Genomic DNA, 57671 nt, shown 5'->3' on the forward strand with positions numbered 1-57671 from the left:
GGGGCTGGCCGTGGCCGGCCGCCATGTGCCGCGCGACTTCTCCGTCACCGGAGTCGTGGCCGGCCGTTGGGCGGAGACGGTGACCCCGCAGCTCACCGCGGCGGACGTACCGGCGGAACAGATGGGCCAACTTGCCGTCGACCTGCTCATCGAGCGGCTCGACCACCCCGACGCCGCCCCTAGACACCACCTGCTCGCGCCACCGATCTCGCTGCGGTCCAGCACCGGTCCCGCCGGCACGAACCTCTAGCCACCCTCACCCAGACCCCTCACCCAGACCCCCTCACCCAAGCCCCCTCAACACCCTCCAGCAGCACCAGCCGCCCCTGATCGCCACTCCCACGGCACCCCCTTGCCCAAAACGCAGAGGAACGCGCAATGAACAGATCCACCAGACGGCGCCTCACCGCCGCAGCCATGACCGTCGTCGCCGTCGCCACCGGCACCACCGCATGCTCTTCCGGCTCGGGCAGCACGTCCGCGAAGGCGGACGGCGGCGCGTACACCATCTGGGACCCGTACCCGCAGTTCGACAAGAGCTCGGACTGGGCGAAGCTGCTGGACGACTGCGGCACCAAGGCCGGAGTGAAGATCAAGCGGACGGCCTTCGACACCAGTGATCTGTCGAACAAGGCGCTGCTGGCGGCGCAGCAGGACAACTCCGCGGACGTCCTCATCGTCGACAACCCGGTGGTGTCGACCCTGGCCGAGGCGGGCGTCCTCACCACGACCGACGACAACAAGCTCGACACCTCGAAGGTGGACCCCAACCTGCTCGCGGCCGGCCAGTCCGGCGGCAAGACGTACGGCACCCCGGTCGGCGCCAACACCCTCGCCCTCTACTACAACAAGGAGGTGCTGAAGGAAGCCGGAGTGGACATCGGCTCCGTCAAGGACTGGAAGTCGCTGACGGCGGCGCTGGCGAAGGTCGAGAAGGCCGGCAAGAAGGGCATCACCTTCTCCGCGATCGGTACCGAGGAGGGCAGCTTCCAGTTCCTGCCCTGGTTCTGGGGCTCGGGCGCACAGCTGACCGACCTCGACTCCGCCGAAGCCGTGTCCGCGCTGTCGCTGTGGAAGGGCTGGCTGGACAAGGGCTACGCCCCCAACTCGGTGCTCAACAACACCCAGACCACCAGCTGGCAGGAGTTCGCCAGCGGCGACTACGCGTTCGCCGAGAACGGCACCTGGCAGCTCGCAGGCGCCAAGAAGGCCGGCTTCGACTACGGAGTCGTCCCCGTCCCGAACGCCACCGGCGGCAACGCGGCGGCCCCGACGGGCGGCGAGTTCGTCACCATCCCGGTGCAGGGCGACACCGGCCGCTACGCCACCTCGCAGAAGCTCGTGTCCTGTCTGACCAGCAGCGAGAACCTCCTCGTCACCGACACCACGCTCTCCTATGTCGCACCCACCAGCGAGGTCCAGGACAAACAGGTCGCGGCCAACGCCGAGTTGAAGCCGTGGGTCGATGCGGTCAAGGCGGCCAAGGGACGTACGAGTGACGATCTGGGCACCAAGTACCCGAAGATCTCCGAGCAGTTGTGGAAGGCGGTCCAGTCCGCCCTCAGCGGGTCCAAGTCACCCGAGGACGCGCTCGCCACGGCACAGTCCGCCGCCAAGTAGCCAGCGCCAGAGGCCGGTTGATGAATCACACGACACAGGTGCCGGACCGGCTGCCGGTGCGCGAAGAGACCGGGGCGGCCACCGCCGCCCCGTCTCCGCCCCGCGCCAGGGCACCGAGGCGTCCTACCTCCCAGCAGTGGGCCGCCTGGGCGTTCCTCGCCCCGGTGACCCTCTACCTCGCCCTCTTCTACGCCTATCCCCTCTACCGCAACCTCGACCTGAGCCTGCGCAACTACACCGTCCGCTCCTTCGTCCAGGGCGACGCACCCTTCACCGGTCTCGCCAACTACCGGACCGTCTTCGATGACCCGACCTTCGCCCCCGCGCTCCTGCACACCGCGGTGTTCACCGCCGTATGCCTGGTCTTCCAGTACGCCATCGGCCTGGCCCTCGCGGTCTTCTTCAACCAGCACTTCCGGCTCTCCGCCACGCTGCGCGCCCTGTTCCTGGTGCCCTGGCTGCTGCCGCTGATCGTGTCGGCCTCCACCTGGTCGTGGATGCTCAACAGCGACTCCGGCATCGTCAACGCGGCCCTGCACGCCGTCGGCGTCGACCCGGTGAACTGGCTGACCTCACCGTCCTGGTCGCTGACCTCGGTGATCATCGCGAACATCTGGATCGGTGTGCCGTTCAACCTCGTCGTGCTCTACAGCGGCCTGCAGTCCATCCCCGGTGCGCTGTACGAGGCCGCCGCCCTCGACGGGGCGGGTGCCTGGCGGCGGTTCTGGAGCATCACCTTCCCGCTGCTGCGCCCGGTGTCCGCGATCACCCTGCTGCTGGGCCTGGTCTACACGCTCAAGGTCTTCGACATCATCTGGATCATGACCAAGGGCGGCCCGGCGGACTCGTCCACCACCTTCGCCACCTGGTCCTACCAACTCGGCTTCGGCAACCTCCTGCCCGCCTTCGGCCCGGGCGCGGCCGTCGGCAACCTGCTCGTCGTCGCCGCCCTGGTCTTCGGCCTGGTGTATCTCAGGGTCCAGCGAAAGCAGTACGAGTCATGACAACCATCGCGACCGCACACCGTCCGCGCCGGGCCCGCCGCACCACCTGGTGGAAGACGGCCACGGGCCTCGTCCTCACCGCGCTCATGCTGTTCCCGGTCTACTGGATGCTCAACGTGTCCTTCACCCGCGACCAGGACATGCGCAAGAGCCCGCCCGGCCTGTTCCCCGTGCACGGCACCCTGGCCGGTTACCGGGCCGTCCTGGACGAGCAGTTGCCCTACCTCGCCACCAGCCTCGTCATCGGCCTGGGCACCGTCGTCCTGACCGTCGCCCTCGCCGCACCCGCCGGCTACGCGCTGGCCAAACTCCGCCCGCGCGGCGGCGGCGTGCTCGGCTTCCTCTTCCTGGTCGCCCAGATGATCCCCGGCATCATCATGGCGATGGGCTTCTACGCCATCTACCTGCAGCTCGGCCTGCTCCAGTCCGTCCCCGGCCTGATCGTCGCCGACTCCACCCTGGCCGTCCCCTTCGCCGTCCTCATCTTCACCGCGTTCATGTCCGGCATCCCCGGCGAACTGCTCCAGGCGGCGACGATGGACGGCGCCGGGCCCCTGACGACCTTCCGGTCGATCGTCCTGCCGATGAGCCGCAACGCCGTCGTCACGGTGTCCCTGTTCGCCTTCCTGTGGTCCTGGTCCGACTTCGTCTTCGCCAGCACCCTCGCAGGCGGCGGCGCCCACGAACCGATCACCCTCGGCATCTACCACTACATCGGCAACAACAACCAGGAGTGGAACGCCATCATGGCCACCGCCGTCGTGGCCTCACTGCCCGCCACGGTGATCCTCGTCCTGGCCCAGCGCTACGTCGCCGCCGGCGTGACCGCCGGAGCGGTCAAGGACTGAGCCCGCGGCGCGGACCGGGACCAGGTCCTGCCACACCACCACCACTACTACTACGCCCGACCTGACCGAGCCCCCGGTCGGCCGTTGCCCCCTGCTCGAGAAACGAGTCACCCGTCATGACCGCCGCACCGTCCGGCCCGGCCTTCTCCGTCCACGACATACCCTTCAGCACACACGGATCCTGGTTCGGTATCTCTCCCGTACTCGCGGAGAAGACGCGTGCTGAAGACCTCCACCTCGTCTCGCACCAGAACGGCATGCACGCCGTCCTGCGCCTGGTCCCGCTCGAAGTGGCGACGGGCGGCCGGGCCGAGACGCGCGTCGAAGCGACACCGAGCCTGCTCCGCTGGATCCACGAGGCTGGACACATCGAACTCGCCTACGAGTCCCCGGACACGGTACGCGTATGCGGCGAGGGTCTGGGCCTGCGCGTCAGCGCGGCGGCGCAGACCCTGACTCCCTTCAACGGCACCTACTTCTACCGGGAGCCGGTCGCCGACGCGTATGTGTTCACCTCGTACGAGACCGGACGCCGATACCGGGTCACCGTACTGTCCGGCTCGGTGACCGACATGTCCGGCTCCGAAGCCCTGGGCAGCGCGGAGCGCGGTGTCACCATCGCAGCGGACTCCGGCGGAGGCTGGGAGATCGCGGTGGAGGAATTCGACGCGGCGCGAGCGCCCTACGCCTCGTCGGCGGCGTTCGGCAAAGTCGCGGAGGCTGCCCGGAACTCCTTCGCGGAGTTCGTCGACGCGGTGGCCCCCTGGCGCTCGTCCGCCACCCCGGCCGCCGAACTCGCAGCCTACGTCCTGTGGTCCGCGACCGTACGCCCGGCAGGGCTGGTCGGCCGTCCCGCCGTACTGATGTCCAAGCACTGGATGGACAAGGTCTGGAGCTGGGACCACTGTTTCAACGCCCTCGCCCTGGCGCCCGGTTGCCCCGAGCTGGCGCGAGACCAGTTCGCGCTGCCCTTCGACCACCAGGACGAGAGCGGGGCCCTGCCCGACTCGGTCACCCACTCGGAGGTGCTGTACAACTTCGTCAAACCGCCCATCCACGGCTGGGCCTTCGGCAGGCTGCGCAGACGGCTGCCCAGGCCGCTCGACCAGGCGGAGCTGGCCGAAACGTACGGCATGCTGGAGCGCTGGACGGACTTCTGGCTCACCGCGCGGCGCGCACCCGGCGCCGCGCTGCCCCACTACCAGCACGGCAACGACAGCGGCTGGGACAACGCCACCACCTTCGACCCCGCACGTGTGGTCGTCACCGCCGACCTGGCCGCCTTCCTCATCCTCCAACTGCACGAACTCGCGTTTCTCGCCACCGAGTTGGGGCGCCCGGAAGACGCCCGCAAGTGGACGCGCACGGCCGAGGAGACCCAGGCCGCCCTGTTCGACGAGCTCTGGAACGGCGACCGGTTCATCGCCCGTTCCGCTCACGGCGAGGACACCTGGAGCAGCTCCAGCCTGCTCGACCTGATGCCCGTCGTGCTCGGCGAGCACCTGCCGGACGATGTCAGCGCCGTACTGGCAGAACGCATCGAGGACCACCTGACACCGCACGGCCTCGCCACCGAACTTCCCGACTCACCGCACTACCTCGCCGACGGCTACTGGCGCGGCCCGATCTGGGCCCCGGCCACCGTCCTCATCGAGGACGGCCTGCGCCGCGCCGGCCACCACCGCCTCGCAAACGAGATCAGCGCCCGCTTCCGCGCCCTGTGCGAAACGTACGGCTTCGCCGAGAACTTCGACGCCCTCACCGGCACGGGCCTGCGCGACCGCGCCTACACCTGGACCGCCGGCAGCTACCTCCTCCTCGCCGAAGCCCATGAACTCCGGCACGCCGCACCCGCACCCGCCGCGCACACCGGCGGCTGAGCCCCCCCGGCGCCCCGCCCAGGCAGCACCCACCCTTTCGGGAGAACGAAATGCGCATGTCCCGCTTCCTTCCACCGTCCGGACGCACCACGGAGCCCGGCTCCGCAGGAGGCCGCCGTCCGCGTAGGACCACCGCGCTCGCGGCGCTGTTCGCGTCGGTCGCGGCCGTCGCCCTTCCCGGCACGACTGCCCAGGCCGCCGACACCACCGTCACCGTCGACTTCTCCGCCGCCGGGGGCGCCCCCACCTACCGTGCCTCGGGCACCATCTACGGGATGACCGAGAACGGCTCGCTGCCCCAGGAGCACTTCTACAAGGACATCAAGTGGAAGTTCATGCGGGCCGGCGGCGCCCAGCTCGACAACCCCGGCGGCTGGGTCGCCGGCAAATACGACCGCCGCTGGAACTCCACCCTCGCCCAGTACAAGCGCACGAAGGCGCTCGGCGGCACCTTCGTCATCCTGCCGCACGACCTGTGGGGCGCCGACGGGACCACCGAACCCACGTTCCCCGGTGACAACGGCGACTGGACCCGCTTCGACGCCTTCTACGACCGCCTCCTCGCCGACGCGAAGGCGGCCGGCATGACCGACATCCAGTGGGACATCTGGAACGAGCCCGACTGGCATCCCTTCTGGGACCGGCCACAGGCCCAGTACCTGGAGATGTGGAAGCGTGCCTACCAGAGGATCCGCGCGGTCTTCCCGAATGCGGTGATCGTCGGCGCCAGCACCGCCGGCAATCCCGCGTCGGGCGGCTCGTCCTGGTGGAACACGTACCTGGACTACGTCAAGGCCAACAACGTCGAGCCGGACGTCTACAGCTGGCACGACCTGCCCGGCGACCCCGTCGAGGACTCGAGCGCTGTCAGGTCGAAGCTGGCGGCCCGGTCGATGACCACAAGTCGGCCGTTCCAGGTCAACGAGTACGCCAGCCCGACCGAGCAGACCCCGGGACGTGGCGGCTGGTACATCTCCCGTCTGGAGCGGGCCGGGGCCGACGGCCTGCGCGCCAACTGGGCGTCTGCGAACAACCTGCACGACTTCCAGGCGAACCTGCTCACCAAGAGCAGCTCCGGCCAGTACCTGCCGCTGGGCGAGTGGTTCCTCTACCGGTACTACGGCTCCCAGACCGGGAACATCGTGAAGGTCACGCCCGGTACGAACACCGACGGGCTGGCGACGAAGGACAACACGGCTCGCAACGCGAAGATCCTGCTGGGCAGCAACGGCAACACCGGCAACGTCACCGTCAGCCTCAACCGCCTCGACACCACGTCGGTGGTGGAGAACGGCCGGGTGCGCGCGATAGTCCAGCGCATACCGAACAACGGCGGCGGCGCGGTGACGGGTCCGGTGACGGTCTCGGACCAGACCCTGACCGTGAGCGGCAACTCGGCCTCGGCGAGCGTGCCGTGGACGAATGCCGCCGACGGCTACACGGTCACCCTGCTGCCGCCGTCGAACACCACCATCTCCACGGTCGCGGTGGCCCAGCACAGCGGGCAGTGCCTGGACGACACCAACCTCAGCACGGCCAACGGCACGCAGTACCAGCAGTACCACTGCGAGGGCGGCTACCAGCAGATGTTCGACTTCAAGCCGGTCGCCGGCCGGGCGAACACCTACACGGTGGTCAACCAGCACAGCGGCAAGTGCCTGGACGTCTCGGGACGCTCCACGGCCGACGGTGCCGCCGTCATCCAGTACACCTGCAACGGCGCCACCAACCAGATGTTCACCCTCAACCCCGTCACCGCGCTCGGCAACAGCAAGGACTACCAGCTGGTCGCCGTCCACAGCGGCAAGTGCGTCGACGTCAGCGAGATCTCGACGGCCCCCGGCGCGAAGATCCACCAGTGGACCTGCGACCCGGCGAGCGCGCTGAACAACAAGAAGAACCAGATCTGGCGCCTCCAGGGCAAGGGCTGACCTGCGTGAACAGCGGTCGGGGGCGGGCACCCTCTTTTCGGGTGCTCGCCCCCTCCGTCGTTCCCGGGACGCCGGGCCTCACCGGATGTGCTTCGCCGGCTTGGTGGCGGCGTTGAGCAGATACTCCAGGGGTCCGCGGCGGAAGAAGCGGGACCAGATCCCGGCGAACACGATCGCCCCGAGGACGAACATGATCAGCGTCACCCAGGACTTCTCGTCGGAGGTCGCGCCGAGCCCGGGCAGCCAGCCCTGTACGACGAAGTGGCCGACGTAGGCGGTCAGGGACATGGTGCCCACGGCGACGACCGGTTGGGCCAGGCGGCGCAGTCGCGGCAGGCGGTCCATCGCCACCGTCGCGCCCACGATCATGAGGATCGCGACTCCCACGCTGCCGATGATGTCGAACGTGGTGCCGCTGTGCGGCCCGGCCGTGAAGAGCGACGAGACCGGAAAATCGGTCTCGAGCGACCCGCTGTCGAGGGGCATCGACCCGGAGCCGCCGGACGACGGCCCGTCTTCCGCCGTGCTCCGCAACGCGTCCTTGCCGGCCAGCAGCAAGGACATGCTGTACGCGGCCACGGTGAGGGCGGCGCCGAGCGCGGCCAGGCGCCACTGGACGGCGGTCGCGGACAGGTCGAAGCGGGCCAGCGCCATACCGGCGATCACGAACGGAATCCACGTGATCGTCGGGTAGAAGCCGGTGAACAGCAGATCGAGCACTCCCACGTCACTGAGCCGGTGGAGCGGGTCGTAGGCGTTGATGCTCTTCGTGACCGACTCGGTCAGCAGCGCGTTCAGGGCGAAGGACAGCTGCGGTGTGACGAGCGCGAGAACGAAGGCGATGATCGCGAGCGTCCTGGCCCGCAGTCGCACCAAGGGCAGGGCCAGCAGGAAGTACACCCCGTAAAAGGCGAGGATGACCACTTCCCCGTATTCCGTCGCCATCACGGTGCCCAGCGCCAGCAGGACCACGGCGCGGATCGCGATCCTGGCCTTCGCCTGCCGGCCGGCCAGGCCGGTCTTCGGCTCCCGGCGCCCGGCGAGCAGCATCAGCGAGAACCCGGCGAGGACGGCGAACAGGACCGACGAATGACCGTCCGCCAGGTAACGGACCCAGCTGTCGACGCCGTCCGTGGCGGACAACGCGGGGCCGATGTGCACGACGTACATGCCGAACACGGCCAGCGCGCGGGCCAGGTCCACCCCGACGAGGCGCCCCATCGAAGGACCGGGCGAGGCCGGAACGACGGACTCGGGCGGGGTTCGGGGCTGCGGAGGCGAGTTCTCCTGCGGAGCTGACGTCTCCTGCAGCGGCTGCGACTTTGTCATACGGGGAATCTCGCGTTGCCGCCGGGCGGCGGACCATCCGGCAGTCTTCGGTAACGGCCCCGCCGATCGGCGGGTACCACCCTGCCGACCGGCGGAGTCTCCTACCGACCGGTCCGGCGCGACTGGACGGCGGCCTTGGTCCAGCCACTCGGCGGGGGTGGACCCGACAGTTGCCGGATGGGCGCGGGGCGGCCGTGCCTCCAGGCTGGAGGCATGACACACCGTGCGCGACACAAGCCGGATCGCTGATGCGGTGCCCGGCAGACTGCAGAAGAAAGGAATTCCGTGAACACCGCATCCGCCCCGACGACGGATGAAACGTCCCTGTCCGCCCGAGAGACGGTCAAGGCACTGTACGCATATGTCCGCCCGCACCGGGGGGCCGTCGCCCTCGGCCTGCTGTGCGCCCTGGTCGGGGCCGCCGGGGGACTGCTGCAGCCGCTGGCCACGAAGACACTGGTGGACCGGCTGGCGACGGGTGAGACCATCGCCGGGGTCCTGCTGGCGCTCACCGCGCTGGTGCTGCTGGGCACGGCGGTCGAGGCGTTCGGCGCGTATGTGCTGGAGCGCACGGCGGAGTCGGTGGTCCTGGCCGCGCGGCGCACCCTTGTGGGGCGGTTGCTGCGGCTGCGGATCTCGGAGTGGGAGCGGATCCCACCGGGTGATCTGATGTCCCGGGTCACCTCGGACACCACGCTGCTGCGGGCGGTCAGCACCCAGGCGGTCGTCTCCGCGGCCACCGGCGCGGTGGCCTTCGTGGCGGCGATCGTGATGATGGCGTTCCTGGACGTCGTGCTGCTGGGTGTGACGCTCGGCGTGGTCGTGCTGGTCGGCGGGGCCTCCGCGCTGGTGATGCCGAGAATCGCCCGCGCCACCGAACGCTCGCAGGAGGCGGTCGGGGAGATCTCCGTCGCGCTGGAGCGGGTCTTCGGGGCCTTCCGCACGGTGAAGGCGTCCGGTGCCGAGGAGCGGGAGACCGCCCGCGTGGAGGCGGCGGCACGGAGGGCGTGGCGGCACGGCGTGAAGGGCGCGAAGTGGGAGTCCGTGGCAGGCTCGGCGGACGAACTCGCCGTACAGCTGGCCTTCCTCGCGGTGCTCGCGGTCGGCGGGGCGCGGGTGGCGTCCGGGGAGATCCCCGTATCCACCCTCATCGCCTTCCTGCTGTACCTCTTCTACCTGATCGAACCGGTGTCCAAGCTGGTCGACGCCGTGACCCACTATCAGGAGGGGGCGGCCGCGATCTCCAGGATCGCGCACGTGGAACGCCTGTCGACGGAGCCGCCCGCCCGGCAGACGGGCCCCGTGCCCAGGCAGCGGGCAGCGGTGTCGCCTCCGGCGTCGGTCCGCTTCGAGGACGTGTCCTTCCGCTACCGTCCGGGCCTGCCGTACATCCACCAGCAGGTGAGTTTCCAGGTGCCGGGCACCGGGATGACGGCCTTCGTGGGCCCCTCCGGTGCGGGCAAGTCGACGGTCTTCGCGCTCATCGAGCGGTTCTACGAGGCCACCGGTGGCCGGGTCCTGGTCGACGGCAAGGACGTACAGGACTGGTCCCTGTCCGAGCTACGGTCCGCCATCGGGTACGTGGAGCAGGACGCCCCGGTGCTGGCTGGCACGCTGCGGGAGAACCTGGTCTTCGCTGCGCCCGGCGCAACGGACGACGACATCCGCGACGTCCTGGCCCGGACGAAGCTCGACACCGTCGTCGACCGCCTGCCTCACGGCCTGGACACCCCGGTCGGGCACCGCGGCTCGCAGCTGTCGGGCGGCGAGCGGCAGCGCATCGCCATCGCCCGCACCCTGTTGCGGCGGCCCCGGCTGCTGCTGTTGGACGAGGCGACCTCGCAGCTCGACGCCGTCAACGAGCTGGCGCTGCGGGACGTCATCGCGGAGGTGGCCCGCGAGACCACCGTCCTGGTGGTGGCCCACCGCCTGTCGACGGTGACAGGCGCCGACCGGATCGTCGTCATGGACGCCGGCCGGGTCCGGGCCGTGGGCACCCACGCAGAACTGGCGGCCCAGGACCAGCTGTACGCGCAGCTGGCGGCCACCCAGCTCCTGACCTCCGCGCGATGACCCACCACACGCACCGACACCCACGGATACCAAGACCGCGAAAGGCCCTGTATGAGCACCGAGTTCGCCATCCGTCACAGACATGCGGTGTGGAACTGGCTGGCCCGGCCCACCGCGCTGTTCTGGCCCATGGCTATGCCCACCAGATTGCCCACCGCGATGCCCAGGGCCATCCCGGCGTACGGGGTGTGGTGCGCGCCGTGCTCGCCGAATGGACGCTGGTGCCGGCGGCACTGCCCACCACACTGCTGCTGTGGGGTGCGGGCCTCGGCTGGTGGCGTTCCGAGGGCATTGAGTACGTCGCCTTCGGAGCCAACACCGTCCTGCTGCTCTGCTGGGGCCTGCTCGCATGCAGGGCCGCAGGCCACACATGGGGACGAGCCGTCAGGATCGGCTGTACCGACGCGCTCCTGGGAGTGGCCGTCGCCTTGGCCAGCACCCTGTTGAAGTGACGCCGGGTGCCTGGATCTCCGGACGGCTGCGCCCCCCGTCGCCTCGGGATGGATCTCCATGGAGACGGCAGGCGCCAGCCCTCATCGCATCTCCGCGGCTGTGGCGGCGCCCCCGCTCGCGCAGCACAGAATCCCCTGAACAACTCCGTGTGATGGCGGCGCTTCCCGCAAGACGCCTTCGATAATACGGTCGCGCGAGTCACCTGCGGCCGTCGGAGGATTCCGCATGTCCGCACGCTATTTCGAGGACTTCGCACCCGGCCACGGCAGGGCCGCGCCGCGCGCGGCCCTGGACTCCGACACTCCCAGAATCGACCTCAACGGGGACTGGGCGTTCCGGTTCTCGCCTGCCCTGCGCCCGGAACCGGACGGATTCGAAGCCCCGGACTTCCACGACGGCTCCTGGGACACTCTTCGCGTCCCCTCGCACTGGCAGCTGCACGGCTACGGTCGGCCCATCTACGTCAACATCGCCTACCCGATACCGGTCGACCCGCCCTTCGTCCCGGACGAGAACGAGACCGGGGACTACCGCCGGATCTTCGACCTGCCCGCCACCTGGGCGAGCACGCCGGCCGTGCTGCGCTTCGAGGGCGTGGACTCCTGCGCCCGGGTCTGGCTCAACGGCCGCGAGCTGGGCGTCACCTACGGCAGCCGCCTGTCGACCGAGTTCGACGTGACCGAGCTGCTGCGGCCCGGCCGGAACGTACTGGCGGTCCGGGTGCACCAGTTCTCCGCGGGCACCTACCTCGAGGACCAGGACACCTGGCGCCTGTCGGGCATCTTTCGCGATGTGTCCCTGCTGGCCCGACCTGCGGGCGGCATCCGGGACGTCTTCGTGCACGCCGACTACGACGCGGACACCGGCGCGGGCCGGCTCCGGGTGGAGGCCGACGCTGACGCGCCGGTGCGGATCGACATCCCGGCTCTCGGGATCCACGACCAGCCGGCCGGGGCCGAGTTCGCCTTCGCGGCGGTACGGCCCTGGAGCGCGGAGGATCCGCAGCTCTACGAGGCGTACCTGGCCACCGACAGCGAGCGGGTCCGGGTCCGGGTCGGGTTCCGTAGCGTGGCCGTCGACGAGGCCGGAGTGCTCCGGGTCAACGGTCGCCGGGTGGTGCTGCGCGGCGTGAACCGGCACGAGTTCGACCCCGATCACGGCCGTACGCTCTCGCTCGAAACCATGTGCCGCGACGTGGAGTTGATGAAGCAGCACAACATCAACGCAGTGCGCACCGCGCACTACCCGCCGCACCCCGCGTTTCTCGACCTGTGCGACGAGCTCGGCCTGTGGGTCATGGCCGAATGCGACCTCGAGACCCACGGCTTCGAGCACGCCGACCCGGAGCGCTGGCAGCGCAACCCCTCCGACGATCCTCGCTGGCACGACGCCTGCCTGGACCGCATCGAGCGGACCGTGGAACGGGACAAGAACCACCCGAGCGTCATCCTGTGGTCGCTCGGCAACGAGGCCGGGGACGGCCGCAACCTTCGGGCCATGTCCGAGTGGGTCCGGCGGCGCGACCCGTCCCGCCCGATCCACTACGAGGGCGACCGGCTCGGCGAGTACACCGACGTCCACGCCGAGATGTACCGGCCGCCCGCCGCCGTCGCCCGGATCGGCCGGGGACAGCTGCTGCCGGGCGAGGTCTCCTACCCGCCGCGCGCCGGCTCCGGCGACCCGGCGGACGACCCGCGCAACCGCAAGCCCTTCCTGCTCACCGAGTTCGCCCACGCCACGGGAAACGGGCCCGGCGGGCTCGCGGAATACCTGCAGCTGTGCGACGAATACCCGCGGGTCCAGGGTGGCTACGTCTGGGAGTGGATGGACCAGGGACTGCGCACCCGCGACGCCCAGGGGCGCGAGTTCTTCGGCTACGGCGGCGACTTCGGCGAGGACCTGCACGACGGCAACTTCATCTGCGACGGCCTGGTCTTCCCCGACCGCACCCTTTCCCCCGGTCTCCTGGAGTACGCGAAGGTGATCGCCCCCGTCCGCATCGGCCCCGGCCCGGAGGCGGACGCCCTCGCGGTGGAGAACCGCTACGAGGTGCTGGATCTGTCCCATCTGCGGTTCACCTGGTCGCTGGCCCGCGAAGGGGTCGAGGTGGACCGCGGCGTGCTGCCCACACCGGAGCTCGCGGCCGGGGAACACGGCCGGCTGCCGCTGCCCCGGCTGGACCCGCGGGGCGGGGAGGACGGCGCAGGCGAACTCTGGCTCACCGTCCAGGCGGAGCTGGCCAAGCCCGCCGACTGGGCCCCCGAAGGTCACGTGGTCGCCTGGGGACAGCTCCAGCTCTCCGAGACGGGCCGCCGCCGACCGATCGGCCTGCCGGGCCCTGCCCGCAGCGAGGGCGAGCACATTCTGCTCGGCCCCGGCCGCTTCGACCGGACCACCGGAGCTCTGCTCTCCCTCGGCGAACTCCCCCTCCGCGGACCACGGCTGAACCTGTGGCGCGCCCCCACCGACAACGACCGCGGCTGGCACCAGCGCGACGCCGCCTACTGGAAGGACCGCGGGCTGGACCGACTGCGGTACCGCACCGTCTCCGTCACCCCTGACGCACACGGCATGACCGTCGTCGTCCGCAGCGCCGCCGCCGCGGGCAGCTCCGGCTACCTCACCACCTACCGCTGGGACAGCGACGGTGACAGCCTGCGCCTGCGGGTGCATGCCGAACCCGTCGGCCACTGGCCGGAGCGGGGCGACGACTTCCCCGGCTCCATGGTGGACCCGGCCCTCCCGCCGGAGGAGTACCAGGAGCTGGTCCGCAGGAACGGGTCCCGCTCACTGGCCCGCATCGGACTCGACTGGGAGATTCCCGCCGACCGGTCCCAGGTGGAGTGGTTCGGCACGGGCCCGGGCGAGGCCTACCCCGACTCGCGCCAGGCGGTTCGCGTCGGACGTTTCCGCGCGACCGTGGACGAGCTGCAGACGCCTTACGTACGCCCCCAGGAGAACGGCAACCGTGCGGACATCCGCTGGGCCACCTTCACCGACGGAGCCGGGAACGGACTGCGGGTCGTGGGCGAAGAGCCGTTCCATCTCGCCGCGCGCCGCTGGACCGACCAACACCTCGACGCCGCCCGGCACCACACCGATCTCGTCCCGGGCCCGCTGATCCACCTCCACACCGACCATGCCGTCCAGGGCCTCGGCACCGCCGCTGTGGGACCCGGCGTCCTGCCTCAGCACCGGCTCGAACTCGCGCCCGCGGACTTCGCGTTCATCCTGACTCCCTTGCAGCAGAAGTCGTCGAGGATGGTGAAGGCCGGCTCAGGCGGTCCCCGGCGAGCGCGGCCGCTTCCCGGCGCAGGGCATGACGGCAATGGATCCGGCCACGGAGCCTCCGCAAAAAGCCGTTGGCGGACCACCGCGACCACTGCTACTTTTCCCGCGGCCGTGCGAAAGAACGAGGAGGTGGTACCCGTGAACGCAGTATCGACATGGGTGCTCCCCTCCGGGGTCACGGTCGGGCGATAGGTCGTCCGGGAGCGCCGTTCAAGCGCACTCCCGAAAGGCACGACCATGCAATTCACTTCCGAACAGCGCCTCGACGACGGCGTCTTCGAACGCGAATTCACCCTCGGCGAGATCCCCGGCACCCTGTGGACCCCTGAATCCGCCGCACCGGCCCCGCTGATCCTCATGGCCCACAACAACGGCCTGCCCAAGGCGCAACCCCGGCTGGTGGCCCGGGCCCGGTACACCGCGGCGCGCGGCTACGCGGTGGCCACCATCGACGCCGCCGGGTGCGGTGACCGTCCCCGTTCCGCCGCCGACGAGCAGGCCCGCGCCGACCTCCGCCGGGCGATGCAGGCCGGCGAGCCGGTCGATGAGATCTTCGAGTCCTTCGTCGGCCCGCTGGTCGAAAAGGCGGTCCCGGAATGGCGGACCACCCTGGACGCCCTCCTTACGCTGCCCGAGATCGGCGACCCCGTCGGGTACTCGGGATGGACCGCCCTCGGCATCCGCCTTGCGGCGGTCGAGCCGCGCATCGCGGCCGCAGGCTTCTTCGCCGGGGGTTACGTGCCCCGCGCCCAGCGTGAGGAGGCCCGGCAGATCACCATTCCGCTGCTGCTCCTGCTGCAGTGGGACGACGAAGGCAACCCCCGGCAACGGGCCCTTGACCTGTTCGACGCCTTCGGCAGCAAGGAGAAGACGCTGCACGCCAATCTGGGAGGGCACACCGGCACCCCCTGGTTCGAGCTGGAGGACGGATGCCGGCTCTTCGGCCGACACCTGAAGTGAGGCCGGGCCGTCAGGCCGACAGCGGACGCTAAGGGGGCGTCGGCCTCGAGGCACCGCGGCCAGGGGCGGTGCCGACTCGCGTTTCGCGGAGGGAATCAGTCCACGTTCACCGCCTGCCAGAGCTGGCTGTCGGCGTTCGTGTCCGTCGTCTGGACGAGCTGAGCGCCTGCTGTCGTCGACGAGCCGGACACCGCGAGCAGCTTGCCGCTGTTCTTGTTGAGGACCTTGTAGAACGCGTTCTTGGCGGGGAAGGCTTTCGAACAGCGGCACCTGCTTCGTCACCGTCGAGGCATAGGCGTCGATGCCTCAAGCAGACCGCGCTGGAGCCCTACGACCTCATCGTTGGCCACGTCCTAGAACAGATTGCCGTCGACGGCTCCATCACCAAAGCCCCCAGCGGCGATGCCGCCGGGCGTTCACCGGTCGATCACGGCAAGCAGGGCCTGAACGCCCGGGTATGAAGCCGAGGCCGAAGACCGGTCCGTCCGCCCCGGGCAGCGGCATGTGAGGCGGCGTGCTCATGACACAAGAGTAGGTAAGATCTCTGGTCAGAAGGCCTGGACGCCACGGGGGGGGTGTTCGGCCGTTCAGATCAAGGGGCGGGGAGTATGTCCGGTGCGGGGTCGGACGGCTACAGGATCCACGCGAGCGGCATGGACAGTGAGGCCGGAAAACTCGACCGGGCAGGCGACGACGTCGGCGCCATACGCAACGCCGTGGGAGACCACATGTGCTGCGCACCGGACGCTCTCGGCGGCTCCGACTCCGGCCCCGCGTACGACAACTTCGCCGCCGCCTGGCAGGCCGAGGCGAAGACGCTGGAAGCCTCGCTGCACGAACTCGCGGGCAAGGTCGGCATCTCCCAGCGGAACTACGAGAGCGCCGACCACGACACCATCGTCGCTCTGCACTCCGCGGGCGTGGACGACGGCCTGACGACCATGCCCGTACCCGCCGCTGCCCACCCGGGGACGACCACGGGCCTTACCCCGGGCGCGCCCCGCCGCCCTCGGTGGGCCGCTTGGTACCTGACCTCGCCGGAGCCCGACCCCGACGTCGTCCGGAACACGGACAAGCGGGAGGAGATCGAGGCCGACGACGACGCCGTCGGCAGCGGGAGCGGAACGGACTTCTTCGACTTCAAGGCCGTCGGTCCGGGCACGACGAAGATCCGGCTCATCCAGTGTCCGCATGGTGCCTGCGACGACGGCGGCGATGCCGACGGTCCCGTCACTCCGTCCCCCGTCCCCAGCGGCAGTCCCACCCCCCCCCAGAAGAAGTACCGAGCCACCATCCACACCGTCACCGTCACCGTCACCGTCACTGTGAGGAAGGCATGACCTCCGCGCCGCAGACCTCGCCCCCCGGCCGGACCGACGACGAGCTGGCGCAGTCGGACATCCCGGCGATGCTGCGCTACGGCTGAGCGGTTCGCCCGGGGCGAGCCGAGCTCGGTGATCGCGAAGGAGTTACGGGTCAGTGTGCGGTCTGCGGTCTGTGCAGCGCTGGCGGCGGGCGTGGTCCATGGTGTGGGGGCCGTTGCCGGTGAGGAGGCGGGGCCTTGTCGTCCCGGACGACCTTGACGGTGCCGGAGTTGGCGGTGGTCTGCACGTCGTAGCCGGCGCCCTTGAAGGCGTGGTTGGGGTTGGTGGCGACCGTGCCGTCCTGGCGTACCCGGTACCTGGCTGAGGCCACGGCGATGAGGGCGCTTTCGTGGAGGGTGTTGCGGAGTTCGCCGAGCCGGTCGGCCTCCGAGCCGAGCCCGCGCGGCCGCACTCCGGTCACTGCCAAGCAGCCGCCGGGCATTCGCCTGAGCACAGCGCCGGGGAACGGGGAGGTGGAGGGCGCGACGGGAAGTGGAGCGGAGGTAAATGGATGGAGTGGTGGTCTATATCAACAACTCCTGTCCCGGTACCCTCACCTGTGGCCAGTAGCGCACCATCCCCCCACCCCCCAGGTTGCGTGCCGGCGTGGATGACACCCACCTAACTCTGCCCCTAGCAGCCGGGTGCCCACCCGTTCGCCGCCTCTAGGAGGATCACGGTGAAAGTTCGCACCAGAAGCTCGGCGATCATCGGCACCCTCTGCCTCGTCGCTTCCCTCGCCTTGACCACGGCATCTGCCGACGAGCCCGCCGCCCCACGTCAGGCAGCGAAGGTCGTGCTCAAGAAAGTGGCCACGGCCCAGAATCCAACCGCCGGCGCCGCCGGTCCCGGTGGCACGGTCTGGATAGCCGAACGCGCAGGCAAGGTAAGGGTCTTGGACGATGAGGGGCTCGGCGAGCCCGTCATCGACATATCCAGCGAGACCACCACCAACGGCGAACGCGGCCTGCTGGGCGTCGCGTTCGACAAGGAGTTCGCGCACTTCTACATCTCGTTCACGAACCTCGAAGGCACCAGCACCGTGGACGAGTTCGCCGTGCGGGACGGGAAGATCCAGCCGGACACCCGGCGCACCGTCCTCACCCAGACCCAGCCCTACGCGAACCACAACGGCGGCGACATCACGTTCGGCCCCGACGGCTACCTCTACATCGCGCTCGGCGACGGCGGCTCGGGCGGCGACCCGCACGGCAACGGGCAGAACCTCGACACGCTGCTGGGCAAGCTACTGCGGATCGACCCGAGCGGCGGCAAGCCGTACGCGATCCCGCCGGACAACCCGTTCGTGGACGACCCGAACGCGAAGGACGAGATCTGGGCGTACGGGCTGCGCAACCCGTGGCGGTTCTCCTTCGACGCGGGCACGGGCGACCTGCTGATCGGTGACGTCGGCCAGAACGCCTGGGAGGAGATCGACTGGGCCCCGGCAAACAGCAAGGGCGGCGAGAACTACGGCTGGTCCCAGATGGAGGGCAACCATCCCTTCCGGGGCGGCACGGAGCCCGCGAACCACGTACCGCCGATCCACGAGTACGACCGCAACGGGCTGGGCTGCTCGGTGACCGGCGGATACGTCTATCGAGGTGAGGCGATCCCGGACCTCAAGGGGCAGTACGTGTTCAGCGACTACTGCGACGGCACCGTCCGCACTCTGCAGATGGAGAACGGCAAGGTGACCGGCGTGAGCAACCTCGGAGTCGACGGCGGCCAGGTCGTCTCGTTCGCGCAGGGAGGCAATGGCGAGCTGTACGTGCTCGACCTGGGTGGCAGCGTCTCCCGCATCGACCCGGCGTAACGGCTACTGGATGATGAGGCTGCCGAGCAGCGAGCATCACCCAGGCTGGCTGGATCACCTCGGGGATCTCCGGCTCGCTTGAGGCACACCCGCCGCCCCGGCCCGAGAACCTTGACGTCCTTCGGGTGCAGGACCTGCAGTTCGGCCACCTTTGCTGGACGACGCTGAGTCAGTGTCGTGCCTTCGGGGCCATGTTCGGGTCGGGGCTCACCGGTCGGTCTCGTGCCCGGCCGACCGAGCACAGCGAACCTTGCCCTATCAGTGTTCGGCTGCCAGCCGGACGCCCAGACCGATGAACAGGCTCCCGGTCGCGGCGTCGACCCGGCGCCGCACAGCCTGCCGTCCGCGCAGCCAGCCGCCGATTCGTCCAGCCAGGACGCCGACCGTCCCGTCGGCGAGGAACTCCAGGACGATCAGGACGGCGCCGAGGACGGCGAACTGCGCCCACACCGGACCCGCCTCCGGGGCGATGAACTGGGGCAGGAATGCGACCATGAACGTGAACGTCTGCGGGTTGGCCGCGGAGGACACCACGCCGTTGAGGAACGCGCGCCTTCCCGACATCGCGCCGGCGGCCGCTACGTCGACGTGGCCATTCTTGCGCCGGCGAATCATCTGGACACCGAGGTAGACCAGATACGCGGCCCCGGCGAACCTCAGCACCGTGAACACGACCGGGAACGTGGTCAGCAGGACGGCGAGCCCGGCGGCGGCCGCGACCACGTACAGCGCGTCCCCCGTGATCACCCCGAGGGTTGCCAGCAGCCCGGCGCGGGCCCCGCCCCGCATGCCGCATCCGAGTACGAACAGCATGTCCGGCCCTGGCGTGACCAGGGCGACGATGGTGGTCACCGTGAAGACGGTGAGCAGGTGAGGATCAACGGGCATTCGGTGATCCTCGCGCCTGACGCCCGGCCGGGCAATCGATTGCCCGGCTAAATTGAGGGTGGGGCGGCTTGGTTGAGGCGCCGGACGCGGATCAGGGCGGACATTGCGGTGCCGGAGCCAGACCCGCGAAGACCGCCGCGAGCCCGTCCGGACTGGTGAAGCCTGGCAGGTCATGGCCAACTGCGGCGAGGGAGCTCTACTGCTGCGACTGGCCGGGCCTGGCAGGGAAGTCGCCTGTTTCACCGGCCGTGCCGGTTGCGCGGGGGCCGAGGTACCGGAGCCGCGCCAGCGGTGCTGTCGCCCCTTCCGTTTGCAGCCCCAGCTGCTGAGCCGTCGGCACCTCCAACTGCCCAGTGAGCACGCCGAGGACGAGGGGGGGGCGGCACCTGCGAGGATGAGGTCGGGGGATCGTGGAGCGGTCAACGTCGTTCGTATCTCGCCAACCAGTGGCTGCGAAACTCCTCGTCCTCGGAGACGTCGGCCATGTACCTCGCGCCGAACCGTCCGAGTGCCCGGATGATCGCCTCTAGCTCTCTGCCGGCGTCGGTCAAGTGCTTGTTCGGGCTCCAGGAGCGGCTTGTGCGCAGCAGCTCCGTCCCACAGGCCACGCAGAATGCCCGACGGGCACGGGCCGATCGCGGCGAGCATGTCGTTGAGAGTGAGGCCGGCAGCCTCCGGGAGCGCCCTGGAGTGCATACCGGGCTGCTACCAGTTCAGGTGCCTCAGCAAGCCGATCAGGGGCGGGGCGTGGACGGCTCCACCTTCTCGCGAGGGTGTCTGACCTGTTCCAGTACGTCCTGCTGCGCGAGGCCGAGCCGTTGCTTGACTTCCGTGAGTGCACCTTCTGCGTCGGTGAACTCACGCACCGACAGCTCTGCCTGGGCCAGGATGTCGTGCGGGCTTCCCTCACTCATGCCGGTGATTATGCAGCGGATCGGCGGACGCAGGTCCTGAAGCCGGTCAGGGCGCCGAGCCCCCCAGAACATCGACATCTGCGCAGGGTCGGGGCTCATCGGCTGCGCCCGGCGGGGAGGGCGGTCGGCGGCGAGCATGCGTGGGCAACTGCAGCGCCCAGTTTGGCTGGTGGGCGGCGTGGCCGCCCCAGAAGGTCCACGCGGGAATCTGATGTAGCGGCCGTCGATCGTGTGCTTCCAGTCTGCGTCGGTGATGTAGGTTCCGCGATTCCGTGAGCAATTCCAGGGGATCACGAGCACCGGATGAGCATTTCCGGGTGATCACGAGCACTTGTCACGGTCGGTAGTTGCTAGGAGAGGGTGTCCGACGGCTCTTCCCCCGCGCTGTCCCGCCGGGTTGCGATCAGGGCCAGCACCCCAAGCACGATCAGTCCGGGCGCGCCGGATACGGGATAGAGGATCTGGAGCGGCACACCGATGGCGAGCAGATACCAGCCCAGCTGTGCCGGGAGCCTGCCGGTGTCACGGACGATACGCCCACTCAGGGTGCCCAGGGCGAGGAGGCCGAACCCAGCGAGGAAGAACCACATCTCGTACTCACGCTGCGGTTCTCCGGGGACAGCGTTCCAGAATCCGTCGCGGGCCATGTCGTCGAAGGTGCTGGAGGCGATCAGGGCGACCGCGAAGTGCACTGCTGTCAGTCCCATTACCAGTCGGGGAATCAATCGGGTCATTGTCAACTTCCTCGATTCTTGCGGTCCTTGAGTCTCCGGATGGCGGGGCGCCGGTCTTGGCGGCGAGGGGCGCGGGTGGAGACGGCGAGGTATGCCGTCAGCCCCCCGAGCGTCAGACACAGCGGGGAGTACAGCGCCAGGTCCCAGCGGGTGAAATCGGTCGGCCGACGGGTCAGGCTGGAGGAGACCAGACCTGCCGTACCTCGCAGCAGCAGCACGCCGGCGACGCCCCATACGCCCTGGCGTACCAAACGATGTGGCCCCACCTGCGGAACCAACTCGGCCTGAGCCGCGGTCGCATAGGCTGCCGCCCCGAGCGCAGCCGTGGCCAGTGGCTAGGGAGAGAAGGTCCAGATCCCGTGCAGCGCCCCGGCCGCGCCGAGACCAATCGCGGCCGTCCCACCAGCGAGTTTCGTCAGCGGCACGCTGCCCCCCCATTCCGCCCGTACACCCCTGTATGGAATGACCATACAGTACTGTACGGGCATGGCGAGAAGGCACCTCACACCCCAGGACTGGTCGACCGCGGCGCTGCGTGCGATGGCACACGGCGGAGTCGCCGCAGTGTCGGTCAACGCACTCGCGGGCGAGCTGGGGACAACCCGGGGCAGCTTTTACTGGCACTTCAAGGATCGCGATGCACTGTTGACGGCCGCGCTGGAAGTGTGGGAGGAGGACAACACCACTGCCCTGATCTCAGAGTTGGGCGACATCACCGACCCCCGGCAGCGACTGACGGCCCTATTCACCACCGCGCTGGGGCAGCACGACATCAACGGCCTGGAGCCCGCGATCGTCGCCCACGCCGATCACCCCGCCGTCGCCCCGATCCTGCGCCGGGTCACCGACCGGCGGATCGCCTACCTCACCGACCTCTACACCAACCTGGGCCTGGCCCCCGCCCCAGCCCGGCGTCAGGCGGTCGCAGCGTACGCCGCCTACCTCGGATGGCTCGAACTGCGCCGTTCTGCCAGCGACATCGTGCCCGAAGTCGCCATCACCGGCACCACCGCCACCGCCGCGCTGGAGCACCTGATCACCGAGCTGGCCCGATCCGGCGAGCACCAGGCGAAGCCGGAGTAAAGGGCACCACCGTATGCGGGAACCGGCGTGGTGGCCGACCGAGCTCGAAAATTTGCGTCGACGAGTACCGCCTTCACCGACCGTGACCACCGACGATGCCGCGATGGCAGACGCTGTTCATGATCAGCCAACGTCACCTGTGCGCGTTGAGCGCGGATTTCGGTGTCTCCGCAGCAAGCAGTGCTCACGGATTCGCGGACCCGACAGGTGAGTGGCTGGGTCGCCTGGGCCATGGTGGAGTCCGTACTGGTGCATGGACCGCGGCCCCACGCGTTCTCGGTGGCCAGGGAGTCCAGCAGGGCACACACGATCGCGGTCGGAGCGGAGGCCGTGGCCGTGGCCGTGCCGTGCCACAGGAGGTCGCTGACCGGCGTTTCGTAGGCCGCGAAGGTCCACTTGATGTCGTGGCCTTCGGCGTCGTGGTCGTAGAGCGCTCGCAGGGTGAGTGATTCGTGATTGGCGATGGTCGTGTTGACATCCCAGGTGCGTTCCCCGTCAAGTCCTGCGTGTTGAGGCCAGGGAGTGTTTCGAAGTGCAGTGAGGACCGTGCAGCCGCAAGATCGGTATCGGTGTCACGGGCAGCGCGTCGACCGGGTTCAAGTCCCGAGGTGGTGGCTGAGATCATGCTCGCGAACCGCACTGTGGACTGGAGGTGTTGGCGTCGGCTTTGTTCGGTGGATTATGTTGTGGGGATGACTACCGGGACGGCATTGCGCCACACACGGATTGGTGACCCGGTGCTCTTCTGAGCGCCGTACGGGCCAGTGCGGGCCCGCTGTTCGGTCAAAGATCTTGCGCTGCTGCGCGGGCTCCGCCTCCGTCGTATTGATCACAGGCTCGACACATCAAACACGACAGGAGAATTCATGCCCACCAAGACGCTGCAGATTCCCACCGCGGACGGCCAAGCCGACGCCTTCGCCGCCCTCCCCGACCACGGCGAGCGGCACCCAGGCGTGCTGATGTACGCCGACGGCTTCGGCATCCGGCCCGTGCTGCGGGAGATGGCCCGCGAACTGGCCGGGCAGGGGTACTACGTTCTCGTCCCCAACCTCTTCTACCGGCACGGCCCGGCACCGGTGATCGAACTTCCCGAGTACATCGGAGAAGAGGTACGGCCCGCGGTCTTCGCCCAGCTGATGCCCTTGATCGAGGCGCACACCACCGAACGTGTCCTGCGCGACGCCGACGCCTACCTCAGGTTCCTCACTGCCCAGCCCGAGGTCAGCGCCGGACCGGTCGCGGTGACCGGCTACTGCATAGGCGGCCTCCTGGCGATGCGCACCGCCGCGGCCCACCCCGGCCAGGTGGCTGCCGTCGCCGGATTCCACGGCCCCGTGGGCGGGGACGGGCCCGACGCCCTCGCCAAGATCACCGCCCAGGTCCACTTCGGCCACGCCGAAAGCGACCTGACGCCCAAGGCCCTCGGCGAGCTCAACCAGGCCCTGGACGCCGCGGGTGTCGACTACACCTCCGAGATCTACCCCGGCACCGTCCACGGCTTCACCATGTCCGACACCGACGCCTTCAACCCCACCGCACTGCGGCTTCACTGGGACCGCTTGCTCTCCCTCCTCGGCCGCACCCTGGTCAAGGGTTGAGGTTCCGGCCCGGAAACCAAAATGGGTGGTGTAGCTCGCTCTTCTCCAGGGAATTGCTGATCTGGCACAACGCTGATGGAAAGGTGGGCTGTCCCGACGTCGGGACAGCGCCGGTGCAGAGGGCTGCCGACGCGGGCCAGGACAGTCGGTCAGACGACGCGCAGTGCCAGGAGGTGGTCGACGGTTGCGGCGACGACCACACCATCCTCGGCGATCGCAAGGCTGCGGATGGGAGAGTGGAGGTCGAGTCGTCCCGCCGGTTCGTCATCTTCCTGCCAACAGTGCAGAACGCCGTCGCCGCCGCCTGCGGCGATGAGCCTACCGTCTGCGGAAGCCGCCATGGCTGAGATCGTCGAGGATGCGCCGGTCAGCGTACGGCTGACGCGATTGAAGCTCAGATTCGGGTCGAAGTCACCTGCGTTCAGCTTGAGTTCGTGGATTTCGAGGGCCTTGAAGCTAGGAGCCACAAACGCGGCACGGCCTCGGTGGCAGCAGCCTGCCATGCGGATATCGAGGTTGGAGTCGTCCCCCTCGGCCGGGAACACGCCGAATCCGTGGAGCCCTCCGGCGGTATCGACCAGGTGGCCCACCGCGGCAGACGCGACCACCATGAACATGCCCTGCCCATCCCACGTCCCGAACTGGCGCAGCATCGCACCGTGATGGGTGTGAGGTGAGATGAGTGCGATCTCTCCGGCCTCGCTCCCGGAGCCAGCATTCCGGAAGAGGCGTCCAGAGCCAGGGTGTTCACCCCGCTATAAAGGTGGGACGTGTACCACTGATGTTCCTCAACGGGCTCTTCCCCGCTCTCGTCAGCGGACTCCTCCTGTTCCCGCCGGTCCTGCTCTTGAGCAGGACCGGGGCGTGGCGTGCAGGACAAGGGTGGATGCGGTAGGCGGGGCGTCAGGCAAGAAGGTGCATACCTCGCCGGAAGCGTTCCCTGCTGCATATGCCAGGCCGTCTTTGCACGCGCCCGCGCGCGGTGCCTGCGATGACCTCCCCGGTTTGGGCGTCGGACGGTCCGAGTGCCAGGATCGGGTCGGCCTCCTCATCCGGGTCTGACAGGGCGTAGTCGCGGAACTGGGAGTCATGACATGAACCGGGCCCTGTGCTGAGCGGGCCGAGCGTAAGGCGCCTGACGGGTAAAAGACCAGGTCAGGCGCCTTTTGGTGTGCCCTCTAGAAGAAGCCCAGCTTCTTCGGCGAGTACGACACCAGCAAGTTCTTGGTCTGCTGATAGTGCTCCAGCATCATCTTGTGCGTCTCACGGCCGATGCCCGAGCCCTTGTAGCCGCCGAACGCCGCGTGCGCCGGGTAGGCGTGGTAGCAGTTCGTCCACACCCGGCCCGCCTGGATGGCGCGGCCCGCGCGGTACGCCGTGTTGATGTCCCGCGTCCACACGCCCGCGCCGAGGCCGTACAGCGTGTCGTTGGCGATCTTGATGGCGTCGTCGAAGTCGTCGAAGGACGTGACCGAGACGACCGGCCCGAAGATCTCCTCCTGGAAGATCCGCATGCGGTTGTCGCCCTCGAAGATGGTCGGCTGGACGTAGTAGCCGCCCTTCAATTCGCCTTCGTGCTCGATGCGTTCGCCGCCCGTGAGGACCTTGGCGCCTTCCTGCCGGCCGATGTCCAGGTAGGAGAGGATCTTCTCCAACTGGTCGTTGGAGGCCTGCGCGCCGATCATCGTGTCCGTGTCGAGCGGGTGGCCGGTCTTGATCTGCTCGGTGCGGGCGACGGCCGCCTCCATGAACTCGGCGTACCGGCCGCGCTGGACGAGTGCCCGGGACGGGCAGGTGCACACCTCGCCCTGGTTGAGCGCGAACATCGTGAAGCCCTCGAGCGCCTTGTCCCGGAAGTCGTCGTCGGCCCCCCAGACGTCGTTGAAGAAGATGTTCGGTGACTTGCCGCCGAGTTCGAGGGTGACCGGGGTGATGTTCTCCGAGGCGTACTGCATGATCAACCGGCCGGTCGTCGTCTCGCCGGTGAACGCCACTTTGGCCACCCGGGAGCTGGACGCCAGTGGCTTGCCCGCCTCCACGCCGAAGCCGTTGACGATGTTCACGACCCCCGGTGGCAGCAGGTCGGCGACCAGTCCGAGCCAGTAGTGGATGGACGCCGGGGTCTGCTCGGCCGGCTTGAGCACGACGGCGTTGCCCGCGGCCAGCGCCGGGGCGAGCTTCCACGTCGCCATGAGGATCGGGAAGTTCCACGGGATGATCTGCGCGACCACGCCCAACGGCTCGTGGAAGTGGTACGCCACCGTGTCGTCGTCGACCTCACCGAGCGAGCCCTCCTGGGCGCGGATCGCTCCGGCGAAGTAGCGGAAGTGGTCGATGGCCAGCGGGATGTCGGCGGCCAGCGTCTCGCGCACCGGCTTGCCGTTCTCCCAGCTCTCGGCGACCGCCAGCTGCTCCAGGTTGGCCGCCATGCGGTCGGCGATCTTGAGCAGGATGTCGGAGCGCTCGGTCACCGACGTCCTGCCCCACGCGGGGGCGGCCGCGTGCGCCGCGTCGAGCGCTCGCTCCACGTCCTCCGCCGTGCCCCGCGCGATCTCGGTGAACGGCTGCCCGTTCACCGGCGAGGGGTTCTCGAAGTACTGCCCCCGGATCGGCGGCACGTACTCACCGCCGATGAAGTGGTCGTAGCGCGCCTGGTAGGAGACGATCGCGCCGTCGGTGCCGGGCGCCGCGTAACGGGTCATGCTGGTCTGCCTCCCTGCAGAAGCGCTGCCCGCCGTTGGGCAGCTCTCGGCGCGAGGCTAGGGACGGCGAGGTTGCAAGTACGTTGCGCGGGCAGAGGGGTCGGTCAGCGCTGCGGTCGGCGCTCCCAGGCGGGCCGTGAGGGCCGTGCGGACAGTGCGGGCCGTGCGGACAGTGCGGACGGGGCGGACAGTTCGGACTCCAGCGCGGCCAGCCGCGACCGCACCGCCGCCGTCGGACGCACCGCGGCGAGCGCCCGCCAGACGTCGAGGTCGTCCTCGCCCCACGGCGCGTGCGCCCAGTCGGCCAGCAGGTCGGGGTCGCGGCGGGCGATCAACGCCGTACGGAGGCCGTCGGCGAGGCGGCGCCTGAGCCGCACCACCGCCGGTGCCTGGGAACCGGGCAGCAGCGGGCCGGTATACGCCGCTGCCGCGCCCGTGACCGCACCGGTTTCCAGACGACGCTCGACGACCGCCACGTCCGACTCGACCGGCACCGTGAGCCGGTAGGGCCGCGAGCCGAGCAGCCCGGGGCCGAGTATCCGGCGCAGGCGGGCCAGTTCGGCGCGCAGTGTCACCGGCGTCACCGACTCGTCCTCGTACAGCGCGCACAGCAACTCGTCGCCGGTCAGGCCCTCCGGGTGGCGCGCCAGCAGCACCAGGATCTCGCTGTGCCGGCGACTGAGCCTGATCCGGCGGCCGCCTCTGAGCAACTGCGCCTCGTCGCGGCCCAGCGCGGACAGCTCCGGCGTGTCGGACGCGGGCACCGGCGGGGCGAGCAGCGCCAGATGGGACTCCGCGGCACGCGCGACCGCCTGCACGAACCCCAGGCTGTGCGGATGCGCGAGCCCGTCGCCGCCGGTGATGTCCACCGCCCCGAGCACCCGCCCGGTGCGCGGATCGTGCACCGGCGCCGCCGCGCAGGTCCAGGGCTGTACCTGCCGGATGAAGTGCTCGGCGGCGAACACCTGCACCGGCCGGTCCACGGCGACCGCCGTGCCCGGTGCGTTCGTCCCGACCGCGGTCTCCGCCCACCGCGCACCCGGCACGAAGTTCATCCCTACCGCTCTCCGCCGGGTCGTCGGATGGCCCTCGACCCACAGCAGCCTGCCGTGCGCGTCGCACACCGCGAGCAGATGCTCGCCGTCGGCGGCGAACGTACCCAGCAGCTCCCGGAACAGCGGCATCACCCGCGCCAGCGGATGCTCCGCGCGATAGGCGCCGAGATCTCCGTCCGCCAGTTCCACGCACGCGGTCCCGTCCGGACCGACACCGGCCCGCGCGGAACGCCGCCACGAGTCGGCCACCACGGCACGCACCGGCTGCGGCACGGTGCCCACCTCGGTGAACGTCTCATGCGCACGACGCAGTACCCGGACACGCTCGGCGGGGTCGGCTCCCGGCTCCAGGGCCACCCACGGATCGGTCAACTGGGCCTCCCGGAAGGCGATGCGGCTGGGGACATCGTCACTCCGGGTACGCGGGCGGACAACCTTTTCGACGGGGGACACCTGAATTTCGACGGGGGACACCTGAACAGGGCACACCGGTTCGGGCGGGCGCGGCCGGTCTCAGGCCGAGTTGACGAGCCGTATGTAGCGCGACCAGTCCCAGTGCGGACCGGGATCGGTGTGATCGGTGCCCGGCACCTCGTAGTGCCCGATGATGTGCTCCCGGTCCTTCGGGATGCCGTACTTTTCGCAGATCGCCGCCGTCAGCCGGGCCGACTTCTCGTACAGGACATCGGTGAAGTAGGCGGATTCGTCCACCCAACCCTCGTGCTCGATGCCGATGCTGCGCGCATTGTGGTCCCAGTCCCCGGCGTGCCAGGCGATGTCCCCCTCGCGGACGCACTGGGACGTGTGTCCGTCCGCTGACCGGACGACGTAGTGGGCGGACACTTTCTTCCTGGGGTTCTCGAAGACGAACAGGGTTTTGCGGTAGGTGGTCTGTGTCACGTGGATGATCACCCGGTCGACCGGGTGGGTCGTGGGGCGGTTCGCCCCCGTGTAGCTGGCGGCGCTCGCCGGTCGCCACTCGGCGAGGGGGTAGTCCGGTGCCGGGACGTGCGCACCGGCCGGTCGTTCGGGGAGGAGAACATACGGGACGGCGGCGAGGGCGGTGCCTTGGAGGAGGCGTCGGCGGCTGGGGCGTGGTCTTGCACGTTCCAAGGGGGCATTGCCTTTCAGTGGTGAGGTCGGTCGGCGGCACTCAGCGCAGAGTCGCTGCCGTCTCCCGCAGCCGCGCATGCAGTCCGCGGTACGTCTCGCCTGTGGGCAGCCACTGCTTGCGGATCTTGGCCACGCATGTGTAGTTGGTGTCGCACACGTTGGCCAGCGGCGACTCGACGGCCTGGGTCGCGAACTGGTACGCGTCCAGCTCACTGAACCCGTAGTCGCGCACCAGCCACTGCACGAGGTCGAGCTGGGATATCCGGAACGCGTCCTCCAGTGGCCGGGCCGAACCCGTCGAGATGATGTGCGTGTCCGACTCGATGCGGGGCCAGGGCGTGGCGAGCCCCTTCAGCAGCTCGACGATCACCACCGTGTTCATGGCGCACTCGACCGCCACCCCGCAGGTCTCGCCCTCGCCCTGCCGGGCGTGCCCGTCGCCGAGGCTGAGCAGCGCGCCCTCGACGTTCACCCCGAGATAACAGGTGACGCCCGCCCGCATCTCGGGTGTGTCCATGTTCCCGCCGTGGGCGTCGGGCACCAGGGCCGAGCGAACTTCCAGATTGGCGGGGGCCACCCCGACCGTGCCGTGCATCGGGTCCATGGGGAGTTCGGCCTCGATGTCACTGTCGTGCGCCCGGAACAGCGCCGTACGTCGTGTCCGGTCGAGCTGCCAGATCCAGACGGTCTCCGGCAGGGGCGGCTGTAGCGAGGCCGTGGTGTGCGTGGAGGTGAGGGCGCCGAACAGCGGAACAGTGGTCGACGCGGCCCAGTCCCGCGCCGGTTCGATCGACACGAAGTGCACGGCGACCGTGTCACCGGGCTCGGCGCCCTCGATGTGGAAGGGACCGGTCTGCGGGTTGAGGAAGGGGAACTCGCACACCTCGGACACCAGGTCCTTCTCCGACCGCACGCGGCCGGCGAAGCAGTCCTCCGTGTACAGGTCGAGGACTGTGCCGGGTTCGATGCGCGCCACGGGCGGTGCGCCGCCGAACGTCCACGCGAATTCGCCCGGCTCGGGTCGCACGGTCAGGATCCGGGGGTCGCTCATCGCTGCACAGCTCCGTTCTGCGGAAGGCCGGTGGGGGAGGGGTCGTCGAGGTGCACACGGGCGGTCTCGGCTATGCGCCCGGGGTGGCGCCGCATCAGTACGACCAGCACCACGACTCCGGCCGCCATCCACACGCCGACCACTGATCCCGCGTACGACACGGGCGCGGTCAGCTCGGAGACGAAGTCGAAGACGGGCAGTCCCGCGGCAGTCAGCAGTGCGGGCACGAACGCGGCGATGCCGAGGAGGGGCAGGAGCAGATGCCGTACGGGCTTGAGCGCCTCGCGCCTGCGGCGCAGGAAGTAGCCGGCACAGGCGAGGTTCACGACGATGTACACCCCGATCACGACCGTCACGATCACCGTGGCCAGCAGCAGGAACGCCGTCACCGGGTCGTAGGACAACCCCAGCCCCAGTGCGGCGCCGACCGCGACGACGGTCTGTACGGCGATACCGGCGACGGGGGAGCGGTACTTGGGGTGCAGTACAGCCAGGAAGCGGGGCAGAACGCGGATGCGGGCCAGGGCGAAGGCGGTCCGGGTGGAGACGTTGGCGCACGCGTTGGCGTTGGCGACGGCCGAGTTGACCACGGCCAGGAACACCAGCACCCAGAACAGCCCGAACGACGCCCGGGCCACGCCCTCCCAGGATGCGGCACCGGAGGCCCCGAACTCCCCGAAGCGGTCCGGCCCGTAGTACACGCTCATGGCGTAGGTGGTGAGCACGTAGAACAGGCCGATGCCGAGGGCCGCGCCGAGCACCGCGCGGTGCATCGTCCGGCGCGGGTTCCGTGTCTCCTCGGCCAGCGGTGCCGCGGCCTCGAATCCGGCGAAGGCGAGCACCGTGTAGACCGACCCGGCGAACACTCCGGTGAGGCCCTCGTAGCCCTCCGCGGTGTGCGACGTACCGAACACGGACAGCGTGTTGTCCCCGCCCGCTTTGCCGATCAGCCAGACGGCGAACACCACGAGGACGACAACCTCGAAGATCCCGAGGGCCGTGCCGAACCGGGCGGAGGCACGCACCCCCAAGTACCCGGAGACGGCGATGATCGCGGCACCCGCGAGCGCCCACGGCCACCACAGGTCCGCCGGATACGAGGACCACTCCTGGTGCAGCGTGCCTGCCGTCGTGAAGCCCAACTGCAGAAGCAGCAGCGGCGGGACGAGCGCCTCGACGAACACATAACCCCAGCCGACGAGGAAACCCACGGCGGGATGCAGCCCCTGCGCCACATACGTGGACACCGAGCCTGCGGCCGGCAGCTCCCGCGCCAGCTCGGCGACGCACGACGCCGTGAACAGACACGCCACCAGCGCGATCAGTACCGACAGCGGCAGGCTTCCGCCCGCGAAGGCCGCGCCCGCCGGAATGGACGCCGCGACCGCCGCGGCCGGCGCCATGGCCGTGATGCTCTGGAACAGGACCTCGCGCAACCCGATCGCGTCGCGCCGCAGCCCTGCAGCCGCTTGCCCCGCCGTATCCCCCGACATGTGAATCCCCCTCATTCACGCCGATACGCGCCGTCGCCATGACACGGCAGCTGCGCCTCGCGTGAATCACGGTACGGCGCGGGTGGGTCGGGCAGAAGGGCGCGCCGGGTATCCGTGGACAGCCGTGGGATTGTGGATAACTCGCTCACTCACACGAGTGAACTCGGTCTGGGTTCACGCGTGTTCCGCATGCATCGGGGCCTGTCCCGTCCGGAATCAGGGCTGTTGCGCCACTGCCACCGCCGCCGGATCGTCCAGAACCGCCCTCACCACCGAGTGTGCGGCCCCCAGCAACGGCCCCTCGGGACCCAGCCGCGACACGGACACCGGACAGGCGGGCCCCGCGGTGCGCCGGTCCAGCTCGGCCTCCAGCGACGGCAGCAGCCAGGGCGCGAGCCCGGCCAGCGCGCCGCCCAGCACCACGCTCTCGGGGTCCAGCAGATTGACCGCGCCCGTCAGCGCGACACCGAGCGCCGTTCCCGCGTCGTGCAGGGCCCGCCGTACGTCCTCGTCGCCCTCGGCGGCACGCCCGGCGAGCAGCCCGACGCGGTCCTCGTCCGACTCCAGACCTGCCGCACGCAGCACCGCCTCCTCGCCGGCGTACTGCTCCAGACACCCCCGCCCCCCGCACGGGCACTCGGGCCCGTCCGGCTGGACCGGCACATGCCCCAACTCGCCGGCGAAACCACGCGTTCCACGCAGCAGCCCGCCGTCCACCACGACCGCCGCACCGATGCCGATCTCCGCCGACACGTGCAGGAAGTCACGCGCAGTGCCGTCGCCGAGCCAGAGTTCGGCGAGTGCGCCGAAGTTGGCCTCGTTGCCCACGGTCAGCGGAAAGTCCACGGGCAACAGAGCGCCGAGGTCCGTGTCCCGCCAGTCGAGGTTGGGCGCGCGTACGACCGTACGGGCATCCCGCGCGACCAGACCCGGCACCGCGACCGCCAGACCGGCGGGCCACAGCCCTTCGCTCTCGGCCTCGGCGAGAACCTGGCGCACCAGCCCGGTGAGTTCCTCGATCACCGGTTCGGGGGCCCGGCCACGGTTCGCGCCGTGCCGCACCGCCCTGGACCGCACCTCGCCGCGCAGATCGACCGCGCAGACGGCGAGATGGTCGACGCCGACCTCGGCGCCGATCCCGGTCGGACCGTGCCCGCTGACGGCCAGCGCCGACCCGGGGCGGCCCACCCGGCCCGGCCGCTCGGGGCCGAGTTCCTCCAGCAGCCCCGAGCGGATCAGCTCGTCGACGAGCGTGGACACCGCGGCACGGGTCAGGCCTATCCGGGAGGCGACGGCGGCCCGCGAGAGCGGCCCCTCGGCGCTCACGGTGTGCATCACCCGGGCGAGGTTGCGCCGGCGCATGCCCTGCTGGGTGTTGGGCAGCGCCCGGCCCGTCCCGGCCGGGTGGGCCTCGTGCAGCGGTGCGGTCATGCCTCCGTCCTCAGTGAGCTTCGGGGCTCCGCTGAAGCAGCGGGGCCGCGTCGGAGAGTACCCCGCTGATCCTGGTCAGCGTCTCCTCGTCCCGCTCCACGGCGTCGAGCACCGGCCCGCGGGTGGTGTTCCAGCGCCGGGCGACCGCGGCCGGATCCTCGCCGGTCAGCAGGCCGGCCGCCTGGGCCGCCGCGCCGAGCGCGACCAGTTCCTTGGCCTCGGGGACCTGCACCGGGCGCCCCGACAGCCGTCGTACGGTCTGCTGCCAGGCCGTGCCCCGGGCGCCGCCGCCGATCAGCAGCAGCGGGGTCGAGCGGTCCGCGTCCTCGTCCAGGACCAGGTCCAGGGCGCCGAGCAGCGCATGGACGGCACCGTCGTAGGCGGCCTGCAGGAGCTGGCCGGCGGTCGTGTCGTGGCGCAGACCGTGCAGGAGACCGGAGGCGTTCGGCAGGTTCGGGGTGCGTTCGCCGTCCAGGTAGGGCAGGAGGGTGAGGCCGGTGGTGGGTTCCACGGCCTCGCGGTCGAGACCCAGCAGGGTCGCGAGGCGGTCGACGGCGAGTGTGCAGTTCAGGGTGCAGGCCAGCGGCAGCCAGTCGCCGTGCGCGTCCGCGAAACCCGCCACGGTGCCGGTCGGGTCGGCAGGGCGCCGCTTCGACACGGCGTACACGGTGCCCGACGTGCCGAGGCTCAGCACGGGCATGCCGGGACGCAGCCCGAGGCCCAGTGCGGCAGCGGCGTTGTCACCGGTGCCGGGCGCGACCAGGGTGCCCTTGGAGAACGGCAGGTCGTGGCTGTCGCGCACGGTGCCCGCGACCTCGCCGGGCCGGACCACACGGGGCAGCAGCGCCGGATCGAGCCCCACTCGCGCGAGGATCTCGTCGTCGTACGACTCGGTCCCCGACGCCCACCAGCCCGTACCGGACGCGTCGCCGCGGTCGGTGGTGCCCTGCCCGGTGAGGCGTTCGGTGAGGTAGTCGTGGGGGAGACGTACGGCCTTGGTGGCCCGGACGGCCTCCGGCTCGTTCTCGGCCAGCCAGGCCCACTTCGTCACCGTGAACGAGGCGGCCGGGACGGAGCCGGTGCGCTCGGCCCAGAACTTCGCACCGCCCAGCTCCTCGGTCAGGCGGCGGGCCTGCGGCGCCGAGCGCACGTCGTTCCACAGCAGAGCCGGACGTACTGGCTCGCCCCGGTCGTCCAGCGTGACCAGACCGTGCTGCTGCCCGCCGATCGACACCGCGGCGGCCTCGTGCGCCGCGTCGCCGCACTGGCGCAGCGCCTCGCACAGCGCGTCCCACCACTGGCGCGGGTCGCTCTCGCGCCCGGCACCGGAGGACACCGTGTGCGGTGCCTGGCCGCTCGCGACGACCTGCCCGGTCGACGCGTCGACGACCAGCGCCTTGGTGGACTGGGTGGACGTGTCCACGCCGACGACGAGCGGACCCTCGGCTGCTGACATCGTGCTCTCCCTTTTCCGCGGCTCTGCGGGATCTGGCCCGCTGTTTCGAGGGTGCCCCGGATGACCACGGCCCGGACCTCACCCCTTCGGGGACATCTTGTCCCTTCCCAGGGACGCGTCGGCATACTAATTTGTAAAGCGCCATGACGAAATAGTCGTAGCGAGTCGTAGCAAGCAGTCGTCCGTAAGCAAGGAGCCGCGGCATGAGCTACCAGCCCACCCCCGAGGACAGGTTCACCTTCGGCCTGTGGACCGTCGGCTGGCAGGGACGGGACCCCTTCGGCGACGCCACCCGCCGTGCCCTCGACCCGGTCGAGACCGTGCAGCGCCTGGCCGAGCTCGGCGCCCACGGCGTCACCTTCCACGACGACGACCTGATCCCCTTCGGGTCCTCGGACAGCGAGCGCGAGGCGCACATCAAGCGCTTCCGTGAAGCCCTCGACGCCACCGGCATGAAGGTGCCGATGGCCACCACCAACCTCTTCACCCACCCCGTCTTCAAGGACGGCGCATTCACGGCCAACGACCGTGACGTGCGCCGCTACGCCCTGCGCAAGACGATCCGCAACATCGACCTCGCGGTGGAACTGGGCGCGAGCACATACGTCGCCTGGGGCGGCCGCGAGGGCGCCGAGTCCGGCGCCGCCAAGGACGTGCGCGTCGCTCTCGACCGCATGAAGGAGGCCTTCGACCTCCTCGGCGAGTACGTCACCTCCCAGGGCTACGACCTGAAGTTCGCGATCGAGCCCAAGCCGAACGAGCCGCGCGGCGACATCCTGCTGCCGACCGTCGGCCATGCGCTGGCGTTCATCGAGCGCCTGGAGCGCCCCGAGCTGTACGGCGTCAACCCCGAGGTCGGCCACGAGCAGATGGCCGGGCTCAACTTCCCGCACGGCATCGCGCAGGCGCTGTGGGCGGGCAAGCTCTTCCACATCGACCTCAACGGCCAGTCCGGCATCAAGTACGACCAGGACCTGCGCTTCGGCGCCGGCGACCTGCGCTCCGCGTTCTGGCTGGTCGACCTTCTGGAGAGCGCCGGTTACGCGGGCCCGAAGCACTTCGACTTCAAGCCGCCGCGCACCGAAGACCTCGACGGCGTGTGGGCGTCGGCCGCGGGCTGCATGCGCAACTACCTCATCCTGAAGGAGCGTTCGGCAGCCTTCCGCGCCGACCCGGAGGTCCAGGAGGCTCTGCGCGCCTCGCGCCTGGACGAGCTGGCACAGCCGACGGCGGCGGACGGCCTCAAGTCGCTGCTCGCGGACCGCTCGGCCTTCGAGGAGTTCGACGTCGAGGCGACTGCCGCGCGCGGAATGGCCTTCGAGCGCCTCGACCAGCTGGCGATGGACCACCTGCTGGGCGCCCGCGGCTGAGGCCACACGCGCGTGCCCGGCGCAGCCTTGCCGCGTGTGACCGTCCGTCGGGAGATGCGGTCACACGCGGTACGGGTTGTCGACCGGTCTCCGCACGAAATGTTCCGGAATCATGCGGTCCAAGGCGTGGGTCCGTATCAACTCCCGTGTGGGGGTCGCGTCCTGACCGACGTGAGGCGACCCTTGACGGTATGGCCATGCCGCCCGTACCGCCTCAGCCGCCAGGACCGCCGGGTGACACGCCGCCTCCGGGCGGTTTCGGACCGCCTCCTGAAGGCTTCGGCCCCGGGCAGGGGACAGGAGGCGGCCATGAGACCACAAGGGGATACGGGAGCCCCGGAGGCTACGGTCCTCCGCCGGGCGACAGCGGCCCGCCCTCGTACGGTGGTTGGCCGCCGCCGGAACCGCCCGAGGACGGCGGTGGACCGGGGCGTCGGCGGAATCCGCTCTTCGTCCTGCTTGCCGTGATCGTGACCGCCGGAGCCGTCGTGGCCGTGGTCCTCATGGCCTCGGGAAGTGACAAATCGCCCGACGAGAAATCGCCCGCCGAGAGCAGTACGAGCAGCTCGCCCAGGCCGTCCTTCAGCATCCCGACCGAGCTCCCCACCAGGCTGCCGAGCGAACTGCCGACATCGCTGCCCTCCGGGTTCCCCACCGAGCTGCCCAGCGGCTTTCCGAGCGATCTCGAATCCCTGCTTCCGTCGCTGTCGGGAGAGCTGCCGTAGCCATGGCGCCGGCGCCTTGAGCGGACCGTCAGACGCCGCGCGGCAGCCGCACGTAGATCACCGACGTCTCCACACCACTGTCGACCAGCCGGCCCTGCGCGTCGAACGCGCCCGCTCCGTCCGTCATCCCGAAGTCGTTGTCGTTGATGAGGGCGAGCGCGTCGTGGTCCACGCGCGCGACGCCCTCGATCTTCCCAGGTACACCGGCGACCGTGCCCAGGTCGACGACCAGCTTCTTGGACAGCACAGGCACACCCGAGGCCGCCGGGTCGTCGAGTTGCTCGAGCGACGGAGACGTCGTGTCGTCGTCCCACGCCCCGCCAAGGATGTTCGCGTCGCGGCCCAGGCGCACCAGCTGCAGCCGCGCGGCCTTGTCGGTGCGCTCCTCGACCAGCAGCCGGTTTCCGCCCACGGCCACGACCGAAGAGATCTTCAGCTCTGAGGTGTCGTCCTCGCTCGGGTCCACCACGTTCACCGGGTCGAAGCGGTACGCGTACTCCGCGGTGACCGCCTTCTCCTTCGGCGAGAACCGCAGCAGCCGCGTGGTGCGTGACGCCTCCCCGGCGTCCGTGTCCGGCAGGGCCAGCGGGCTCTGCACGGCCATCACCAGGTCGCCGCCGGGCAGTTGGGCGAGCCCCTCGAAACCGCGGTTGACCTTCCGGTGCAGCAGGACGGACGGCAGCGCCTCCACCACCGGATAGTCCGTGCCGGTGAGGCCGAGTCCCTTGGGCACGTAGCGGGTGAGGACCTTCCCGCGCGTGGAGACGTGCACGAGGGAGGGCCCGTACTCGTCGACGAGCCAGAAACTCCCGTCGGCGGCCCGCACGATGCCCTCGGTGTCCAGCCCGTTCGGGTTGTACGTCAAAGGAGCCGTCGCGTCGTAGGAGTACGGGGCCTCGTCGCGCCCCTCCTGGTTCGGCAGCCCGGTGACGGGCTTCCCGGAAGCTGTCGTGATCGGGATCGCGTCCAGCACCCTCACGCTGCCTCCCGTGACCCGGATCCTCACGATCGCCGGATCGAATCCCGGAACGGGAAACGTACGACGCTTCTTGCCGCCCACCTTGATCTGGCCGTTGGGGCCGCGGTCGGTAACCGTCCAGAACTCGCCCTCACGGCCCGCCGGGTAGATGTCGCTGCCGATACCGCCCAGGTCCACGCCCCGGTCGTCGTCCACGGTGCCGGGCAGCAGCGCGTTGCTGAACGCGCCGAGCGGGATGTCACCGAGCGTCGCCGTGCGCACGACGTGTGCGTGGGCCTCCTTGTCCCCGGCACCGACGGCGGGCCCGGCGGCCACGAGCGCCGCGATCACCGCGAGGGGTACGCCCCCGGCAACGAAACGGTGTGCGCGGCGCCTGCCGGTGGCGTGCGGGGACATCGGGCCTCCTGAGGAGCAGGGTTCGCTGAGGAGCAAGTTCGCTGACAGTGGCCAGGTTTGGAGCCTGCGCGGAACGCCGTACGACCGTGAGGTGAACCCGGGACGACGGGCGCTCGTCGAGCCGACGTCGCCCTCGCCGGGGCCGCCGGGCATGCCCTACGGCTGCTCCTCCTCTGTCGCAAGCTGCGCCGAAGCCAACGCTGTTGCCGGATCCTGCGCAGGGCCTCCAGCCGGCACCCAGCGGCCGCGTTCCTCGCGATACGGCCACCAGCGTCCGTCCCGTCCCAGGCGCAGTTGGCCGGGCGTACCGATGACCGTCCACCGGTTGCCCTTCGCCCGCAGCGACGGCCGTTCGTCCTCGTCCCAGGCCGAGTCCAGTGCGGCACGCGCGCGTGCGAGCGCCGCGCCCTCGACGGTCCACTCCTCGTCGAGCACGGACAGCGCGGCGACGCCCCCGAGGCGCCAGGCGCGTACCGCCACCGCCAGCCGCTCGCGGCCGCGCTCCGAGCCTTCGGCCAGCCGCTGCGCCACGCTCTCGGAGGGGGAGGCGGAGGCTGCCAGGCGGACCGCGTCCTGGTCGAGCGTCAACTCCGCTTCCGCGGCGTGCTGTTCCGGCTCGGCTCGCAGAGCTTCCGCCAGCATGCGGTGCGCTTCCGCGGCGGTCCGGGCGGCCAGGAACTCCAGCGCGGCCGGGTCGACGCCGGGCGCGGGAGGCGTCTCGGTGACCAGGGAAGGCGGCACGCCTGGCTCGGCGGGCAGCTCGGGCAGGGCGGGGAGCGGCGGCAGGATGTCGCCGGTCGCATAAGCCTCGGCGGCATCCACGCCCTCCGGATCGGACGACACGGGCGGTTCCGCCGGATCCTCGGCCGGTGCGGTGCTGCGGGCCTGGAGGTCGTCCAGGAGGTCGTGTTCGCCCCGTCCGCGCATCAGCAGCAGCACGAAGGGGTCCTGGTCCAGGAGCCGTGCCACCTGGTAGCAGAGGGCCGCTGTGTGTCCGCAGTGGTCCCAGGCAGCGCAGCCGCACTCCGGCTCCAGATCACCCATGCCGGGCAGCAGTTCGATGCCCGTGGCGGCCGCGTCCTCCACCAGGTGAGGCGGCATGTCGCGGTCCAGCAGGGCGGCGACATGCCCGGCCCGCTCTGCGGCCATGTCAAGGAAACGGTCCCACTGTTCGCCGGTCAGCTCTTCCAGCAGCACGTCGGCCCGGTGCGCCGTACGGTCGCGGCCCTGCACGACGGCCGTGATGCGTCCCGGGCGCACCGACACCGCACCGACCGCTCCCGCGCGCGCGAGCCTGCGGCCGGCCTTGAGCTGCGCCGAGTCCAGTGCTGTCTCCTCCAGCGCCTTCAGCCAGGCCTGACCCCACCATGTCTGCGCGAATCCCCGTCCGTGCGCGGGCGGCAGCGCGGCGAACGTGCGCTCCATGTCAACGTCGTGTCGAGTCATCGGGCGTCCCCTCGCAGTTCCACCAGATCGGCCAGCTCCGCGTCGGTGAGCTCTGTCAGCGCGGCCTCGCCGCCGCCGAGCACCGCGTCGGCCAGTTCCCGCTTGCGGCTGAGCATGCCGGCGATACGGTCCTCGATGGTCCCCTCGGCGATCAGCCGGTGCACCTGCACGGGCCGGGTCTGGCCGATGCGATACGCGCGGTCGGTGGCCTGCGCCTCGACGGCGGGGTTCCACCAGCGGTCGTAGTGCACGACATGTTCGGCGCGGGTGAGGTTCAGGCCGGTGCCCGCCGCCTTCAACGACAGCAGGAAGACGGGCACTTCACCGTCCTGGAAGCGCCGCACCAAGGCCTCGCGCTCGGCCACGGGTGTTCCGCCGTGCAGGAACTGCGAGGGCATGCCACGGGCCGCCAGATGCTGTTCGATGAGGCGTCCCATGCGCACGTACTGGGTGAAGACCAGGACGCTCGATCCCTCGGAGAGGATGGTGTCGAGCAGCTCGTCCAGCAGTTCCAGCTTGCCCGAGCGTCCGGCGATCCTCGGTCGCTCCTCCTTGAGGAACTGCGCCGGGTGGTTGCAGATCTGCTTCAGACCCGTCAGGAGCTTCACGATCAGGCCCCGCCGCGCCATGCTGTCGGCGCCGGAGATCTCCGCGAGCGTCTCGCGGACCACGGCCTCGTACAGACCCGCCTGTTCCGTGGTGAGGGACACGGCACGATCGGTCTCCGTCTTCGGCGGCAGCTCCGGCGCGATCCCCGGATCCGACTTGCGCCGGCGCAGCAGGAAGGGGCGTACGAGCCGGGCGAGTCGTTCCGCGGCGGCCGGATCCTGGCCGCCCTCGACGGCCTGCGCGTAACGCGTGCGGAAGGTGCCGAGGCGGCCCAGCAGGCCGGGCGTCGTCCAGTCGAGGATCGCCCACAGGTCCGACAGGTTGTTCTCCACGGGGGTGCCGGTGAGCGCCACGCGCGCGCGTGCGCCGATGGAGCGCAGCTCCCGCGCGGTCGCCGAGTAAGGGTTCTTCACATGCTGGGCCTCGTCGGCCACGACCATGCCCCACAGCACCTCGCCGAGCCGGGGTGCGTCCAGCCGCATCGTGCCGTACGTGGTGAGCACGAACTCCCCGGCCGCCACGGCCTCGAGGTCACGTCGAGACCCGTGGAAGCGGCGCACGCGCGTGCCGGGCGCGAACTTCTCGATCTCCCGTTGCCAGTTGCCCATCAGGGACGTCGGACACACCACCAGCGTCGGACCGGCGGACGAGGCGTCGGCCTGCCGGTGCAGATGCAGTGCAATGAGCGTGATCGTCTTGCCGAGGCCCATGTCGTCGGCCAGACAGCCGCCCAGGCCCAAGGACGTCATCCGGACCAGCCAACTCAGGCCACGCCGCTGGTAGTCCCGGAGCGTCGCCGCAAGCGCGGCGGGCTGGCCCACCTGTTCCTGCCCCTCGGGGTCCGCGAGCCGCTCGCGCAGCGCCGCCAGCCACCCCGTGGGCCGCACCTCGACCTGGTGGCCGTCCACCTCGGTGGAGCCCGTCAGAGCGGCGCCGAGCGCGTCGATGGGCGCCACCTTGCGGTCCTGCTGCGCGCGGGCGCGGCGCACTTCCTGAGCATCGACGAGGACCCACTGGTCGCGAAGACGCACCACGGGGCGGTTCGCCTCGGCGAGACGGTCCAGCTCCTGACGCGTCAGGCGCCGGTCGCCCAGTGCGAACGACCAGTTGAAGGCGAGCAACGCGTCGGCGGACAGGAACGACGGCGTGTCCGAGGAGACTCGGCCGGGCGCGCACTCGTCGTCCGGCGGACCGATCACCGCGCGGGCGGTCAGGTTGCGGGCCAGCTCCTTGGGCCAGTGCACGTCGACACCGGCACCGGCGAGGGCGCGCGTGCCCTCTCCCAGAAGGTCGGTCACCTCCTCGTCGGCGAGTTCCACGGCATCCGGCACGGCGGCCGAGAGCAGCGGCATGAGCGGGTTCCAGGCCCGCGCGGCCCGGCGAAGCGCCAGCAGGGCGTCCATCCGCGCGCGCGGACCGAAGGCGCCGGATCCCGCCCACACGTCGCCCGCATCCGCGACCAGCGTCGGATCACTCACGCTGTGCACCTGCAGCACCGCCCGGAACGACAGCGCTGCGTCGTCCTGCGTCGCCGCGGCGAGGCCGGGAACCTCGAGCCGCAGGGAGAGCCGTACGCCCGCGTCGTGGCCGGAGGCTACGTCGGCGGCCCACGCACGCTGTTCGGGCAGGTGCTGCGGCTCCTGAGCCGCGTAGGCGGGTGCGCCCGTCACGAGCGCCGCCGCAGGGGAGCGGGGGAGCGCGTCGGCGACCGCGTCCAGGAAAGCCCGCAGCAGCCGCTCCGGGTCCGGCAGCCTCAGTGGCTCGACGCCTTCCAGTGGCACGGCGTGTGCCTCGGGCGGCATCGCGGCGGCGAGAGCACGGATGCGTTCGACGTCCTCCGGGCGCAGGGGACCGGCGCGCCAGGCCTCATGGTCCTGCACCGACAGGCCGGGCAGCAGCAGGCCGCGTGCCACGAGTTGCAGCGCCAGCACGGCGGCCGTGCCCCAGAACGCGCCCGCTCGGGAGGCCTGCGCGCAGGCACGCGCGCGCGTGAGCACCGGCAGGGCGGCGCGCACCGGCAGCGCAACAGCCGGCACGTTCACCAGCTCGATGCCGTCCTCGCCGGGAAGGGCGACGGTCAGCTCATCGACGGATCCGGACGCGACGGGCGGAACAGCGCCGTCGTCGGCTCGCCAGAAGGCGACCCGGCCGGTGCGGGCCGGATCACCGGGCACGAAAACGGCTCGGCAGCAGGCCAGCTCGGAGATCTCGGACGGTGTTGCCTCGGGACGCCTCGGCACGCTCTGTAGCACTCCTCAAATTTGACTACTCGGGGTCGAGTGGCCGAGGATACAGCATCTCGACGGCTCGCCCGGCATGCCCGCATCGTGACCTGGGTCACTTATCCGTCGGTGTGGGTATCTCCCCTGTGCGGAGCCCGGCGCGTCGACCGCACATCGGCTGTCGCCGGATCTCCGTGACCACTAGGGGCCGCACCTCAGGGTCGTCTCAGGGTCGCGGTTCGGAACCGCTGGAAGCGTGGACCCGTTTTCAGGTCAGAGAGCGGCAGTGGCCGCGAAGGAGGCGACGCACATGTCGAAGAACGCGAAGATCGCCGCAGGAGGTGTGGCGGCCGGTCTCATCCTGCTGATCTGGCTGCCCTGGTGGGCGGCGCTCCTGATAGTCCTGGGAGTCCCGGCCGCCGCGTACCTCACGCTCGACCCGTCACAGCGGCGCAGGCTGCGCCGCGCCACGCGCAAGGAACTCGGTCGCTGACATACATCACCCGGCCGTCGGAGCGGCCGGGGTGGACAGCGTGCAGGAGTTGACCACATCGCCGCTCGCGGGCCTGCCGACGGTACGGTCCGCGGGTGGTCGAGTGCCACGCTCCACCCATGAGACCAGCGCGTCGAACGCCGACCGGTAGCAGGGCAGAATCGGCCGGAGGCGGTCGGGATGGGTGTCGTACAGCCCATCGACATGAGTGCCGCCCGCGATCGTGAAATAGCGGTGCAGTGGGCCCCTTCCGCTCGCGTCGACCATGCGCGCGTACACGTCCGAGTCGGTGGCCTTCGGCAGCAGCGCGTCCAGATCGCCGTGCAGCGTGATCAGCGGTCTGCCGATGCGCCCGGTCAGCGCCACGCGGGCCACGGCGCGGCGGACGGACGCCGGACGCGACGCGTAGTCGTATGTGGCATCGGAGGCGCACGGCGACAGGATCTGTTGCGGGGTGGTTCCGGCGGACGGGCCGGGACAGCCGGGGTCGTACGCGGGGTCGAACTCGGCGCGGTAGATCTTCTGCGTGACTCCCCAGTAGGCCTGCTCGTGGTAGGGCCACAGAAACTCGGAGCCGCGCGGGAAACCGACCGCGTACAGGTCCTCGTCCCGTGCGGAGCCGAGCTTGCGTGCCACCGTCGTGGGCAAGGAGGTGAGCAGGTTGGGGCCGTCCGTGGTCCACAGGGCGCCCTCCCAGTCCACGCCGCCGTCGTACAGCTCGGGATGGTTCTCCAGCTGCCAGCGGGTGAGGTAGCCGCCATTGGAGATGCCGGTCATGTACGTACGGCGGGGAGCGTGCCCGTAGCGCTGGGCCACCGCCTTGCGGGCGGCCCGGGTGAGCTGGGTGGTTCGCACATTCCACTCGGCTACCGCGTCACCGGGCCGCTTGCCGTCGTGGTAGAAGTCGGGGCCGTTGTTGCCCTTGTCGGTTGCCGCGTAGGCGTAACCCAGCGCGAGGACCTGGTCGGAGATCGCCGCGTCCGTCGCGTACTGCCTGCGGGTGCCGGGCGCTCCGGTGACGACCAGTCCGCCGTTCCAGCGGTCCGGCAGCCGGATCACGAACTGTGCGTCGTGATGCAGGCCGTATGTGGCGTTGAAGCGGGAGGAGTCCGGGAAGTAGCCGTCGATCTGCATCCCGGGAACCCCGGCCGGCGTCCGGGTGCCCTGCGCCGTCAGCCCGGCCTGGTCGGCCATGTCGGTATAGGGCGTGCCGGCGAGTCCGGTCGTGGTCAGATCCGCCAGGCATGCGCTCCGCTGGAAGGCCGCGCCCGGTACTCGCAGGCGCTCTTGACGGGAGCAGTGGTGCTCGGCGACTGCCGTGGCGGTTGCGGGAGTCGGCCAGGTGAGGGCGGCGGTCAGCACAGTGGCGGCAACGAACGGAACACCTTGGGACAGGCGCATGACGGCCTCCTGGAAGGGGGAGACGAGGGCAGCAGAGAGGGCGGAGCCGCGAAGGCTGCCTCATGGTGCGCGCCTGGCTCCTCCGCTTCCATGGGCTGGGGCCACATGGAACGCCGCCGCCAGATGGGGCCCCGAGACACGCCACTACACAGGGACCCAAGGCAAGTGAGGAGGAGCCCCAGTGCCTCTGTATGAGGCTGATGGCTGTGGACACGAGGCGCGGCGAACGCCCTCCAGACGGTCCTGGACGCTCAGCTGGGGCGTACGGCCATCTTGTCGAGCGCTTCCAGCAGCCCAGGCAGCTCCGGCCCGCGCCCGACCGGCAGGACCTCGCCGGGTTCGTCGTCGAGGAGTACGAACGCAATGTCGTCGGTCCTGGCGACGAGCGACCAGCCGGGGCCGTCCGCGCGCAAGGTCCGCGCGTCGCCCGGAGCGAACGCCGACCGGACGCGGCCGAGGGGCGGCGGGGAGTCCACGTAGGCGCGTGCCTCGGCGAGGACCCGCCGGATGCCGCTGTGGCCGCCCTGGCGCGCGCCCTGCTCGCCCCTCTCGGCCTCGTCCGGTTCTCCGCCCTCGTCCGCCGGCTCGGCGGCGTCCGACGAACTGCCCGGCATCACGAACGCGACGTCGTCGAGCTGCTCCCGCCACATCGCCCACTGCAACGCGATCTCATCAGCGCCCAGGCGCCGCTGGGCCGGCCCCCACACGCTCGTGTCCGGCGGCGCCAACGGCGGACCCTCCGCGATCTCGGGGCCGGGATCGTGCGGCGCGGGCACATTGGGGGCGGCGACGGCGACCGCCAGGGGCCACCCGGGCAGCGCGGCCACGACCGTGCGTTCGTCGGGCGACAGGTCGTACTCCATGCCGCAGTCCCAGGAGGCGATGGCGACGGCGACCAGCGAGACGTCGTCGATGACGACCGTCCATCGGGCGCCGTCGCCGTCCTGGCCGAGTACCAGGCCGTATCCGTCGGCGAGCGGCGCGAGGCCGAGCGCCGCGCAGGCCTCCGGATAGTCGTCGCCCAGCACGCTCGGGAACTTCGCCGGCGTCAGCAGTACCGCCGTGAGCACATAGAGCGCATCGTCCGCGGCGGCGACGGCCTCCTCGTCCGTCCCGGCCATCCCAGCCTCCCCATCGGTTCGTCCATCGGCGCGCACCCTAGTGCGAGCGGAAGCCGCTTGTCACGACTCCCAGGCACCCCGGAGCTGCAGTTTCCCGACCGGACGGGACGAATCGACCACGATTGCGCGCGGTGTCAGGCCGCCGGGAGCCCGAGAAGCGACCGGGCGACGGTCTGTGGCGACTCGTCGCGCTCCCGGGCGAGCGCGATGACGGCCCGGCACGCCAGCTCACTCACCCCGAACGACAGCGCCTCTGGAGACACCCAGCCGGCGGCCTCGTCGATCTGCTCCTGGTCGTCCTCCGCGCAGGCCGACACATAGACGGCGGCGGCCTCGAACAGATTGTGCGTCTGCCTGTCCCTGCCGGTGTCCGCCTCCGTACGCATGGACCGGAGAAATCTCGCATACGACTTGCGCACCCTGCCCCACATGCTGATCGCCTTCCCCCTGCTTGGCTGACCTGATTGATCGTCCATCTTCCCCTAATCAACGTAGAGTCGGAGCCTCGGCGGCAGAAGGGGGACGGTGCGGTGAAGCGCTTCTGGCGCCTCGAGCGGATCCGGCACCCGAATGGCACATCGACCGGTCAGCCGCCGAGTGAGGCGATCGTCTCGCGCAGCCAGGTGAGTTCGGCCCGGGACGTGGCCCGAGCGATGGTCAGGATGCCGCGCCGGAAGGGATCGTCCAGTTCCTCGGCGCGCAGTGGCCGGTCACCGTCGTAGAAGAAGCTGGCGGGCTCCTCGAGGAAGGCGAGCCGACGTCGTAGTACGACGGACTGAGCGGCCGCGTCGTCCAGGTGACGCAGGAAGGCGAGCACCGTGAACCACCGGTTCTCGTCGCTGATGTCACGCGGGTCGGGCTCGGTGAGCCGGTGGCGTAGTTCCCGTCGGCCGGCATCGGTCAGCGTCAGCACGTGACGCGGAGCGGCCACGGCTCCGGGCTCTGTGGCACGGGCCAGCAGGCCCGCCTTTTCCAGCCGCTTGATCGCGGGGTACAGCGTGCTCTCGGCGACCGGCTTCACGTGTCCCGTCAGCGCCGCGATGCGTTTGCGCAGTTCATAGCCGTGGAGCGGGGTGTCGTAGAGGAATCCGAGGATGGCGAGCTCCAGCATGCCCACATTCTCGCTCAGGTCCGGTGTACATCCGGGATGGCATACATCGTCTTATTAATACATCGGTATCGAGGTATAGGGTGGGGCGGTGACCACGGCTCCAAGGGAGGACGCGATGAGGCAGGCCGAGTTCGACGGCAAGGGCAGCTGCATCCGCTGGACGGAGACGCCGGGGGAGGAGCCCGCGCGCGTGTATGTGCACGGACTGGGGTCGGTGTCCTCCGTGTACCACGCCCATATCGCCGCCCGGGGCGAACTCGCAGGTCGACGTAGCCTGTTCATCGACCTGCCGGGGCACGGCATCAGCGACCGGCCCGAGAGCTTCGGTTACCGGTTGGAGGAACACGCAGACGCCCTCGCGGCGGCGCTGGACGCGGCGGAGCTGAGGGGTGCGGAGCTGGTCGCGCACAGCATGGGCGGTTCCGTCGCCATCGTGCTCGCCCACCGTCGGCCCGACCTCGTCTCCCGGCTGGTGCTCACCGAGGCCAACCTCGACGCCTCGCCTCCGCCCGCTCCCGGGAGCGCAGGGATCACGGCCTACGAGGAGGAGGAGTTCGTCGGCGGCGCGCACGCGCGCGTGCTGGAGGCCGTCGGGCCGCTGTGGGCGGCGACCATGAGGTTGGCCGACCCGCGCGCCCTGCACCGCAGCGCCGTGTGGCTGAGGCGAGGCTCCGAGCCGATCATGCGCGAGATCCTCGAGGGGCTGACCATCGACCGCGTGTACCTTCAGGGCGAGCTCAGCGGCGAACTTCCGGGCAGGAAAGCTTTGGAGGCCGCGGGCGTGCGCGTGGTGATCGTGCCCGGCGCCGGCCACAACGTCATGTTCGACAACCCCGACGCCTTCGTGGCGGCGGTCGCCGGGCGGGACTGAGCCTTCAGGACTCCCGTACGGCCAGCGCCAGGAAGCGGTCGTCCTCGTCGACGTACAACGTCATGCGCCATCCCGCCCCGGCCAGCAGCGGCCGAAGGCTGGGCTCGGCCCTCAGGTCGCCGGGGGTGATCTGGCGGCCCTGGCGTGCCGCGAGTGCCGCCCTGCCGATCGGGTGGAACAGTGCGAGCGTGCCGCCACGGCGCACCACACGGGCCAACTCCCGCAAATTCGTCGTCGGATGAGGCAGGTGTGCGATGAGGCCGGCCGCGAACACGGCGTCGAGTGACTCCGACCGCAACGGCAGCGCGGCCACATCGGCGAGCAGCAACTGCCCGTCGGCGTCGCGTCCGGCCCGTACGGCGGCCTCCAGCATGGCCGGGGTCAGATCGGCCCCCAGGACCACTCCTGAGGGCCCCACAGCGGCACGCAGGGGCGGCAGGGCGCGCCCGGTGCCGCAGCCCGCGTCGAGCACGCGGCCCCCCTCGCGCAGCCCGAGCTCGGCGACCGCGGCCGTATAGGCGGGCCCGTCGTCGGGGAACCGACTGTCCCAGTCGGCGGCGCGGGCGGTGAAGAACTCCTGCACGTGTGTGTGGTCGTCGCTCATGTTCCGCATGATCCCTCACCGGCACGGATGACGCCGCTGTGCACACGTTCGAGCGTGACGCGATCGTTCCGGTGCATCTGTGCGTCATATTCCAACAGCTTTCGAAATGCGCCCCCTTCTTGCGTCCGTGCCCCCGCTAGCGTCCCGGGGTCATGGGACACCTGGACCACGCCGCCCTGGGCTGGCTGACCCCCGTGCTGTCGTACGTGATGGCCTGTATAGGCGCCGCGCTCGGCCTGCGCTGCACCGTCCGTGCGCTCGGCGCCACCGGCCGTCCGCGCCGCAACTGGCTCATCACCGCGGCCTCGGCGATCGGCACCGGCATCTGGACCATGCACTTCGTGGCCATGCTGGGCTTCAGCGTCAGTGGCACCGACATCCGCTACGACGTGCCGCTCACCATCGTGAGCCTCCTCGTCGCCATGGCCGTCGTCTGCGCCGGCGTCTTCGCCGTCGGATACAGTCGCGACCGGACCCGCGCGCTCTTCCTCGGCGGGCTCACCACCGGACTCGGCGTCGCGAGCATGCACTACCTGGGCATGGCCGCCGTACGACTCCACGGCGACGTCACCTACGACCCCGTCCTCGTCGGACTCTCCGTCCTGATCGCCATCGTCGCGGCGACGGCAGCCCTGTGGGCCGCGCTCAACATCAAGTCGCCCGTGGCCGTCACTATCGCCTCCTTGATCATGGGCGCGGCGGTCAGCAGCATGCATTACACCGGGATGTTCGCCGTCGGCGTGGACGTCACGCCCTCCGGTGACGTCCTGCCCGGGGCCACGGCGATGCAGTTCATCTTCCCCCTCGCCGTCGGCCTCGGGTCCTACCTCTTCCTGACCTCGGCCTTCGTCGCGCTCTCGCCCACCACGAGGGAGCGCGAGGCATCCGCGTCGGCCCAGCGGTCGGTCGAGAGCGTCACCGGCTAGCGGCGGGTCCGGACCGGTGACGGCCCGGGAAGGCACGCCCCCCGAACCACTTCCGAGCGAGGAGGCCATGCGTACACCCCGTAGGACCACCGCAGCCGGCGCCGAGACGCCGTCCCCGCCACCCGTGCGCGGCCGCCGCGCCCATGCCGGACCGCCGGCCGACGAAGACCCGGAAGAACTCACGGGCGTGGCGCCGGGCGACCCACCCACGCGCGCGGAGCGCTGGCGCCTACGGCCGCGCACCGTCCGCGCCAAGATCGTCTGCCTGCTGATGGTGCCGGTCGTCTCGCTGCTGGCCCTGTGGGCCTACGCCACCGTCAGCACCGCGCAGGACGTCTCCAGGCTGCGCCAGTTGCAGCGCGTCGACTCCGAGATCAGGGTCCCCGTCGCGGCCGCCGTCGCCGCCCTCCAGGCCGAACGCGAGGCCGCGGTGCGCTATGCGACCGAGCCTGGCGCCGGACAGGGCGCCGACTTCAAGAGGCTCGCGGAAGGCACCGACAAGGCGGTGGCGCAACTGCGGCTCGGCGACCGCAGCACCGTCGCCGACAGCGAGGAACTCCCCGCCGGAGTGGCCCGGCGACTCGAGGCCTTCGTCACCGGCGCCGAGCAGCTGAGCAGCGTACGCAGTGCCGTTCTCGACCGCCGCTCCGGCTGGGACGAGGCGTACGGGCGGTACACGAAGACCATCGCGAGCGCGTTCTCGGTGGGCGGCGCGCTCACCGGCATCCAGGACGCCGAACTCGGCTCCGACGCACGCGTGCTGCTCGAATTCGCCCGCGCGGGCGAGGCGCTGGCCCAGGAGGCCGTGGTGCTGGACAGCGCACGCCTCGCCGGGCGTCTCGACGGAGAGCGGCTGAGGCTGTTCGCCGGCGCAGTCGACACCCGTCGTACGCTCACCGAATCCGCCGTCGCCGACCTGCGTGGCCCGGAACGCGCGGCCTGGCAGAGTCTCGCCGACGGCAGCGTCTATGCGACCGTGGCCGCCGTCGAGGACAAGGTCCTGTCCACCGCACCGGGTGTACGGGCGATCGACGCGGCGCCGGAAGCGACCTGGAGCAAGGCGCACGCACGCGTGCAGGGCGGAATGCGGACGATCGAGCAGGACGCCGGGCGCGGAGTCGCAGACAGTGCCGACCCCTTCACCCGTGGCCTGCTCACCCCGGCCGGCGCCGCCGTCCTCCTCGGCCTCGCCGCCGTCGCCGCCTCTCTCGTGATCTCCGTACGCATCGGCCGAGGCCTCGTCGTCGAGCTGGTCAGCCTGCGCAACGGCGCCCTGGAGATCGCCCGGCGCAAACTCCCCGAGGCCATGCGCAAGCTGCGCGCCGGTGAGGAGATCGACATCCACGCCGAGGCACCGCCCGGACCGCCCGCCGAGGACGAGACCGGCCAGGTCGGCGAGGCCCTGAGCACCGTCCACCGCGCCGCACTCCGGGCCGCCGTGGAGCGCGCCGAGCTCGCCAGCGGCATCTCCGGTGTCTTCGTCAACCTCGCCCGCCGCAGCCAGGTCCTGGTGCACCGCCAACTGAGCCTCCTGGACAGCATGGAGCGGCGCTCCGACGACCCGAACGAACTGAGCGACCTCTTCCGGCTCGACCACCTCACCACCCGCATGCGACGCCACGCCGAGAGCCTGATCATCCTCTCGGGAGCGGCACCCGGGCGGGCCTGGCGGATGCCGGTCTCCCTGACCAACGTGGTGCGCGCGGCCGTCTCCGAAGTCGAGGACTACGCGCGCGTGGAGGTACGACAGCTCCCCGAGGCGTTGGTCATCGGCGCGGCCGTCGCAGACCTCACCCACCTCCTCGCCGAGATCGTCGAGAACGCCGCCCAGTTTTCGCCGCCCCACACACGCGTGCGCATCACCGGCGAGCCCGTGGGCAACGGCTACGCCGTCGAGGTCGAGGACCGCGGCCTGGGCATGGGCAAGGAGACCCTCGCCGAGGCCAACCGGCGCATCGAACAGTCCGAGGCGCTCGACCTGTTCGACAGCGACCGGCTCGGCCTCTTCGTCGTCAGCAGGCTCGCGTCCCGGCACGGCATCAAGGTGCACCTGCGCACCTCTCCCTACGGCGGCACCACCGCGGTCGTCCTGCTGCCCACCGCCCTGCTGCACGACGCCACGGCGGAACGTTCCCTCGGCAGGAAGGCGGACGACGAGCGGCCCGCCGAGCGCGAGTACGCGCGCGTGCCCGCCGCCGACCGGCACCAGGAGTCCGTCCACGCGGTCGCCGGCCGGCCGGCCCTGGTGGCTCCCGCACCAGCGGTGGCGGAGGCCACCACGACCGACACCCCACCCTCGGGAGTCACCACCTTGCGACTGCACCGCCCCCCGGACGTCTCCGAGGCCTCCGACGACCTCCCACGCCGCGTACGGCAGGCGAGTCTCGCCCCCCAACTGCGCGAGGGGCGGCCCGAGGAACCGGCGCAGCCGCCCGCCGCCCGCGACGACGACCAGCGCACCCCCGAACTCGTACGGGACCGCATGGCGGCATACCGCGACGGCTGGACGCGCGGCGGCGGCAGGCAGCCCGGCCGTGACGCCACTCCCGATTCCACAACGCGTAGCGACAGCAGCGAAGGAGACCCCGCATGATCCAGGATCCGGGCATGAGAGCGGCCGTGGGGGTCCCCCCGCTCGAGCGAAGCCGAGAGTGGGGGAGGTCCGGCGAACTCGACTGGCTGCTGGACGACTTGGTGCTGCGAGTGAGCGAGGTACGGCACGCCGTGGTGCTGTCCAACGACGGACTCGCCGTGGGCGCGTCGACCGGCCTCCGCCGCGAGGACGCCGAGCATCTCGCCGCCGTCGCCTCCGGCTTCCACAGTCTGGCCAAGGGCGCGGGCAGGCACTTCGGTGCCGGCGGCGTACGCCAGACCATGGTGGAGATGGACGACGCCTTCCTGTTCGTGGCGGCCGCGGGCGACGGCTCCTGTCTCGCCGTCCTCACCGCCGTGACAGCCGACATCGGACTGGTGGCGTACGAGATGGCACGGCTGGTCAAACGCGTCGGCGAGCACCTCTGCACGCCGACGCGCGTGGCAGCGCGGCCGCCTGCCGCGGGATGAGCCGGAAGGGCGGTCCGCGCGCATGACCGAGGACACGACGGGCGCCCCGCGCGAGCAGGGCAGCCAGTGGTACGACAGCGAGGCCGGGCCCCTGGTCCGCCCGTACGCCATGACGGGCGGACGCACCGACCCCGGCCCCACCGGGGTGCGCTTCGACCTGATCGCCCTCGTCACCCTGGACGCCGCCGCGCCCGGCGCCGACGACGACACCGCACTCGGGCCGGAACACCGGGCCCTCATCGAGCTGTGCCGTACGGAGACGCAGTCGGTCGCGGAACTCGCCGCGGGCGCCGATCTGCCCGTCGGGGTCGTCAGGGTGCTCCTGGGCGACCTCCTGGAACTGGGCTGCGTCACCGTCAGCCGTCCGGTACCGCCCGCACAGCTTCCGGACGAACGGATTCTGCGCGAGGTGATCGAAGGATTGCGGGCGCTGTAGATGACATTCCAGAACCAGTCAAAAGCAGTCCAATCCCACGAAGGGCAGCCGCAGTTGCCATGATGCTGACTTCGCACCGCGACGTCGACCGATGCCGGCACTCCCGAGAGAAGTGATCGATGGTCTCCGAGCACTCCGACGCCTCCGACGCCTCCGACGGCGAGACGGCCGCCCTGGCGCTGAAGATCCTTGTCGCCGGCGGATTCGGCGTGGGCAAGACCACCCTGGTGGGCGCGGTCAGTGAGATCCGGCCGCTGCGCACCGAGGAACTGCTCAGTGAAGCCGGGCAGTTGGTGGACGACACCGGCGGCGTGGACCAGAAGGTCACCACGACCGTCGCCATGGACTTTGGACGCATCACGATCCGGTCCGGCCTGTCCCTCTACCTCTTCGGCACCCCCGGTCAGGACCGCTTCTGGTTCCTGTGGGACGAACTGTCACAGGGTGCCCTGGGCGCGGTGGTCCTCGCGGACACCCGGCGCCTGGAGGACTGCTTCCCGGCGGTGGACTACTTCGAGCACCGGCACATCCCCTTCGTCGTGGCCGTCAACTGTTTCGCGGGCGCCCGGACGTACGGCGCCCACGACGTCTCACGCGCCCTCGACCTGGACCGGGGTACACCCGTGGTGCTCTGCGACGCCCGGGACCGCGACTCGGGAAAGGAGGTGCTGATCCGACTCGTCGAGTACGCCGGGCGGATGCACACTGCCCGGCTGCTCGACTCCGTGGGCTGACCGATTCCCTGCGGGCCGACTGGCTCCATGGGCCCACCGGTTGTCAGCCGCTACCCGCCTCCGGCGCCGACCGCCCGAGGCGCGTGAGACCGGAACCGCTGTCAGTCCGCGACACCCTTCTCCGCCAGTACCTTCTCGATCGTGACGCGGACGAGGAGTTCACCCGGGACGCCGTTGCGGGCTCCGAACTCCTCCGCGCGTTCCTCGCCCATGTACCGCGCCCCGATACGACCGGCCCAGTGCCTCAACTCCTCGAGATCCTCCGAAATCCGGGCGACGCCCTGAAGCACCACGAAGGCGTACGGCGGCCGGTCGACATCCACGCACAGCGCCCCCCGGCCGTCACGGGCCAGATTGCGTCCCTTCACACTCGACTTGCCGGTGTTGAACACCACCTCGTCTCCGTCCAGTACGAACCAGATCGGCGTCACATGCGGACTCCCGTCGGCTCGCACGGTCGACAGCTTTCCGGTGCGTGTGCCCTGCGAGACGAACGCCCGCCATTCCTCATCGGTCATCTTCTGCGCCATGCCCCCATCCTCCTTGCCCGCGGGCCGGATCGTCGGGAAGGGTGGCGAAGAGATCCTCCGGCGCAGGGGGAGACATCTACACGGGGAGACCGGAACATGGCGCAGAACCAGGGACTTGGCTGGTTGCTGGACGACCTGACGGAGCGCGTCGATCATGTGCGGCACGCGCTGGTGCTGTCCAACGACGGTCTGGTGACAGGCGCGAGCACAGGACTGCGGCGCGAGGACGCAGAGCACCTCGCCGCCGTCTCGTCCGGACTGCACAGCCTCGCCAAGGGGTCGGGACGGCACTTCGGCGCGGGCAGAGTGCGTCAGACGATGGTCGAGTTCGACGACGCGGTGCTGTTCGTCACGGCGGCGGGCACCGGCAGCTGTCTGTGCGTGCTCAGCGGCGCGGAGGCGGACATCGGCCAGATCGCCTACGAGATGACCCTGCTCGTCAACCGGGTCGGTGAGCACCTCGACGTGGACGCCCGACAGCCCGAACGGGCACCGATCACAGACGCCTGAGCTGCTGTTTCGTCGCCCCCCGGGAGTTATCCACAGGCTCGCCGCGAGATCCGCCGGACCGGCTACGGTTTTTGTCACGGCGAGCGCACACAGCGTGAGCCATCGACTCCACGGGGGAGACCGACCATGTCAGGCGACACCGTCACGAAACCGCACCACCTTTCCTACGCGCCGAGTCGTGCGGCCCGCGAACTGGGACTGAAGCGAGGAGAGCTGGATCTCGCCGTCCACCTCGGACTCATCCGGACCGTTCCGGACGAGGGAGGTGGGGGCCGACGCGTCTCGCTCTCGGAGATCGACCGGCTGCGTTCGGGGGTCGGGTTCCCCGACTCGTTGCAGGACCGCGTGAAGGTGGTGGGTACGACAGAGGGCGCGGGCCTCATGGAGGTACCCGTCGGCAGGTTCACGCGCCTGGCACGCCTGGGGCTGGCCGTGCCGGTGAAGTGGTATCTCAATCGCTACCGAGCCGTGGTCTGGCTGTATCTGGCCGAGGAACTGAAGCAGTTCGCCGCCGATGAGAAGAACGCCCCGCTGCTGAACGCCCGACGTACACCCGAAGGGCTGCGCGGCATGCTGGACGCGGGCGTGGATCTGCGGGCACGCAACTGGCGGGGACGCCATCGGGGATTCCTGCTGCGCATGGCCGACGACCCGTGGGGGAGCGCCGGCGCGCTGGCGGCCTTCCTCGACCCCGTCCAGATCGCCGAAATCGTCCCCGACCCCTATGAGCGCTCCCACCTGAACCGCTTCCGGCCAGGACCGCCGGCATCCGGCGCACCGGGCTCGCCCGCCGCGCACATCGCCGAGAGGATCATGACGGCGGACGACCCGGACGAGATCGGCCTGCTGCGGGCCGACCTGACGGCAGCACTGGAAGCAGCGCGCGAGAGGCGGCCGGCCCCGCGTCCGACGGCGAGGCGGGTCCAGGCTCCAGCACACCCGGTGCACCTGGGTTCGCCCCGGTCCGAGGAGTCGGCATCCCCACGCGGCTTGCTGAGCTGGCTGCGTCGCAGAAACCCCCGGGCTACAGCGCCCTGAACAGGCCTTCCTGTACGACGGACACCAGCAGGCGCCCTTCCAGGTCGTAGATCCGCCCCCGGGCGAGGCCCCGTCCACCGGTCGCGATCGGCGACTCCTGGTCGTACAGGAACCACTCGTCCGCGCGGAACGGCCGGTGGAACCACATCGCGTGGTCCAGCGACGCGATGTCGAAACTCCGCGGGCCCCACAGGGGTTCGACCGGGATGCGGACGGCGTCCAGGAGGGTCATGTCACTGGCGTAGGTCAGCGCGCAGGTGTGCACGACCGGGTCGTCGCCGAGCGGCCCGACCGCGCGCATCCACACCGCGCTGCGCGGCTCGGCGTCCTTGACCTCCTCGGCGGTCCAGCGCAGCCGGTCCACATAGCGGATGTCGAAGGGCTGACGGCGCGCCATCCGTTCCAACTGCTCGGGCAGCGCGCCCAGATGCTCCCGGATCTCGTCGGTGACCGTCGGCAGCGACTCCGGGTCCGGGACCTTGCGAGCCGGCGGCAGCTGGTGCTCGAAGCTCCCTTGCTCAGGCTGATGAAAGGAGGCGGTGAGATTGAAGATCGTGCGGCCCTGCTGCACGGCGGTGACCCGGCGGGTCGTGAACGACCTGCCGTCCCGCACCCGTTCGACCTGGTACACGATCGGCACGCCCGGCCTGCCCGGGCGCAGGAAGTACGCGTGCAGCGAGTGCACCGGACGGTCGCCGTCCGTGGTGCGCGCGGCGGCGACCAGCGCCTGGCCGGCCACCTGGCCGCCGAAGACCCGCTGCAGGGACTCCTGCGGGCTGCGGCCGCGGAAGATGTTGACCTCGATCTGCTCCAGGTCGAGCAGGTCGACGAGCCTCTCGGCCGGGTTCGTCGTCATGGGTGGGATTCTCCTGTGTTCACAGCTGGCCTACGTCGGTGACGCGGACCACCGCGCGGCCCTCCGCGTCGGAGGCAGCGAGGTCGATCTCCGCGCTGATGCCCCAATCGTGGTCGCCGTTCGGGTCGTCGAAGATCTGGCGGACGCGCCACAGGCGGTTCGCAGGCTCCTCCTCGATCACCAGGAGCTTGGGGCCACGGGCGTTGGGCCCGGTGCCGAGGTCCTCGTACTCGTCCCAGTACTTGTCCATCGCCTCGCCCCAGGCCTCGGCGTCCCAGCCGGCCTCGGCGTCCAACTCGCCCAGTTCCTCGACCTGGTCGAGGGCGGCGAGCTCGACACGACGGAACATGGCGTTGCGGACGAGGACGCGGAAGGCGCGCGCGTTGGTGGTGACCGGCTTGACCTCGTCGGCCTTCTCCTGCGCCTCCTCGGCGGTCATCTCCTCCGGGTTGGCGAGCTGCTCCCACTCATCCAGCAGGCTGGAGTCGACCTGGCGCACCATCTCGCCGAGCCACTCGATCAGATCCTGCAGATCCTCGGACTTGAGATCGTCCGGGATGTTGTGGTCGAGAGTCTTGTAGGCGCTGGCGAGGTAGCGCAGCACGATGCCCTCGGTGCGGGCCAACTCGTAGAAGGACACCAACTCCGTGAAGGACATCGCCCGTTCGTACATGTCCCGGATGACGGACTTCGGCGACAGCGGATGGTCGCCGACCCAGGGGTGGCTCTTGCGGTACGTGTTGTACGCGTGGAAGAGCAGCTCCTCCAAGGGCTTGGGGTAGGTGATGTCCTGGAGGCGCTCCATGCGCTCCTCGTACTCGACGCCGTCCGCCTTCATCGCGGCGACGGCCTCGCCCTTCGCCTTGTTCAGCTGGGCGACGAGGATCTGCCGCGGGTCGTCCAGGGTGGACTCGACGACGGACACCATGTCCAGGGCGTAGGACGGCGACTCCGGGTCCAGCAGCTCGAACGCGGCAAGCGCGAAGGTGGACAGCGGCTGGTTGAGCGCGAAGTCCTGCTGGAGGTCGACGGTGAGGCGGACGATGCGGCCGGTGGCGTCCGGCTCGTCGAGATTCTCGACGATGCCGCCGTCCAGCAGCGAGCGGTAGATCGCGATCGCGCGCCGGATGTGCCGCAGTTGCTGCTTGCGCGGCTCGTGGTTGTCCTCCAACAGGTGCCGCATCGCCTCGAAGGCGTTGCCTGGCCGGGCGATCACCGACAGCAGCATGGTGTGCGTGACCCGGAAGCGGGAGGTCAGCGGCTCCGGTTCGGAGGCGATGAGCTTCTCGAAGGTGTTCTCCGTCCAGCCGACGAACCCCTCGGGCGCCTTCTTGCGAACGACCTTGCGGCGCTTCTTCGGGTCGTCGCCGGCCTTGGCGAGCGCCTTCTCGTTCTCGATGACGTGCTCGGGCCCCTGGGCGACGACAAAGCCCGCCGTGTCGAATCCCGCCCGCCCGGCGCGGCCGGCGATCTGGTGGAACTCCCGGTTGCGCAGGGTGCGGACGCGGTTGCCGTCGTACTTGGTCAGCGCCGTGAACAGCACGGTGCGGATGGGGACGTTGACCCCCACGCCCAGTGTGTCCGTGCCGCAGATGACCTTCAGCAGACCGGCCTGCGCGAGCTTCTCCACCAGGCGGCGGTACTTCGGCAGCATGCCGGCGTGATGGACACCGATGCCGTGCCGCACGTAACGGGAGAGGTTGCGGCCGAACTTGGTGGTGAAGCGGAAGTTGCCGATCAGCTCGGCGATCTGGTCCTTCTCCTCGCGCGAGCACATGTTGATGCTCATCAGCGCCTGCGCCCGCTCCACGGCCTGCGCCTGCGTGAAGTGCACGATGTAGACCGGTGCCTGCCTGGTCTGCAGCAGCTCGGTCAGCGTCTCGGTGAGCGGGGTGAGCTTGTACTCGTAGGACAGCGGCACCGGACGGGTCGCCGAGCGGACCACCGCCGTCGGGCGGCCCGTTCGCCGGGTGAGGTCCGTCTCGAACATCGAGACATCGCCCAGCGTGGCCGACATCAGGATGAACTGCGCCTGCGGCAGCTCCAGGATCGGGATCTGCCAGGCCCAGCCGCGGTCGCCCTCCGCGTAGAAGTGGAACTCGTCCATGACGACCTGGCCGACGTCCGCCTGCTTGCCGTC

Annotated in this window: 50 protein-coding genes and 3 pseudogenes (1 of these 53 running past the window's edge); 27 read left to right on the forward strand and 26 right to left on the reverse strand. The window is 70.3% G+C overall.

The genetic code is table 11. The features are described from left to right. The 6 genes from ADL12_RS20905 to ADL12_RS20930 all read left to right on the forward strand — a co-directional run. Positions 1-250, forward strand: a 250-nt coding sequence (locus tag ADL12_RS20905) for a substrate-binding domain-containing protein (protein WP_159053234.1), incomplete at its 5' end; no start/stop codon positions are given. 128 nt (positions 251-378) lie between these two features. Beyond that, complete coding sequence (locus ADL12_RS20910; protein ID WP_062704191.1) at positions 379-1620, forward strand: sugar ABC transporter substrate-binding protein; 1242 nt, start codon at positions 379-381, stop codon at positions 1618-1620. Between the two features lie 20 nt (positions 1621-1640). After that, the gene (locus tag ADL12_RS20915; protein WP_062704192.1) at positions 1641-2624 is read left to right on the forward strand and encodes a carbohydrate ABC transporter permease; all 984 of its coding nucleotides are present in this window, start codon (positions 1641-1643) and stop codon (positions 2622-2624) included. Beyond that, positions 2621-3472: a carbohydrate ABC transporter permease gene (locus ADL12_RS20920; RefSeq protein ID WP_062704193.1), complete on the forward strand. Its 852-nt coding sequence runs from the start codon at positions 2621-2623 to the stop codon at positions 3470-3472. Before ADL12_RS20915 ends, ADL12_RS20920 begins: the two co-directional genes overlap by 4 nt. A 116-nt stretch (positions 3473-3588) precedes the next feature. After that, a complete protein-coding gene (locus ADL12_RS20925; RefSeq protein WP_062704194.1) occupies positions 3589-5352 on the forward strand; it encodes an amylo-alpha-1,6-glucosidase in 1764 nt (587 codons plus the stop codon). Between the two features lie 50 nt (positions 5353-5402). Then, the gene (locus tag ADL12_RS20930) at positions 5403-7283 is read left to right on the forward strand and encodes an RICIN domain-containing protein (RefSeq protein ID WP_244187992.1); all 1881 of its coding nucleotides are present in this window, start codon (positions 5403-5405) and stop codon (positions 7281-7283) included. A gap of 78 nt (positions 7284-7361) precedes the next feature. On the opposite strand, the gene ADL12_RS20935 is transcribed toward ADL12_RS20930, so the two are convergent. Then, positions 7362-8612 carry a DUF418 domain-containing protein gene (locus ADL12_RS20935; RefSeq protein ID WP_208614585.1) on the reverse strand — a complete coding sequence of 417 codons (1251 nt, stop codon included), beginning with the start codon at positions 8610-8612 and terminating at the stop codon, positions 7362-7364. Between the two features lie 285 nt (positions 8613-8897). Between ADL12_RS20935 and ADL12_RS20940 the strand changes: the two genes are divergently transcribed. The 4 genes from ADL12_RS20940 to ADL12_RS20955 all read left to right on the forward strand — a co-directional run bounded on the left by ADL12_RS20940 (position 8898) and on the right by ADL12_RS20955 (position 15389). Beyond that, complete coding sequence (locus ADL12_RS20940) at positions 8898-10685, forward strand: ABC transporter ATP-binding protein (RefSeq protein WP_062704196.1); 1788 nt, start codon at positions 8898-8900, stop codon at positions 10683-10685. Positions 10686-10774: 89 nt separating this feature from the next. Next, the gene (locus ADL12_RS20945; RefSeq protein ID WP_062704197.1) at positions 10775-11137 is read left to right on the forward strand and encodes a hypothetical protein; all 363 of its coding nucleotides are present in this window, start codon (positions 10775-10777) and stop codon (positions 11135-11137) included. Between the two features lie 226 nt (positions 11138-11363). Then, a complete protein-coding gene (locus ADL12_RS20950; RefSeq protein WP_244187993.1) occupies positions 11364-14621 on the forward strand; it encodes a glycoside hydrolase family 2 TIM barrel-domain containing protein in 3258 nt (1085 codons plus the stop codon). Between the two features lie 45 nt (positions 14622-14666). After that, on the forward strand, positions 14667-15389 hold the full coding sequence (locus tag ADL12_RS20955; RefSeq protein ID WP_062704198.1) for a dienelactone hydrolase family protein: 723 nt from the start codon (positions 14667-14669) through the stop codon (positions 15387-15389). Between the two features lie 95 nt (positions 15390-15484). On the opposite strand, the gene ADL12_RS50720 is transcribed toward ADL12_RS20955, so the two are convergent. Then, positions 15485-15580, reverse strand: a complete 96-nt coding sequence (locus ADL12_RS50720; RefSeq protein WP_244187994.1) for a hypothetical protein — start codon at positions 15578-15580, stop codon at positions 15485-15487. Between the two features lie 114 nt (positions 15581-15694). On the opposite strand from ADL12_RS50720, the pseudogene ADL12_RS50725 reads away from it, so the two are divergent. From ADL12_RS50725 to ADL12_RS20970, 4 genes and pseudogenes are all read left to right on the forward strand, one after another. Next, positions 15695-15835: pseudogene (locus ADL12_RS50725) on the forward strand (IS5/IS1182 family transposase); the annotation flags it as partial. Positions 15836-15997: 162 nt separating this feature from the next. Further along, the gene (locus tag ADL12_RS20960; protein ID WP_062704199.1) at positions 15998-16729 is read left to right on the forward strand and encodes a hypothetical protein; all 732 of its coding nucleotides are present in this window, start codon (positions 15998-16000) and stop codon (positions 16727-16729) included. Positions 16730-16810: 81 nt separating this feature from the next. Then, positions 16811-16949, forward strand: a pseudogene (locus tag ADL12_RS58510) (IS630 family transposase); the annotation flags it as partial. Positions 16950-17432: 483 nt separating this feature from the next. Next, positions 17433-18569, forward strand: coding sequence for a PQQ-dependent sugar dehydrogenase (locus ADL12_RS20970; RefSeq protein ID WP_062704201.1), 1137 nt, complete (start codon positions 17433-17435; stop codon positions 18567-18569). Between the two features lie 258 nt (positions 18570-18827). Here ADL12_RS20970 and ADL12_RS20975 read toward each other — a convergent pair whose 3' ends face one another. The 4 genes from ADL12_RS20975 to ADL12_RS49250 form a co-directional block, all read right to left on the reverse strand. Next, a complete protein-coding gene (locus tag ADL12_RS20975; RefSeq protein WP_062704202.1) occupies positions 18828-19457 on the reverse strand; it encodes a LysE family translocator in 630 nt (209 codons plus the stop codon). 734 nt (positions 19458-20191) lie between these two features. Continuing rightward, entirely contained in the window at positions 20192-20371 is a 180-nt protein-coding gene (locus ADL12_RS20980) for a hypothetical protein (RefSeq protein ID WP_062704203.1), read from the reverse strand. A gap of 350 nt (positions 20372-20721) precedes the next feature. After that, positions 20722-21105 carry a DUF6463 family protein gene (locus ADL12_RS20985; protein WP_063806702.1) on the reverse strand — a complete coding sequence of 128 codons (384 nt, stop codon included), beginning with the start codon at positions 21103-21105 and terminating at the stop codon, positions 20722-20724. A 2-nt stretch (positions 21106-21107) separates the two neighbouring features. Beyond that, positions 21108-21437 (reverse strand): DUF3995 domain-containing protein, encoded by a 330-nt coding sequence (locus ADL12_RS49250; RefSeq protein ID WP_079052183.1) that lies wholly within the window; start codon positions 21435-21437, stop codon positions 21108-21110. A gap of 154 nt (positions 21438-21591) precedes the next feature. Here ADL12_RS49250 and ADL12_RS20990 point away from each other — a divergent pair, with 154 nt between their 5' ends. After that, a complete protein-coding gene (locus tag ADL12_RS20990; protein ID WP_062704205.1) occupies positions 21592-22188 on the forward strand; it encodes a TetR/AcrR family transcriptional regulator in 597 nt (198 codons plus the stop codon). Positions 22189-22472: 284 nt separating this feature from the next. Here the strand turns inward: ADL12_RS20990 and ADL12_RS58515 are convergent. Then, a pseudogene (locus ADL12_RS58515) lies at positions 22473-22652 on the reverse strand (DUF317 domain-containing protein); the annotation flags it as partial. A 402-nt stretch (positions 22653-23054) separates the two neighbouring features. On the opposite strand from ADL12_RS58515, the gene ADL12_RS21000 reads away from it, so the two are divergent. Beyond that, complete coding sequence (locus ADL12_RS21000) at positions 23055-23789, forward strand: dienelactone hydrolase family protein (protein WP_062704207.1); 735 nt, start codon at positions 23055-23057, stop codon at positions 23787-23789. A gap of 149 nt (positions 23790-23938) precedes the next feature. Here ADL12_RS21000 and ADL12_RS21005 read toward each other — a convergent pair whose 3' ends face one another. The 8 genes from ADL12_RS21005 to xylB all read right to left on the reverse strand — a co-directional run bounded on the left by ADL12_RS21005 (position 23939) and on the right by xylB (position 34090). Further along, positions 23939-24442 (reverse strand): hypothetical protein, encoded by a 504-nt coding sequence (locus ADL12_RS21005; protein WP_159053236.1) that lies wholly within the window; start codon positions 24440-24442, stop codon positions 23939-23941. Positions 24443-24967: 525 nt separating this feature from the next. Then, a complete protein-coding gene (gene adh, locus ADL12_RS21010; protein ID WP_062704209.1) occupies positions 24968-26491 on the reverse strand; it encodes an aldehyde dehydrogenase in 1524 nt (507 codons plus the stop codon). A gap of 104 nt (positions 26492-26595) precedes the next feature. Further along, complete coding sequence (locus ADL12_RS21015; RefSeq protein ID WP_062704260.1) at positions 26596-27918, reverse strand: GAF domain-containing protein; 1323 nt, start codon at positions 27916-27918, stop codon at positions 26596-26598. 141 nt (positions 27919-28059) lie between these two features. Further along, positions 28060-28659, reverse strand: coding sequence for an N-acetylmuramoyl-L-alanine amidase (locus ADL12_RS21020; protein WP_062704210.1), 600 nt, complete (start codon positions 28657-28659; stop codon positions 28060-28062). Between the two features lie 40 nt (positions 28660-28699). Continuing rightward, positions 28700-29710, reverse strand: a complete 1011-nt coding sequence (locus ADL12_RS21025) for an acetamidase/formamidase family protein (RefSeq protein WP_062704211.1) — start codon at positions 29708-29710, stop codon at positions 28700-28702. Next, complete coding sequence (locus tag ADL12_RS21030; protein WP_062704212.1) at positions 29707-31203, reverse strand: APC family permease; 1497 nt, start codon at positions 31201-31203, stop codon at positions 29707-29709. Before ADL12_RS21030 ends, ADL12_RS21025 begins: the two co-directional genes overlap by 4 nt. Before the next feature lie 216 nt (positions 31204-31419). Further along, positions 31420-32634 carry an ROK family transcriptional regulator gene (locus ADL12_RS21035; protein ID WP_062704213.1) on the reverse strand — a complete coding sequence of 405 codons (1215 nt, stop codon included), beginning with the start codon at positions 32632-32634 and terminating at the stop codon, positions 31420-31422. Between the two features lie 10 nt (positions 32635-32644). After that, a complete protein-coding gene (gene xylB, locus ADL12_RS21040; RefSeq protein ID WP_062704214.1) occupies positions 32645-34090 on the reverse strand; it encodes a xylulokinase in 1446 nt (481 codons plus the stop codon). Between the two features lie 203 nt (positions 34091-34293). Between xylB and xylA the strand changes: the two genes are divergently transcribed. Both xylA and ADL12_RS21050 read left to right on the forward strand, forming a co-directional pair. Next, positions 34294-35460: a xylose isomerase gene (gene xylA / locus ADL12_RS21045; RefSeq protein ID WP_062704215.1), complete on the forward strand. Its 1167-nt coding sequence runs from the start codon at positions 34294-34296 to the stop codon at positions 35458-35460. Between the two features lie 464 nt (positions 35461-35924). Then, the gene (locus ADL12_RS21050) at positions 35925-36185 is read left to right on the forward strand and encodes a hypothetical protein (protein WP_062704216.1); all 261 of its coding nucleotides are present in this window, start codon (positions 35925-35927) and stop codon (positions 36183-36185) included. 28 nt (positions 36186-36213) lie between these two features. Here ADL12_RS21050 and ADL12_RS21055 read toward each other — a convergent pair whose 3' ends face one another. From ADL12_RS21055 to ADL12_RS21065, 3 genes are all read right to left on the reverse strand, one after another. Beyond that, positions 36214-37560 (reverse strand): esterase-like activity of phytase family protein, encoded by a 1347-nt coding sequence (locus tag ADL12_RS21055; RefSeq protein ID WP_062704217.1) that lies wholly within the window; start codon positions 37558-37560, stop codon positions 36214-36216. Between the two features lie 156 nt (positions 37561-37716). After that, entirely contained in the window at positions 37717-39006 is a 1290-nt protein-coding gene (locus ADL12_RS21060) for an SWIM zinc finger family protein (protein ID WP_062704218.1), read from the reverse strand. After that, on the reverse strand, positions 39003-41855 hold the full coding sequence (locus ADL12_RS21065) for a DEAD/DEAH box helicase (protein ID WP_062704219.1): 2853 nt from the start codon (positions 41853-41855) through the stop codon (positions 39003-39005). The genes ADL12_RS21060 and ADL12_RS21065 overlap by 4 nt, the downstream gene beginning before the upstream one ends. Before the next feature lie 292 nt (positions 41856-42147). On the opposite strand from ADL12_RS21065, the gene ADL12_RS21070 reads away from it, so the two are divergent. Continuing rightward, positions 42148-42330, forward strand: a complete 183-nt coding sequence (locus ADL12_RS21070) for a hypothetical protein (protein ID WP_062704261.1) — start codon at positions 42148-42150, stop codon at positions 42328-42330. 6 nt (positions 42331-42336) lie between these two features. Here ADL12_RS21070 and ADL12_RS21075 read toward each other — a convergent pair whose 3' ends face one another. From ADL12_RS21075 to ADL12_RS21090, 4 genes are all read right to left on the reverse strand, one after another. Then, the gene (locus tag ADL12_RS21075; protein WP_062704220.1) at positions 42337-43731 is read right to left on the reverse strand and encodes a tannase/feruloyl esterase family alpha/beta hydrolase; all 1395 of its coding nucleotides are present in this window, start codon (positions 43729-43731) and stop codon (positions 42337-42339) included. Positions 43732-43982: 251 nt separating this feature from the next. Next, positions 43983-44852 carry a hypothetical protein gene (locus ADL12_RS21080; RefSeq protein ID WP_062704221.1) on the reverse strand — a complete coding sequence of 290 codons (870 nt, stop codon included), beginning with the start codon at positions 44850-44852 and terminating at the stop codon, positions 43983-43985. A gap of 134 nt (positions 44853-44986) precedes the next feature. Beyond that, on the reverse strand, positions 44987-45283 hold the full coding sequence (locus ADL12_RS21085; RefSeq protein ID WP_062704222.1) for a hypothetical protein: 297 nt from the start codon (positions 45281-45283) through the stop codon (positions 44987-44989). Positions 45284-45438: 155 nt separating this feature from the next. Beyond that, positions 45439-45963, reverse strand: a complete 525-nt coding sequence (locus ADL12_RS21090; RefSeq protein WP_062704223.1) for a PadR family transcriptional regulator — start codon at positions 45961-45963, stop codon at positions 45439-45441. A 115-nt stretch (positions 45964-46078) separates the two neighbouring features. Between ADL12_RS21090 and ADL12_RS21095 the strand changes: the two genes are divergently transcribed. Beyond that, positions 46079-46834 carry an alpha/beta fold hydrolase gene (locus ADL12_RS21095; RefSeq protein WP_062704224.1) on the forward strand — a complete coding sequence of 252 codons (756 nt, stop codon included), beginning with the start codon at positions 46079-46081 and terminating at the stop codon, positions 46832-46834. Positions 46835-46838: 4 nt separating this feature from the next. Here ADL12_RS21095 and ADL12_RS21100 read toward each other — a convergent pair whose 3' ends face one another. Next, entirely contained in the window at positions 46839-47447 is a 609-nt protein-coding gene (locus ADL12_RS21100; RefSeq protein ID WP_208614586.1) for a class I SAM-dependent methyltransferase, read from the reverse strand. Positions 47448-47590: 143 nt separating this feature from the next. On the opposite strand from ADL12_RS21100, the gene ADL12_RS21105 reads away from it, so the two are divergent. The 5 genes from ADL12_RS21105 (at position 47591) to ADL12_RS21125 (ending at position 52597) form a co-directional block, all read left to right on the forward strand. After that, positions 47591-48364: an MHYT domain-containing protein gene (locus tag ADL12_RS21105; protein ID WP_062704225.1), complete on the forward strand. Its 774-nt coding sequence runs from the start codon at positions 47591-47593 to the stop codon at positions 48362-48364. Positions 48365-48431: 67 nt separating this feature from the next. Next, positions 48432-50957, forward strand: coding sequence for a sensor histidine kinase (locus tag ADL12_RS21110; protein ID WP_062704226.1), 2526 nt, complete (start codon positions 48432-48434; stop codon positions 50955-50957). Beyond that, a complete protein-coding gene (locus ADL12_RS21115; protein WP_062704227.1) occupies positions 50954-51427 on the forward strand; it encodes a roadblock/LC7 domain-containing protein in 474 nt (157 codons plus the stop codon). Before ADL12_RS21110 ends, ADL12_RS21115 begins: the two co-directional genes overlap by 4 nt. Before the next feature lie 22 nt (positions 51428-51449). After that, complete coding sequence (locus tag ADL12_RS21120) at positions 51450-51863, forward strand: DUF742 domain-containing protein (protein WP_062704228.1); 414 nt, start codon at positions 51450-51452, stop codon at positions 51861-51863. A 119-nt stretch (positions 51864-51982) separates the two neighbouring features. Further along, the gene (locus ADL12_RS21125; protein WP_062704229.1) at positions 51983-52597 is read left to right on the forward strand and encodes a GTP-binding protein; all 615 of its coding nucleotides are present in this window, start codon (positions 51983-51985) and stop codon (positions 52595-52597) included. A 101-nt stretch (positions 52598-52698) separates the two neighbouring features. Here ADL12_RS21125 and ADL12_RS21130 read toward each other — a convergent pair whose 3' ends face one another. Then, the gene (locus tag ADL12_RS21130) at positions 52699-53127 is read right to left on the reverse strand and encodes a PPOX class F420-dependent oxidoreductase (protein ID WP_062704230.1); all 429 of its coding nucleotides are present in this window, start codon (positions 53125-53127) and stop codon (positions 52699-52701) included. Between the two features lie 96 nt (positions 53128-53223). Here ADL12_RS21130 and ADL12_RS21135 point away from each other — a divergent pair, with 96 nt between their 5' ends. Further along, the gene (locus tag ADL12_RS21135; RefSeq protein ID WP_062704231.1) at positions 53224-53637 is read left to right on the forward strand and encodes a roadblock/LC7 domain-containing protein; all 414 of its coding nucleotides are present in this window, start codon (positions 53224-53226) and stop codon (positions 53635-53637) included. A 126-nt stretch (positions 53638-53763) separates the two neighbouring features. After that, positions 53764-54675: a DUF6397 family protein gene (locus ADL12_RS21140; RefSeq protein WP_062704232.1), complete on the forward strand. Its 912-nt coding sequence runs from the start codon at positions 53764-53766 to the stop codon at positions 54673-54675. Here the strand turns inward: ADL12_RS21140 and ADL12_RS21145 are convergent. After that, entirely contained in the window at positions 54662-55531 is an 870-nt protein-coding gene (locus ADL12_RS21145; protein ID WP_062704233.1) for an acyl-CoA thioesterase, read from the reverse strand. The two genes, ADL12_RS21140 and ADL12_RS21145, sit on opposite strands and share 14 nt — an antisense overlap. A 19-nt stretch (positions 55532-55550) precedes the next feature. Beyond that, positions 55551-57671, reverse strand: partial view of a DEAD/DEAH box helicase gene (locus ADL12_RS21150; RefSeq protein WP_062704234.1) — the 3' portion only. It continues 393 nt past the right edge of the window; the window shows 2121 of its 2514 coding nt (coding positions 394-2514); its start codon lies beyond the right edge, outside the window; it ends in the stop codon at positions 55551-55553.

The sequence above is a fragment of the Streptomyces regalis genome, assembly GCF_001509475.1.
GTDB classification, from domain to species: Bacteria; Actinomycetota; Actinomycetes; order Streptomycetales; family Streptomycetaceae; genus Streptomyces; species Streptomyces regalis.

Coding starts and splice junctions, on each gene's coding strand:
- ADL12_RS21100 (WP_208614586.1), bottom strand. CDS start 47,447: ATGCGGAACATGAGCGACGACCACACACACGTGCAGGAGTTCTTCACC.
- ADL12_RS20960 (WP_062704199.1), top strand. CDS start 15,998: ATGTCCGGTGCGGGGTCGGACGGCTACAGGATCCACGCGAGCGGCATG.
- ADL12_RS21145 (WP_062704233.1), bottom strand. CDS start 55,531: ATGACGACGAACCCGGCCGAGAGGCTCGTCGACCTGCTCGACCTGGAG.
- adh (WP_062704209.1), bottom strand. CDS start 26,491: ATGACCCGTTACGCGGCGCCCGGCACCGACGGCGCGATCGTCTCCTAC.
- ADL12_RS21075 (WP_062704220.1), bottom strand. CDS start 43,731: ATGCGCCTGTCCCAAGGTGTTCCGTTCGTTGCCGCCACTGTGCTGACC.
- ADL12_RS21130 (WP_062704230.1), bottom strand. CDS start 53,127: ATGGCGCAGAAGATGACCGATGAGGAATGGCGGGCGTTCGTCTCGCAG.
- ADL12_RS20975 (WP_062704202.1), bottom strand. CDS start 19,457: ATGCCCGTTGATCCTCACCTGCTCACCGTCTTCACGGTGACCACCATC.
- ADL12_RS20930 (WP_244187992.1), top strand. CDS start 5,403: ATGCGCATGTCCCGCTTCCTTCCACCGTCCGGACGCACCACGGAGCCC.
- ADL12_RS20985 (WP_063806702.1), bottom strand. CDS start 21,105: ATGACCCGATTGATTCCCCGACTGGTAATGGGACTGACAGCAGTGCAC.
- ADL12_RS20955 (WP_062704198.1), top strand. CDS start 14,667: ATGCAATTCACTTCCGAACAGCGCCTCGACGACGGCGTCTTCGAACGC.
- ADL12_RS21025 (WP_062704211.1), bottom strand. CDS start 29,710: ATGAGCGACCCCCGGATCCTGACCGTGCGACCCGAGCCGGGCGAATTC.
- ADL12_RS21005 (WP_159053236.1), bottom strand. CDS start 24,442: ATGCTGCGCCAGTTCGGGACGTGGGATGGGCAGGGCATGTTCATGGTG.
- ADL12_RS20910 (WP_062704191.1), top strand. CDS start 379: ATGAACAGATCCACCAGACGGCGCCTCACCGCCGCAGCCATGACCGTC.
- ADL12_RS20950 (WP_244187993.1), top strand. CDS start 11,364: ATGTCCGCACGCTATTTCGAGGACTTCGCACCCGGCCACGGCAGGGCC.
- ADL12_RS21135 (WP_062704231.1), top strand. CDS start 53,224: ATGGCGCAGAACCAGGGACTTGGCTGGTTGCTGGACGACCTGACGGAG.
- ADL12_RS21055 (WP_062704217.1), bottom strand. CDS start 37,560: ATGTCCCCGCACGCCACCGGCAGGCGCCGCGCACACCGTTTCGTTGCC.
- ADL12_RS20980 (WP_062704203.1), bottom strand. CDS start 20,371: ATGAGTGAGGGAAGCCCGCACGACATCCTGGCCCAGGCAGAGCTGTCG.
- ADL12_RS21115 (WP_062704227.1), top strand. CDS start 50,954: ATGATCCAGGATCCGGGCATGAGAGCGGCCGTGGGGGTCCCCCCGCTC.
- ADL12_RS21030 (WP_062704212.1), bottom strand. CDS start 31,203: ATGTCGGGGGATACGGCGGGGCAAGCGGCTGCAGGGCTGCGGCGCGAC.
- ADL12_RS21070 (WP_062704261.1), top strand. CDS start 42,148: ATGTCGAAGAACGCGAAGATCGCCGCAGGAGGTGTGGCGGCCGGTCTC.
- ADL12_RS21140 (WP_062704232.1), top strand. CDS start 53,764: ATGTCAGGCGACACCGTCACGAAACCGCACCACCTTTCCTACGCGCCG.
- ADL12_RS20990 (WP_062704205.1), top strand. CDS start 21,592: ATGGCGAGAAGGCACCTCACACCCCAGGACTGGTCGACCGCGGCGCTG.
- ADL12_RS21000 (WP_062704207.1), top strand. CDS start 23,055: ATGCCCACCAAGACGCTGCAGATTCCCACCGCGGACGGCCAAGCCGAC.
- xylA (WP_062704215.1), top strand. CDS start 34,294: ATGAGCTACCAGCCCACCCCCGAGGACAGGTTCACCTTCGGCCTGTGG.
- ADL12_RS20920 (WP_062704193.1), top strand. CDS start 2,621: ATGACAACCATCGCGACCGCACACCGTCCGCGCCGGGCCCGCCGCACC.
- xylB (WP_062704214.1), bottom strand. CDS start 34,090: ATGTCAGCAGCCGAGGGTCCGCTCGTCGTCGGCGTGGACACGTCCACC.
- ADL12_RS21090 (WP_062704223.1), bottom strand. CDS start 45,963: ATGCTGGAGCTCGCCATCCTCGGATTCCTCTACGACACCCCGCTCCAC.
- ADL12_RS20935 (WP_208614585.1), bottom strand. CDS start 8,612: ATGACAAAGTCGCAGCCGCTGCAGGAGACGTCAGCTCCGCAGGAGAAC.
- ADL12_RS21080 (WP_062704221.1), bottom strand. CDS start 44,852: ATGGCCGGGACGGACGAGGAGGCCGTCGCCGCCGCGGACGATGCGCTC.
- ADL12_RS20915 (WP_062704192.1), top strand. CDS start 1,641: ATGAATCACACGACACAGGTGCCGGACCGGCTGCCGGTGCGCGAAGAG.
- ADL12_RS21125 (WP_062704229.1), top strand. CDS start 51,983: ATGGTCTCCGAGCACTCCGACGCCTCCGACGCCTCCGACGGCGAGACG.
- ADL12_RS21095 (WP_062704224.1), top strand. CDS start 46,079: ATGAGGCAGGCCGAGTTCGACGGCAAGGGCAGCTGCATCCGCTGGACG.
- ADL12_RS21085 (WP_062704222.1), bottom strand. CDS start 45,283: ATGTGGGGCAGGGTGCGCAAGTCGTATGCGAGATTTCTCCGGTCCATG.
- ADL12_RS21035 (WP_062704213.1), bottom strand. CDS start 32,634: ATGACCGCACCGCTGCACGAGGCCCACCCGGCCGGGACGGGCCGGGCG.
- ADL12_RS21105 (WP_062704225.1), top strand. CDS start 47,591: ATGGGACACCTGGACCACGCCGCCCTGGGCTGGCTGACCCCCGTGCTG.
- ADL12_RS21120 (WP_062704228.1), top strand. CDS start 51,450: ATGACCGAGGACACGACGGGCGCCCCGCGCGAGCAGGGCAGCCAGTGG.
- ADL12_RS20925 (WP_062704194.1), top strand. CDS start 3,589: ATGACCGCCGCACCGTCCGGCCCGGCCTTCTCCGTCCACGACATACCC.
- ADL12_RS21110 (WP_062704226.1), top strand. CDS start 48,432: ATGCGTACACCCCGTAGGACCACCGCAGCCGGCGCCGAGACGCCGTCC.
- ADL12_RS21060 (WP_062704218.1), bottom strand. CDS start 39,006: ATGACTCGACACGACGTTGACATGGAGCGCACGTTCGCCGCGCTGCCG.